The following is a 55804-nucleotide window of genomic DNA, read 5'->3' on the forward strand; positions in this document are numbered from 1 at the left end:
GGGCTTATTGTCCGTGCCCGGGCGGGGCGAGCATCTGGCCGATTGCTTGCTGACGCGGGTTCAGGCGACGTTTCCGCAAGCGCTGTTGGTACATCGGCTGGATCGGGACACTTCCGGCGTCATGGTCTTTGCTCAGACACCACACGCTCAGCGGCATCTGAGCATGCAGTTCGAAAATCGTCAGACCCGCAAGACCTATGTGGCGCGCGTCTGGGGGCGGGTCGAGGACAAGACTGGAACCGTCGATCTGCCGCTGATCGTGGACTGGCCCAACCGCCCGCTTCAGATGGTGTGTCATGAGACCGGCAAAGCGGCCGTCACCGACTGGCGCGTGGTCAAGCATGAAGGCGAAACAACCCGCATGCGGTTGTTTCCAAAGACCGGTCGGTCGCACCAACTTCGGGTACATATGCAGGCGCTGGGTCACCCGATCCTGGGTGACCCGTTCTATGCCGAAGGTGCAGCGCGGCAATTCCCGCGCCTGATGCTGCATTCCGAAGAGCTACGCCTGAAAAGCCCCGAAGGCGGGGTTGCAATGAAGTTTCGCGCCAAGGCGGATTTCTGATCCTAAGCCGTGCTGGTCCAGAACAGTTTCAGATTGCCCAGTGAAAACCGCTTCGCTCGTTTCTTAGGGGCGCAAGGTCGGCGAGCGGCCATGATTTCGCGTTCGATTTCAAAGGCACGCAGGGTGTGATCCTGCGCCCAGCGGTCCAATTTCAGGGTCATCATCACGTGATTGTCGCGGCTTGGCATGGGAATTCTCCTTTCAACTGATCCCAAGTCTGGCCCATCACTCCTGACACCACCCTGTCAGGGGGGTGTGCTAGTGTGTCAGCAGATCAATCGGAGACCCCCATGCGCCGTTCGACACGCCTGTTTGAAATCATCCAGATTTTGCGTTCAGCCGAAGCGCCGGTGACGGCCGAGATGTTGGCAGAAAAGCTGGAGGTGTCCGCGCGCACTGTCTATCGCGACATTGCGGCCCTTCAGGCGCAACGTACCCCGATCGAGGGAGAGGCTGGTGTCGGCTATCTGATGCGGCGCGGCTATGACCTGCCACCGCTGAATTTCGATGCCGAAGAGGTCGAGGCCTTGTGGGTCGGCCTGTCGATGCTGGCACGGACCGGAGATAGCACGCTGCAGCAGGCCGCCGACCGGGTGTGCCGCAAGATCGAGGCGTTGCGCGTGCCGACAGACTGGTTGCAGGTTGCCCCATGGGGGGCGCCGATGGATGATCCTGAAAAGGGTTGCGTACCGGTTGTGAACTATCGCGAGGCCATCCGGAACGAGCGCAAAATCCGCATCACCTATGTCAACGCCAACGAAGATCGGACCGAACGGATCGTCCGGCCCGTTGCGCTGATCTATCATATCGAATGCACCATGCTGGCCGCGTGGTGCGAGTTGCGGAACGGCTTCCGCCATTTCCGTACCGACCGTATCTGGGCCTGTGAGTTGATTGACGATCACTTTTGCGGGCAGGGTGAGCCGTTGCGCGCGATCTGGCAGGAACAGAATCACTGGGATGTCCCCACAGGTACGTCGTAGGTGGCAGGTATTTGCCGATTTCACTTGATTGTTGCTTGAGCCCACCTGCGGGCAACGCGATATACTGCGCCAAACAATACGCGCCCGAAGAACGGGCGCCGGAGCAGAAGGTGATATCATGACGATTTCCAAATTTGTTTTGTCTGCCGGGCTATCCTCGGCTCTGGTCTTGGCGGCCTGTACGGACCCTGGCACGCTGAACCTGCCATCCGACCCCAATCAGAACACCAGACAAGGTGCGATTCTGGGCGGTCTGGTCGGGGCCGGAGTTGGCGCCATTGCAAACGACTCGGATCCGCTGTTGGGCGCGCTGGCAGGTGGTGCTATCGGTGCTGCAGGTGGTGGTCTGGTCGGCAACCAACTGGACAAGCAGGCGGCGGAACTGCGTCAGCAGCTGGCCAATCAGGGCATCACCGTCACCAATGCCGGAGATCGCCTGATCGTCACCGTGCCGAATGATATCAGCTTTGACACTGACAGCGCGACCGTGCGCCCGGCGCTGCGCGCCGATCTGGTGCGGGTAGGGCAGAACCTGACGCGGTATCCGAACTCGAACATTCAGGTCATCGGCCATACCGACAGCGATGGCGAGGCGTCCTATAATCAGGCCCTGTCCGAACGCCGTGCACGGTCCGTGGCAGATATTCTGCAGGCCAATGGGGTGAGCAGCGCCCGTCTCACGACTATCGGGCTGGGGGAAAACCGCCCCGCTGCGTCGAACCTGACGCCCGAAGGCAAGGCCCGCAACCGCCGGGTTGATATCGAGATTGTCCCCAGCGGCCAAACCTGACGAAACGGGGCACCTGCGGGTGCCCCTTTTTCGCACATTGACTGCGCGTCACATGGGCTTTGGTGCGCGCGTGCTTTGGGCTAGCTATTGGGAAACCCAAACCGGAGTTCCCCAATGTCCGCACCAATCCTTCTGAGCCTGTCCGGTTCGCTGCGTCAAAGCGCCACCAACCGCAAACTTCTGCGCGAGGCGGCGCGGCTGTTCGACCCCGGCACCCATATCGAAGCCGACCTGAACCTGCCGCTCTATGATGGCGATCTGGAGGATGGTGAAGGCATTCCCGCGCCTGTTCAAACTCTGGCCGATCAGATCGCGCAGGCGCATGCGGTGATCATTTCCACACCCGAATACAACAAAGGCCCGTCAGGCGTGCTGAAAAACGCGTTGGACTGGGTCAGCCGAACCGAAGGCCGCCCCTGGGCTGACAAGCCGGTCGCCGTGATGTCGGCGGCGGCGGGTCGTGCCGGGGGTGAGCGCGCGCAGATGGTGTTGCGTGGCTATATGGTGCCGTTCCAGCCGCGCATCCTGCAAGGGCCCGAGATCCATTTGGCCAACAGCTCTAACGAGTTTGATGAACATGGAAAACTGACCAGCGACCGCTATGAAAGCAGCTTGCGAACCCTGATGGAGAAGCTGCGGGCCGAGGCGGGGTTCTAACGCTTGTTCACACAGGTCGGGCTGCCTAATCTACGGCCATGGCAGAGGAAATTCAGACCGATTTGATCGACCCGGCCCGTGCCGCAGCATTTCAGGTGGCGCTGGGGCAGGAGGGGACGGTGACCGACGGAACGCCGCTGCCACCGTTTTTCCATCAGCTCTATTTCTGGTCCCCTCGCCCGCCGTCCCAATTGGGCCGTGATGGTCACCCCAAGGTTGGCGGGCTGATCCCCGATATGGGATTGCCGCGCCGGATGTGGGCTGGGGGACGCTTGGAATTCAATGCGCCCTTAATCGCAGGCCGTAGCGCAAAGCGTCGGTCGATCTGCGACAGTGAAACCTCAAAAAAAGGGCGCAGTGGGCCGCTGGGATTTGTGACTTTACGGCATGAAATCTGGCAGGGGGATACCCATTGTCTGACCGAATGGCAGGATCTGGTGTACCGTCAGGACCCTTCGCCAGATCAGGTCAAGCCCGCCCCACCCACGGCGCGCACCGATGAAACCGACCGGCACGAGGTCACGTTCGATTCCACCTTGCTGTTTCGCTATTCGGCGCTGACCTTCAATGGCCACCGTATCCATTACGATCTGGATTATGCCCGCGATGTCGAAGGTTATGCCGGACTGGTCGTGCATGGCCCGCTGCTGGCGCAGCTGCTGATGTTGTTTGCCGAAGAATTGATGGGGCCTTTGGCGCGGTTCTCGTTCCGTGCAACCGCGCCGTTGATGCATTTTGAAACCGCGACCTTGTGCCGGGAAGGGCAAACCCTGTGGGTGAGCGGCCCCGATGGGCGGCAATGTATGATCGCCGAAGCTGTTGCCCGGTCAGAGTGAGGCTTCGGGCCGGAAATCGTCGGGGATGTTATCGCGTCCGTCCAGAACCAGATCGGCCATGGCCTCGGCCACTTTGGGTGCCATGCCAAAGCCGATCTTGAAGCCTCCATTGGCGATGAACTGCCCCTGATGTAGCGGGTGTTCCCCCAGCATCGGGGCACGACTTTTGCTGCGGGGGCGCACACCGGCCCAGCGGTCGATGACCTCTGCCCCATGCAATACAGGCACCGCGCGGGTGGCGCGATCCAGCACATCATCCAGCGCGGCATCCGTACTGGCCGGGTCATCATATTCGCGTTCCGAGGTCGAGCCGATCGCCAGTGTGCCATCCGCATGGGGGACGATATGGATCGCATCCGCAAACAGCTGTGGCACTTCCCCAGCATCGAACCGCAACAGCGCAGCCTGTCCCTTGACGCCATTGCCGGCTGTTTTGCCGAAGGCTTGGCTAAGTTCCAGCAATCCGGCCAGACCAGTGGCATGGACAACCTGCCCCTTGTTCGGCGCGTCTCTCACCACCTCGACACCCATCACCGCAAGCGCAGAAACCAGCGCAGCGCAGGCGCGGCGGGGGTGCATCCGGGCACTTAGCGTATCGTGGATCACGAAACCGGTTGGGCTGGGTGGGCACCATGACCCAAGCGTATCAGTCGCAACAACACGCCATTCGGCGTGACCCTGCCACAGCTTGTCCGCCGTAACCGCGCGGGCATGGGCAAGCTCCAATGTGCGGGCGTCAGTGACGGGCTGCAACCGGCCCAGACGCGCATACCCGGCGGAAACCCCGCCGGTGGCTTCGACCTGTTTCCAGAAGGGTTCGGCCAGGATCAGGCTGTCGAATTGAAAGGCCTTCTTGGCGTTCCAGTTTTCGGGCACATGCGGGGCCAACGCGCCGACCAAACCACCGCTGGAGCCTGATCCGGGACCGAACGGATCGACAACCTGCACCTTGGCGCCGCGCCGGGCGCAGGTCCAGGCAATGGACAGGCCAAAGATGCCCGCGCCACGCACCGTTACATCGACCATTGCCATTCCCCTTATCCTTGTTCAGTGTCGCGCCGCTTAGCTACAGGATTCCCCGATGGCAGACCAGCGCGCCGAACTGACATGGACCGAGGATCAGATCCCGGTCTCGGACCGTTTCGACGATCCTTATTATTCGTTGCAGAACGGGTTGGAGGAAACGCGGCATGTCTTTCTGGCGGGTAATGATCTGCCCGCGCGATTTGCGCCGGGGTTTCGTATCGCCGAGTTGGGTTTTGGCACGGGTCTAAACATGCTGACTGTGTGGTCCGAATGGGAGAAAACTGGCCAAACCACGCCCCTGACCTTCACCAGTTTCGAAGCCTTTCCGATGACGCCCGAGGACATGTCCCGCGCAATGGCATCGTTCCCCGAATTGACACCGTGGAGCGACCGTTTTCTGGCGCAGTGGCAGAGTGGCGGGTGCGATCTGGGGACCCTGCGCCTTGAAGTGATCGAGGGCGACGCTCGTCAGACATTGCCTGACTGGGCTGGTCGGGCAGATGCATGGTTTCTGGACGGGTTTTCCCCGGCAAAGAACCCTGAATTGTGGGGGGCTGATCTGATGCAGCAGGTGGCGGATCATACGGCAGCCGAGGGCACAGCAGCCACCTACACTGCCGCCGGATTTGTGCGGCGCGGGCTGGAAGAGGCGGGCTTTACCGTCGCCCGAACCCCCGGCTATGGCCGCAAGCGTCATATGACCCGGGCGCGCAAGCCATGACGCAGCAGAATAACGTGCGGGCCGGAATTGGCCTGATGATCGCGGCCACCATCGTGTTTGCCTTGCAGGACGGTATCTCGCGCCATCTGGCCGGGACCTACAACACCTACATGGTTGTGATGATCCGCTACTGGTTCTTCGCCGCGTTTGTCATTGCGCTGGCAGCGCGCGCGCCGGGCGGGTTACGGGCCGCAGCGCAGACGAGCCAGCTTGGGCTACAGGTGTTTCGTGGCGTCTTGCTGGCGGCAGAGATTTGCGTGGCCGTGTTTGCGTTCACCGTTCTTGGCCTGATCGACACGATGGCTGTGTTTATCTGTTATCCATTGCTGGTCGCAGCCTTAAGCGGACCGGTGCTTGGTGAGAAAGTAGGTTGGAGACGCTGGTCCGCTATTGGTGTCGGTTGCATTGGGGTTCTGATCATCCTGCAACCCGGGGTCGGGGTGTTCAACCCGTGGGCCATCGTTCCGCTCATATCCGCGCTGATGTTTGCACTCTATGGTCTACTGACCCGGTTCGCTGCCCGTAAGGACAGTGCGGCCACCAGCTTTTTCTGGACTGGAATTGCGGGTGCTGTTGCGATGACTTCGGTGGGAATGTGGTTCTGGGAACCGATGGCCCGCCCGGACTGGGTCTGGATGGCGGTGTTGTGTGTCAGCGGCGTGTTAGGCCACTGGCTGCTGATCAAATGCTATGAGATGGCCGAGGCCAGCGCGGTGCAGCCCTTTGCCTATTTCCACCTGGTCTGGGGTACGATTTTGGGCATCACGGTCTTTGGCGAGGCGCTGCGGCCAGAGGTCGTTCTGGGCGCAGCTTTGGTCGTGGCGGCGGGTCTGTTCACCCTATGGCGCGAACGACGCCAGGGTTGAGCCGACCAATTCCTGCGAGAAGGGGATCGGCAGAGCGGGCTGGCCCAGGCGCGCGCGATAGACCGGCAGGCTTTCGGCCACACGCATCACGTAGTTGCGCGTCTCGCTGAACGGGATCGTCTCGATCCAGTCGACCACGTCAATCTCACCGGCGCGGGGATCGCCATATCGATCCATCCACGATATCGGACGGCGCGGCCCGGCATTATAGCCTGCGGCCATCATCACAACATTGCCGTTGAAATCCTCTGCCAGCCCGGACAGGTAATTGGCGCCCAGCTTGGCGTTGTATTGCCAGTCCGAGGTCAGCTTGATTGTCTTGTGACCGCTGAGAATTCCCAGCTCCTTAGCTACCAGTTGTGCTGTGGCAGGCATCACCTGCATCAGCCCGCGCGCGCCCGCGCCGCTGATCACCACCGGGTCGAACTCGCTTTCGCGACGGGCGATGGCCAAGGTCATCTCTTTCGCCATGGGCAGGCCCATATCGGCTACCGGATGCACCGGGTAATAGGCGGCGGGCAGAACAACGCCCGTTTTCGCCGCCCGTTTGGCGATCATCACCGCCAGATGCGGCTCCTTGAGTTCGATCACCAGATCGCCCAATTGCGTCGCCTGCACCTGATCCAGTTCTTCTACTAGATGGGTTAGGAAGCGTTCGGACAGGTTATCTTCGCCCGCACGCAACAGCAGCAGCCCGGCTTCCAACACGCTGGAGTCGGCAAACTCCGCCTGTTTCCAATGCGGCGCGCGGCGAGGGTTGGCCAATTCGCTGTCAAACGGTCGTCCAATGCGTTCAGCCGCCAACAGGCCATAGAACGACGTCTGGTAATCCGCGCCCATCGCATAAGCTTCATAGGCTTTGTCGACATCGCCTTGCGCGCTATAGGCCCGACCCAGCCAGTATCCGCCGCGCCCTTTCGAGATCGGAGACTGCACCGCGCCTGAAAAGTTCTGGAAATGCCGCACGGCTGTGGCCGGATCGTTCAACTTGCGCAGGGCCAAGAACCCCGCCAGCCATTCCAGATCGGCATAGGCATAGCCCATTTCCGGCGTCATGTGATGGTTCGCAGCGATCTGGTAGGCGCGATTCACGTCGCCATTGCGCATCTCAAGCCGGGCCAGACGGCGGCGGCCCTCGGCCCATTTGTCAGGTTCACCCAGCGCCTCAGGCCCGGTCGAGCGTGCCAACATCAGGTCAATTGCGCTGTCGTCCAGCTCTTTCCGGTCGCGCCAGACAAAACGGTCAAAGGCCAACCCCGGCGCGTCGGCCAGGGATTTCGGAACGGCTGCAACCTTGCCATCGACGCCGGGCAGGCGTTTTTGCAGGGCAATCCGCGCTTCGGCCAGCTTGCGCTGATCGGCACTGACCAAGGGCAGCATCTGCCCCGCGCTGACCAAGTGGTTGTCCCACAGCATCCGGTCCAGCCGCGCCGCGTGGTGGGGTTTCAGCAGTTTGCTGAAATTCTCAAGGTAATTCTTCTGCAGACCCTTACCCATCGGCATGGTGCGCCATGCAGCTACAATGTCAGCCTCGGCATCACCTTCGCGCCCCTTGGCCATCAAGGCGACAGCATAGTTCAGCGCCCCTTCGGCGGTTTGCGGCGGTACGTCGGCGTAGAATTTCAAGACCCGATCGGGATCAGCACCGGTAAAGACCGGCTCGCTTTTGCGCCTCAGCCAGGCCAGACCCGGCCAATCCGGTCGGCGTTCCAGAAACACCAGCACATCGCCAGAGCTGCCATAGCCTTCGCGCAGCCAGTGCCAGACAATGATATCGCGGCTGACCGACCCCCGATTGCCCGAAACCCGCAGGGCGGCATTCCAGTCGCCCTTACGCATTTCGTTCATCCCGGCCCGCAGATCACCGACCGAGTCGGCCTGCGCTTGCCCCATTGACCCAAGAATCATTGCTATCAAAAGCGCTAGAACGCGTGTCATGCCTTGCATTTCCCAACCAACCAAGGATAGAGCCATTCAGGATAAACCTTGTGCCGACGGTATCAACTCACATCGCCATGATTGTGACGATCCTTGGGCACAAAAAACACAAACTGCACACTAAGGAGCGTGTCATGTTCAAAGGCTCAATGCCAGCCCTCGTCACACCGTTTTCAAACGGCGAGTTGGACCTGAAGACGCTCAAACACTTGGTGGAATGGCAGATTCAGGAAGGCTCGACCGGGCTGGTTCCTGTGGGCACCACCGGTGAAAGCCCGACCCTTAGTCATGAAGAGCATGAAACCGTTGTGGAAGAGGTGGTCAAAGCGGCCGCTGGTCGTGTTCCGGTTATCGCCGGGGCGGGGTCGAATAACACGGTTGAGGCAATCCGCTTTGTGCGATTCGCAGAACGGATCGGTGCCGATGCGGCACTGGTGGTGACGCCGTATTACAACAAGCCGACCCAAAAGGGTCTGGTGGCACATTTCCGTGCGCTGCATGATTGCGCCGATATTCCGATCATCATCTACAACATCCCCGGTCGGTCGGTCGTCGACATGACCCCGGCAACCATGGGTGAACTGGCTGAATTGCCGCGCATCGTGGGCGTCAAGGACGCCACTGGTGATCTGGCGCGCGTCAGCCAGCAGCGTGCGACTTGTGGGCCCGCGTTCTGCCAACTGTCCGGCGAAGACGCGACCGCGCTGGGCTTTAACGCGCATGGCGGTGTTGGCTGCATATCGGTGACCGCGAATGTCGCACCGAAGCTTTGCGCCGAGTTCCAGCAGGCAACGTTGGCAGGCGATTTTGCCAAGGCGCTGGAATATCAGGATCGCCTGATGCCCCTGCACGAGGCGATTTTCCTCGAGCCGGGTCTGGTCGGGGCAAAATACGCGCTTAGCAAACTGGGTCTGTGCAGTGACGAGGTCCGCTCGCCTCTGACACCGCTGGAAAACAACACCAAGGCCGCTATTGATGCCGCAATGGCCCATGCCGGTCTGATTTGATCCCAGCCTGGCCGGGTGGTTTCACCCGGTTGGCAATCCCTTGGAAAAGACGGATTGGCCTGTCAGGCTAAAAAAGAAGGGGGCTGAGAGCCCCCTTTTATTATCGTTTTCCGTAGTACAGCCCGACGACGTGTTCGGCCTGTGCAAAGAATAGCCATCGGGAAATTGCAACGCCGGTCAGATGGGATAGGACGGCGAGCAATGCCAGTATGTGATGGAATGGCAGCATCAACAGGATCAGCGGTACGAAAATGGCCAACGTGAACGAGATGATCCGCAGCTTTTCGGCGTGTTTGCGCCCGACCACGTGGACGAATTCGCGCAGCAGATAGTTGGTGCCGGTATGGGGTGGTTCAAACGCCCGAACCGAACCGCGCCCGCCCAGGCCTGTAGCGGTGCCCAGATCAGTGCCGGATTGGACAAAGGCCTTGTCCCCTTGCCGCCAGTACATCAGTTGCACCGCGCCGGCGATCAACAACAACGGCATCGCCCAAGCAAGTTGCCCGGACAGAAGCGCCCCGCCCGCAAGGCTGAAGCTGAGGAACATGGTGGGTGTCAGCTTCATGTTCCAGCGCGGGATGGTCTTGAGCTGGGTATAGATCATCGATGTCGTGAACACTGTTGCCAGTGAGAACAAGGAACCGAGAACGCCCAGAGCGCCCCAGCGCTGCCCAAAAAACACCGCGCCGATGGCGTAAAGCCCCATCAGGACTAGGGCGATGACTGCGCACCAGCCTTCACGGCTGAGCCAGCTTGACCGCCATTGCGTAAAAGCCTTCATCGCGCGTTCCGGGTGGCCCAGGTGGAAGGTCGAGGCCAGCAAGCCGCCGACGGAAAGACCAAAGCCGATGGCAAAAAGCGCAAAGGCGACCCAGCCGGTGACGACGGGCAAGCCGAGGCCGAGGAAAAACAGCAGGCCAAAACCCAGGCCCGAGAGGGTGGTGAAGACGATGACGGAAGGTGCGGGATGCATCAGAGCTTCTCCAGAGTTTTGTCGAGCCAGCCAAGGAATCCTTTGGGTTCTTCGGCGACCGGGGCCAGCAGCGGGGCCAGAATGTCGATCTGATCCTCGATCTGATCCTTGGGCCTGGGTGGCAGATATTTGTTGACGGGTTTGGTGCCCATTTCCGGCATCAGGTCCATGCCCTCACGCTCAGCCACCAGTTTGCTGACGTCGCTGTCAGGATCGCCAAGATCACCGAAATGCCGGGCCCCGGCGGGGCAAGTGCGCACGCAAGAGGGGACACGATCCACCTCGGGCAGGTTCTCGTTGTAGATGCGATCAACGCACAGGGTGCATTTCTTCATCACACCTTCCGCCTGATCCAGCTCGCGCGCGCCATAAGGGCAGGACCACGCGCATAGGCCACAGCCGATGCAGTCGCTTTCATTGACCAGAACGATGCCATCCTCGACCCGCTTATAGCTGGCCCCGGTGGGGCACACGGTGACGCAGGGCGCGTCTTCGCAATGCAGGCAGGATTTGGGGAAATGGATCAGCTGTGCGTGACCCTCATCCGGTGTCACCTCGTAGGAATGCACACGGTTCAGGAAGGTGCCCGACGGATTGGCGCCATAGGCATCCTGATCCGACAGCGGCGCGCCATAGTTTTCGGTGTTCCAGCCTTTGCAGGAAATCACGCAGGCATGGCAGCCAACGCAGGTGTCCAGGTCGATAACCAGACCCATCTTACGTTCGGTGGATTGGGGGAGTTGGGTCATTTGCCTACCTTCCACGCCAGATCTTTCGGGCCGGTTCCCACCGGCGATTTTATAGGATCGAATTCCGGTTGGCTTTCGGCGTCACCCGGGGCTTCGGCTTTTTCGATTTTGACCTTCAGGTCGAACCAGGCGGCCTGACCGGTAATGGGGTCGGAGTTGGCCCACCGCATGCCATCGCCTTTCGGCGGCATCAGCTCGTGAATCAGATGGTTCAGCAGGAAGCCTTTGGTGGCCTCGGGCGCGTCCTCTTGCAGGGCCCAGGCGCCTTTGCGCTTGCCGATGGCGTTCCAGGTCCAGACGGTGTTTTCATTCAGCGCTGCCATTTCCATGACCGGCACCGTGATTGCCCCATGCGGCGAGCTGACCTTGGCCCAGTCACCATCCTGCAGCCCGTGCTCGCGCATCAGTTTGGTCGGGACATAAAGAGGGTTGCGCCCGTGCAACTGGCGCAGCCAAGCGTTCTGGGTGCCCCAGCTATGGTACATTGCCATAGGGCGTTGGGTCAGGGCGTTGACGGTGAAACCTTCGTTGCCTTGTTGATCGGTCTCGTACCAGATCGGCAGCGGGTCCATCGTGTCCTTGATGCGCTGGCGCAGATGCTCGGGTGGTTGCCTCTCACCATGGCCTTCGGCCGCCAGTTGGAATTTGCGCATCGGTTCCGAATAAAGCTGGAAAAGGTAAGGTTGCGGGCTGTCATAGATACCCATGCCCACGGCCCAGTCCTGATAGGCTGCGTTCCAAGGTTTGTAGTAATCCGCACCTTCGGGAATATGCGCGACATAGAAGCCGCCGTTGTCGATATAGCGGTTCAATTGTTCCGGGTTGACCTCACCACGCCCTTCCTTGTCGCCATCTGGGCCACGGAAACCGGCCAGCGGGCCAATGCCCGGGCGGCGTTCGTGGTTGACGATGTAGTCGGCATAGTCCTTCCACTTGGCGCTGCCATCTTCGTTGGTGAAGCCGGGCAGGTTCATGCGGTTGGCCAGTTCGATCAACACCGACTGGAACCCGCGGACGTCGCGATCGGGTTCGATCACCGGCCAGCGGATCGCATCGGCGGCGGCATCAGCCTCGCAGATTGGACGGTCCAGAAGCGAGATACAGTCATGCCGTTCCAGATAGGTGGTGTCGGGCAAGACCAGATCGGCATAGGCCACCATTTCCGAGGAATAGGCATCGGAATAGATGATGTTCGGAATGACGTAATTTCCGTCATCATCTTTGGCGGTCAGCATTTCCATCACGCCTTTGGTGTTCATGGACGAGTTCCACGACATGTTTGCCATGTACATAAACAGCGTGTCGATCTTGTAGGGATCACCCGCAGCAGCGTTTGAAATCACCATATGCATCAGCCCGTGGGCCGACATCGGGTTTTCCCAGGTGAACGCCTTGTCGATGCGAATGGGGCTGCCGTCATCGTCCAGCAGCAGATCGTCGGGACCGCGTGGAAAGCCCAGATGCGGCCCGTTCAGCGGTCGGCCCGGACGGCGGTCGCCATGCGGTGTCGGGTGCGCCTCGACCGGTTTGGGATAGGGCGGTTTGAAACGGAAACCTCCGGGCACTTCGACAGTGCCCAGCAGGATTTGCAGAACGTGCAGCGCGCGGCAGGTCTGGAACCCATTTGCATGGGCCGATACCCCGCGCATCGAATGGAAGCTGACCGGACGACCGATCATCTTGGAGTGCTTCTCACCCCGGAAATCGGTCCATTCGTGGTCCAGTTCGATTGCTTCGTCAAAGGCAACACGGGCGATTTCGGCCGCGATGGCGCGGATGCGTTGCGCCGGGATGCCACAGCGTTCGGCCACGGCCTCGGGCGCGTTGTCGTCGCTGAGGTATTTGTCCGCCATCAGGTGGAAGACCGGGCGGTGGGTGACGCCATCTTTTTCGTAAGTCGCCGACAGGTCAGGGCGCACACCCGGCTTGTCAAAGGCGGTCAGCTCGCCTGTGGTGCGGTCGATCACCAGCGGTTTTCCATCGGCGTCGCGCAGGAACAGGCCTTTCTCGGGGCCTTCGGCGGCATTCACCAGAACCGGCGCGTTGGTGTAGCGGCTGAGGTAATCAAGGTCGATCTTGCCCGCCTTCATCAGCACGTGGATCAGCGACAGGATGAACAGCCCATCGGTGCCCGGCGTGATCCCGACCCAATCATCGGCCACAGCGTTATATCCCGAACGGATCGGGTTGACCCCGATCACCCGCGCGCCCCGTGCCTTGATCTTGCCAAGGCCCATCTTGATCGGGTTGCTGTCATGGTCCTCGGCCACGCCGAACAGCATGAACAGCTTGGTGTGATCCCAGTCAGGCTGACCGAATTCCCAGAACGCACCACCCATCGTATAGATGCCGCCCGCCGCCATGTTGACCGAGCAGAAACCGCCATGGGCCGCATAGTTTGGGGTGCCGAAATTCTGTGCCCAGAAGCTGGTGAAGCTCTGGCTTTGATCGCGACCGGTGAAGAAGGCCAGTTTTTGTGGCGCGGTTTCGTGCAACTCGTTCAGCCAACCGACGGCAGTGCTGATCGCTTCGTCCCATTCGATCTCGCGAAACTCACCCGAGCCGCGCGGACCAACTCGGCGCAGCGGCTTGCGCAGCCGCGACGGCGCGTTGACCTGCATGATCCCGGCCGAGCCCTTGGCGCACAAAACGCCCTTGTTCACCGGGTGATCACGGTTGCCTTCGATATAGGCGACCTTGCCGTCTTTCATATGAACGTTGATACCACAGCGGCAGGCACACATGTAACAGGTGGTGCGCCGAACCTCGTCCGAGACTTTAGGGCTGGTGTCTATCTTCGGTTGCTGGATGGTCATCTGGCGTCCTTCTGTCGGGGCGGATCAGGTCAGGAAAGTTATTCCGGCTAGGATAATTCCTGCAATGAAAAGAGTTTCTAAGACGATCAGGGCAATGGCTGCGCCGCCGACCGACAAGATTTGTTTCAGGTTGGTCTTCATGCCGACCGCCGCGATGGCGATCAGCAGCAGCCACCGCGATGCCTGGCTAAGCAGTTCAGTGATGAAAGGCGGGATCAGGCCGAACGAGCTGGCGGTAGCCAGAACAAGAAAACCAAGGACAAAGCCCGGAAGGATCGGGGGCCGTTTGCCGGTTTCATCCATTTCAGCAACGCCGCGGATGATCAGCGACGCGACCAGAACCACCGGGGCCAGCATCGCCACACGGATCAGTTTCACCAGCGTTGCAGTATCGCCGGTCTGTTCCGAGATCGAAAAGCCTGCGCCGACCACTTGCGCCACGTCGTGGATCGTACCGCCCAGAAACACGCCCCCTGCGACATCGCTCATGCCCAGAATGCGCACTAAGATCGGATAGGCGATCATCGCAATGGTCGATAGAACGGTGACGCCCAGAACGGTAAAAATCAGGCGCTCTTCGGATCGTTCATCCTTGGGTAGAATGGCGCTGATGGCCATCGCGGCAGAGGCCCCGCAAATCGCGACAGAACCGGCGGTCAGAAAGGCAAAGCGCCATTTGTGGCCAAAGAATCGGGCAACCAGAAGGCCAAAGCCAATTGTTGCTAGAACCCCGCCCACGACCAGAGCGATCAGGTCCCAGCCCAGCCCCATCATCAGCGTCATTGAAACCCGAACACCCAACAGCGCCACGCCCAGGCGTAGCAGCGATTTTGCGGCAAAGCCGATACCAGGGACGGTTTTACCCTCTTCCCCCAAAAAGCTAAGCGCAATGCCCAAAAGTAGAGCCATCAGCATGGCTGGCGTCGCGTAATGCTCAGACAGGAATTTGGCAGATACGGCAACGATGATCGCCACCAGAATGCCCGGGAAAAGGGTGCGGGCCTTTTGGGTGGCGTTTACACCGACAAGATTTGAAATCTGGGTCATGGCCAGCATTTATTCGACGGTCCTTCCTGACGCAGCGGCGTCATCGGCGAGTATGCCGCCGAAGTTATGCTGGTTCCGGATCAGCATGTCTCGGGCTCGGCATCGTCGTGCTGGGCCTGAACAGCGGTCACTGCAATCATGTGCAGAACATCATCTGCCGAACAGCCGCGTGACAGGTCGTTTGCTGGTTTCGCCAGTCCTTGCAGAACCGGCCCGATGGCCTCCGCCCCGCCAATACGCTGTGCGATCTTGTAGCCAAGGTTCCCGGCATCGAGATTCGGGAAGACAAACACGTTGGCTTGCCCTTTCAACGGCGAATCCTTGGCCTTTTTGCTGGCAACATCGGGCACGTAGGCGGCGTCGAACTGCAGCTCTCCGTCGATCAGCAGATGCGGGCTTGCGGCTTTGGCGATCCGGGTGGCTTCGACAACCTTGGAAACTTTGGGATGGTTGGCGCTGCCGCCTGTGGAAAAGGACAGCATGGCAACACGGGGTTCTTGGCCGGTCAGTGCGTGGTACGACGCCGCCGATGCCTGCGCGATTTCGGCCAGTTCCCGTTCGTCGGGATCAACAACCAGACCGCAATCGGCAAAGATGTGAACACCCTGAACCGCGTGGTGGTCGCGGTCATAGATCATCAAAAAGAAGCTGGACACCATATGGGCGTCGGGCGCTTTGCCAATGATCTGCAAAGCGGCGCGCACAGTGTCCGAGGTGGTTTCAACAGCACCGCCGACGGTACCATCAGCCAGTCCCAGGTGGACCAGCATGGCGGCATAGTTCAGGCGGCTTCTGATCAGTTTCTGCGCGTTCTCTGGCGTCATGCCCTTGTGCTTGCGCAGCTCATAATAGGTCGTGGCGAACCGATCTGTATGGGGGGATGTCGCGGGGTCATGGATGGTAATCCCGTCCACATCGGATCCGCCTTTTTCCGCCAGCAAGGCGGTGATCTTGGCGTGATCGCCCACAAGGATGATATCGGCGGCATTTTCGGCACGCGCTTTCAGCGCACCTTCCACCACACGTGGATCATCGCCCTCAGCAAGGGCGATGATCTTTTTGGAACTGGTCGCAGCCCCAAGTATTTGGCGCAGGGGCTTCACAGCGATCAGGCCCCGGCTTGCGGTGTCATGTCACCAGCTTCGACGCCAGCAACGGCAACCGGCTTTTTCATCGCGTCACGACGGAAGGGCTCACCCAGTTCTTGGTTGATCAGGGCTTCGATCAGGGTGGTGATGCCGTTCTTCTGGTCCTCGATCGCCTGGTTCAGCGCCGCGGTCAGCTCTTCCTGAGTGCGGGCAACCACACCCTTCAGACCACAAGCTTGTGCGATACCGGCATAGGACACTTTGGTGTCCAGCTCGGTGCCGACGAAGTTGTCGTCGAACCACAGGGTCGAGTTACGCTTTTCCGCGCCCCACTGGTAGTTGCGGAAAACGATCTGAGTTACGGCGGGCCATTCTTCGCGGCCGATCGCTGTCAGTTCGTTCACGGCGATACCGAATGCACCGTCACCGGCAAAGCCGACAACCGGAACGTCAGGCTGACCGATTTTCGCACCAACGATGGCGGGCAGGCCGTAACCACAGGGGCCGAACAGGCCAGGTGCCAGGTACTTGCGGCCTTCTTCGAACGCCGGATAGGCGTTACCGATGGCGCAGTTGTTGCCGATGTCGGACGAGATGATCGCCTCTTTCGGCAGCGCAGCCTGGATTGCGCGCCATGCCATGCGGGGGCTCATCCAGTCGGGCTTGGCTGCACGTGCACGCTCGTTCCAGGAGGTGCCCGGATCATCGTCCTCGTGAGTCATCGAGGTCAGTTCCTGTGCCCATGCCGATTTCTTCTGGGCGATGCGGTCCTTACGCGCCTGACGGCCTTCGTCGCCGGCGGTGTCGCTCAAACGAGACAGGATGCCATTGGCCACTTTGGCGGCGTCACCGATGATGCCGACGCTGACGTCCTTGGTCAGGCCGATGCGGTCAGGGTTGATGTCGACCTGAATGATCTTTGCATCCGCAGGCCAGTAGTTGATGCCGTAACCGGGCAGGGTCGAGAACGGGTTCAGACGGGTGCCGAGGGCCAGAACAACATCGGCCTCCGAGATCAGCTCCATACCGGCTTTCGAACCGTTATAGCCCAGAGGGCCAGCAAACAGCGGGTGCGAACCGGGGAACGCGTCATTGTGCTGGTAGCCAACGCAGACCGGGGCGTCCAGACGCTCGGCCAGGGCTTTCGATGCTTCGATGCCGCCTTCGGCCAGAACAACGCCCGCGCCGTTCAGGATGACAGGGTTTTTGGCGTTCGACAGCATTTCGGCAGCTGCGGCAACCGCATCTTCGCCGCCCGAGGGACGTTCGAAATCAACAATTTTGGGCAGTTCGATGTCGACCACCTGGGTCCACATGTCACGCGGGATGTTCAGCTGAGCCGGGGCGCTGGCGCGCTTGGCGTTCATGATCACGCGGTTCAGAACTTCGGCAACACGCGACGGATCACGTACTTCTTCCTGATAGGCAACGCAGTCTGCGAACATGCGCATCTGCTCCATCTCTTGGAAGCCGCCCTGACCGATGGTCTTGTTGGCCGCCTGCGGCGTGACCAGCAGAACCGGCGTGTGGTTCCAATAGGCGGTTTTTACAGCAGTGACAAAGTTGGTGATGCCGGGGCCGTTCTGCGCAATCATCATCGACATTTTGCCGGTGGCGCGAGTGTAACCGTCGGCCATCATGCCGCCCGAACCTTCGTGGGCGCAGTCCCAGAACATGATCCCGGCTTTCGGGAACAAATCCGAGATCGGCATCATCGCCGAGCCAATGATACCGAATGCATGTTCGATACCGTGCATTTGCAGGACTTTAACAAAAGCCTCTTCAGTCGTCATTTTCATGTGTGTGATCTCCGCGCATGTGTGGAATGGCCGGGCCCGGTGCCCCGCCCTTGGATACGGTTTTGACCCATGGGGCAGGGCTGCGTTAGGGCCAGAACGCTTCGCGGAATAGGTCCAGTGTGGCGCTAACAGGCGCGGATGGCGTCGGCGATCAATTTCACACCCGGTTCAATTCGGTCCTGCCGGATCGAGGAATAGCCGATACGGTAGAAATTCTTCGGCTGATCCGGCCCCGAAAAGAACGGCGCGCCGGGTTCGATATGAACGCTCTGGCCCTGCAGCGTGTGGGCCAGTTGCGTTGTGTCGACGTGTTCAGGGGCAGACATCCACAGGGATGATCCGCCCATGATGCCACGCCCGGCCACTGTCAGCCCGTGTTTGTCGATCGCTTGGTCCAAGGCCTCGCGCCTGCGCGCCAATGCCTTGGACATGCGTCGGATCTGCGCGTCGTAATGGCCCAATGACAGGAAATAGGCGGCGGTGCGCTGGATGTGCCCCGGCGGGTGGCGCAACACCAACGAACGCAGCGCCCGCGCCTCGCGGATGAAAGGTTCCGAGCCGACCATGTATCCCAGGCGCAATCCCGGAAACAGCGATTTTGAAAAGCTGCCAACATAGATCACGCGGCCATCGCGGTCCATCGACTTCAACGCCGGAGAGGGCGCGCCCAGAAAGGCCATTTCGAATTCATAATCGTCTTCGACCACCATCGCGTCCAGGTCATGCGCGCGTTCCAGCAATTTGTGCCTACGCTCAACGGGCATAGTTGCAGTGGTTGGGCTTTGGTGACTGGGCGTCGTAAAGATAACGTCGGCGGTGTCAGGCAATGTCTCAGGGGGCAGCCCGTCGCGGTCGACGGGTATCGGAGTCACGTCGCAATCCCAATGCTCTAGCAGGCTGCGCAGAGAGTAATAGCATGGGTCTTCGATCACCGCGGTGCGATTGTGGGTCAGCAAAATGCGTGAGGCCAGCCACAGTGCGTTCTGCGCGCCCATGGTGATCAGAATCTCTTCGGGGCGGGCGGCGATGCCGCGGCGGGGCAGGGTGTGACGGGCAATGAATTCGACCAGCAGCGGATCATCCTGATCCACGTAATCGGTGGTGAGGGATTCGAAATCCTTGTGCCCGAGGGCTCGTACGGCACACAGGCGCCAGTTGGCGTGGTCAAAAAGATTGCGATCCGCCTGCCCGTAAATGAATGGATAGCGATAGCTGCGCCAGTCCCGTGGTTTCGACAGCATGTCACCGCCCGAGAATCGGCGGGCCAGCGCAGCATCCCAATCCACGGTTTCGGCACCGCGCTGAAGGGGGGTGTATTTCGGCGGCACCGGCGCGTTTTGCGAGACGAAATAGCCCGAACGCCCCTTTGCCGTCAGATAATCATTGGCCAGCAGTTCGGTATAGGCCAGCGTCACCGTAATCCGGCTGACACCCAGATGGGCGGCCAGTTTGCGTGATGAGGGCAGCTTTTCCCCGACATGAAACCTGCCGGACAATATGCCTTCGGCAATCATCTGCTGGATCTGCGCCTGCAGCGTACCTTGCCCGTTCAGCTCAAGAAAGAATGTGTCGACCGATATTGCCATGAGGTCTTATAGGGTGGACCTAAAAGATGAGCAATCTGGACTTATGACTTTTCCAAAAATTCCCACGTTGCCGTGGTTGACGGTGGGTTTCAATTCACCTAAATAACTAGAAATCTAGTTAAATGGAGAATCGAATATGTGGGAAACTGCTGCAGCAGGATTTTCGGCCATGGGGTCCGAGGCCCGGTTGAAGGTTCTGAAAACTTTGGTCCGCGCCGGGCAGGCGGGCCTGACGGTTGGTGAAATTCAAGAGCGGACGGGAATAGCACCGTCAACTTTGGCGCATCACCTTCGGTTTTTGGCCGCGGGCGGTGTCGTGGAACAAGAGAAAGTCGGGCGCAGCACGATCAACCGTGCCTGCTATGACGAGTTGAGAAATCTGGCGCAGTTCATCCTTGCCGAATGCTGCGCGGACGAAGTGGGAAAGGCCGCGAACGATGGCTGAATTGACGCAAAATCCCAAAGTGTCCGTGAAGGCGCTTGATCTGATCAAAACCCCATGGGCATTGATCGTTGCAATCCTGGCCGCCGTGGCTGTTCTGGACCCTGGTAATTGGGTTGAAGTCGTGACTTTTGCTGGTAAGGCGCTGATCCATACCGGCCAGTATATCCTGTTTGCCGTTTTGTTGCTGTCCTACCTCAAGGCGACCGGGGCCGAGGTGATGGTCGCGCGCGCCTTTGAAGGGCGCGAGACGCGGATGATCTTCCTTGCTGCGGTGTTTGGTGGATTGGCGCCGTTCTGTTCCTGTGAGGTCATCCCGTTCATTGCCGGATTGCTGGCGCTGGGTGCGCCCCTGTCTGCGGTGATGGCGTTCTGGCTCAGCTCTCCGTTGATTGACCCGCCAACCCTGTTGATCACCGCCGGTGCGTTGGGATGGCCGTTTGCGATAGGCAAGGCGATTGCTGCGGTGGCGCTGGGTCTGTTCGGCGGTTTCGTTGTGCGCGGCCTGATGCGCTCGGGCGCCTTTGCCCAACCGCTGCGCGACTACAAACCGGCCGGTTGCAGCGCTTGTGGTGGCCCAAAACAGGATGACAAACCGGTCTGGCGATTCTGGCAGGAAGCTGAGCGTCGTCAGCGGTTCCGGTCGGAATTCGTTCACAACGGGCTGTTCCTGCTGAAATGGCTGGCCCTGGCTTATGTGTTAGAGGCGCTGTTGGTCAGCTATGTTCCGGCCGATCTGATCGCCCGCGTGGTGGGGGGCGAAGGTGTCATACCCATCGTGATCGCGGCGTTGGTCGGGATGCCTGCCTATCTGAATTCCTACGTCGCACCGCCACTGCTAGCGGGGCTGACAGAACAGGGGATGAGTGCGGGGGCTGCTATGTCGTTCATGATCGCGGGTGCGGTCAGCTCGATCCCTGCGATGGCAGCGGTGTGGTCACTGGTCAAACCACGGGTCTTTGCCACCTATCTGGGGCTTGGGATTATCGGGGCGATCATTGCTGGTATTCTGTTTCAGATGATCTAAAGGAAAAACCGCCCGGAGATACCTCCGGCGGTTTTGCTTATTGGTTGGCCTCGCACAGGCTCGGCAATTTGAACCTGTACCGTGCCTCTCCGCTGTTTACGTAGACACGTTTTTCGACACAGGCTGTGGTGCCTACTGTTCGTGCGACATGCTCTTTGGGTTCGTTGATGGAGGTGGCCGACCCATCCGGCAATTGAATCGAGGCTATGACACCGTTCTTCAAGTCACCGTTCACGGGGGTTGCCGACAGAACCGAAACGGTCAGGTACGAGTCATGTTCGTGCGCGCCGTTGTCATTGAAAACCAGCAATGCGGTAGCAATCGAGATGGTGCCGACGATTGCAACCGCCAACAAACCCCATGTCTTCAAAAAAGCATAGATTGATACGGCGCGGTGCGGGCCAAAGATTTTGGACAGGATGGTCAGCATGGAATCCCTGCGGAAAAAAGCCCCGGCCTGTTCGGACCGGGGCCAATCTGTGCCTTAGGGGCGCAGATCGTCTTCGTCTTCGTCCTCGGTCCCGCCTTTGGGCAGGTTGAAGAAGCTGTCGGCGTCGATGACCGGCTCTTCTTCTTTCTCTTCCACAGGCTCGTCAGACAGCGAGAAGGTTTCCAGACCTTCGATGGCGGTCGGGATCTTGGGTGCTGCGTCCATTTCCAGCGACTGTTCGGTCGAAACCAGCTTGCGGCGTTCGTCATCGCTCATGACGCCACCTTCGGCTGCCTTCTTGGCCGCGGCTTTCTGAACGATGGCGTCCAGCTCGGATTGCTTGCACAAGCCCAGCGCAACCGGGTCGATCGGTTGCATGTTCGAAATGTTCCAGTGGGTGCGCTCGCGGATCGATTGTATGGTCGGCTTGGTGGTGCCGACCAGCTTGGCGATCTGACCGTCGCTAAGCTCGGGGTGGAATTTGACCAGCCACAGGATCGAGTTCGGACGGTCCTGCCGTTTGGACAGCGGGGTATAGCGCGGACCACGACGTTTTTCTTCACCGCTGGCAGCGGGGTTGAACTTGAGCTTCAGCTTATGCAGCGGGTTACCCTGCGCCGAGTCGATCTCATCCTGGGTCAGCTGGTTGTTGGCGATGGGGTCGAACCCTTTCACGCCCGCGGCTACGTCGCCATCGGCGATGCCTTGAACTTCCAACTCGTGCATGCCCACGAAATCCGCGATCTGCTTGAAGCTGATCGTGGTGTTGTCCACCAGCCATACGGCTGTTGCCTTGGCCATAAGCGGTTTTGCCATCAGCCCGTCTCCTATAAATACATCTGTCCCGTCGCCGGAATTCGGCGGCCCCGTGGTTTTTGGGGCAGGTTTCCGTTGTCGGGGAACTTGGGGCCTATATAGTCGCGGCAAGGCAAGAAGGGAAGAGGCGAATGCGCTGGGTGATTTTGTGGGTCTTGAGCGCGGTCGCCGCACTGGCAGACGGAGAGAAAGCCGGTGAATTCGACTATTACGTTCTGTCACTGAGCTGGTCGCCCAACTGGTGCGCCCGCGAAGGCGATGCACGTGGATCAGATCAATGCGATGCGCGCCATGACCATGGATGGATATTGCATGGGTTGTGGCCGCAATATCACCAGGGTTGGCCGGCGTTCTGTCGCACGGCTGAGGCACCGCCAACGCGCCGCATGACCCGCGAAATGACGGATATTCAGGGCTCTTCGGGTTTGGCGTGGCACCAGTGGAAAAAGCACGGAACCTGTTCGGGGCTGTCCGCGCCCGACTATTTCGCGCTGTCTCGGCAGGCTTATGACGGAGTTGCGCGTCCGCAGGTGTTCCGCCAATTGGAGACATCGGTCAAATTACCCGCCTCGGTGGTCGAAGAGGCGTTTTTGAAGGCCAATCCCGGTTTAGAGCGGGACATGATCACAATCACCTGCAAGCAGGGCTATATTGAAGAGGTCCGTCTGTGCCTGTCGCGCGACCTTAATCCAGTGCCTTGCGGCCGCGACGTTATCCGCGATTGCACAGCCAAGGACGCGCTGTTCGATCCGATTCGTTAGAGCTTCCGGTTCTGGCAGTCGCGGGCATAGTCCAGCGCTTTGGCGGTGCCCTTGAGATCAATCGCCATCACCACCTCACCGGCCGGGTTATAGACGGTCATGGTTTTGTTCTGCGCGATGGCGTTGACGAAACTGCGGTCGGTGAAGAACACTGTCGCGCCCGGCACATCACGCTGATTGAAGCCGATGGCAGTGGCATCAAAGCTTTTACCATCGAGTTCGAAGCGGATTGGGTAACTCTTACCCTGCTCAATATCGCCCCAGGCCTTGTTGTAGACGGCGAAATACCCGCGATTGTCCAACGCGTCATAGCCGATACGCACCACCGAGAGATCCTGATAGATCGTCTGGATCAGGCACCCATTTCCAAGCGCGGGGTCCATCATGATGTTCCAACCCTCAACAAAGCCCTTATCGATCAGTTCCTGTGACCAAGCGGCGGTAGCGGTGAATGCGGCGAAGGTGAGGGCGAGAAGGCGGGTCATGTGTTGGCTCCGGCAGATAGATTTGTTTTGCTATAGTTAAAAACAGCTTACGGTGAAACAGGGTTGGAGTGTTGTGTAGCCAAAACACTTGAGGTGTGCCCAATTAGGCCAGCTAACGTACGACGCCAGTTTTCAGCGTCAAATTCGTCAATGTTTCCAAACTTGAAATACCAAACCGCCGCAGAGAAACAGCGATAAACATTCTCGGTGTTTCGGTTGAGTTCATTATGCACTGAAACAACGAGCTTTTGCTTTCCAACAGTGAACCCCTGAATATAGCATTCTTCTGTATTGGTTGGTTGGCGCATCACTGTCTCTGCAATTTCCTCAGGAAGCCCCTCGAGAGTTGGTCGCGTCACTCTTTGATCGCTAATTGTATTTTGCCCGGAATAAAAAAAGAAACTTATATCTTCTAGGATTCCCCCTGAGCTGAATTCTATTTTTTTGTTACTGTCCAGTATTTCCAGAGTCATAGCGATTGAAAATATGCCAACAAGATCGCTTTCATTTTCAACATTAAGCCCAACGGAAAAGTCTCCATATGAACTGTTGAAAAGTGGTCCAGATACCGCCTGAGTTATTGTTCCAATTTGAAAGAAAGCGGCCATAAATAGATTGCAGAGTTTCATGCTAAATCTGGGTTCTTTCGTGGAAAGTGAATGGTATAGATCGGAGAATGCCCATCCCCTGTCGGCTTTTGCAAGGTCGAACTCTTATCCAGTTTTGTATGTGTCCTGGCGCGGAACAATTTGTCTTTTGCAATTTCGGAAAGTGACTATAACTCTTTCCGCGCCCTCAACGCAGCCGTGATCGTCCCGTCATCCAGATAATCCAGCTCTCCGCCAATCGGCACGCCTTGGGCCAGCGAGGTCAGGCGGACCTGTCCCTCCAACTGATCGGCGATGTAGTGGGCGGTGGTCTGGCCGTCGACGGTGGCGTTCAGGGCGAGGATGATTTCGGTGATCCCCTCGGCTGTCACGCGGTCTTTGAGGCGAGGAATGCGAAGTTCGTCCGGGCCGACACCGTCCAGTGCCGACAACGTGCCGCCCAGAACGTGATAACGGCCTTTGAATACGCCTGCGCGTTCCATTGCCCACAGGTCGGCCACGTCTTCGACCACGCACAGCTCTCCGGTCGCGCGGTCCTCGCTGTCGCAGATGTCACAGATATCGGTGGTGCCGACGTTGCCGCAGTTCAGGCATTCGCGGGCGGTGATGGCAACTTGCTGCATGGCGTCCGACAGGGGTGTCAGCAGCAGGGCGCGCTTGCGGATCAAGTGCAAAACCGCGCGGCGGGCCGAGCGGGGGCCTAGGCCCGGCAGCTTGGCCATCAGATCGATCAGGTTGTCGATATCGCTGTTCGAACTCACCGAGGGTGCTCCTGCAAATGGGCCGGGCAGAGGCGCCCGGCCGATGATCCGTCAGGAGGGTGTATCAGAACGGCAGCTTGATGTCTGCGGGCAGGCCCATGCTTTCGGTCAGCTTCGCCATTTCGGCCTGTGCGCGTTCAGTCGCTTTGGTTTGTGCGTCCTTGATGGCGGCCAGGATCAGGTCCTCGACCACTTCCTTGTCGTCGCCGTTAAAGATCGATGGGTCGATGTCCAGACCTTTCAGCTCACCTTTTGCGGTGGCGGTGGCCTTGACCAGTCCTGCACCGGATTCGCCAACGACCATCATATTGTTCAGCTCTTCCTGCATGTCGGTCATCTTGGCCTGCAAGTCCTGCGCGGATTTCATCATCTTGGCCATGTCGCCCAGACCGCCGAGTCCTTTGAGCATCGGTATTCTCCTGTGTATCGCTTTGTCGCCTAAATACGGGCGGTACCCGTGTGGCACAAGGGGGTGGGGTTGCTCCCGCCCGTCGTCAAGGTCTTTGAAAGACCTTTCCTCCCGTTGGGCCCGGCAGCGCGGGCAAAGCCCGCGCTGCCGGGCCCAAGGCCGCTCAGGGCGATCGGCGTCAGCCGATGGCCTGTGGCGGGTGCGGGAGGATTTCGGGGGTGTGTGTTGAAGTGGCTCAGTCTTCCTCGAACGGGTCCCATTCGTCTTCGACCTCGGGCAGGGCTTCGGTTTCGACCTTGGCTGCGCGTTGCTCTGGCGTTTCGATGCTTTTGATCCGCGCCTTCGGGAATTGGGCCAGAACCGCCTGCACCAGCGGGTGTTCGCGGGCTTCTGCCTTCAATGCTTCCTCAGCCGCGTTTTCCTTTTCATAGATCGTCTCGCCGCCGCCTTCGTTGACGACAGTGACTGCCCAGCGGTTACCGGTCCATCGCTGCAGGGCGGTCCCCAGACGTTGCGCCAACTGGGCCGAGGCACGCTGGGTCGGTTGGAATTCGATACGCCCGGGTTGATAGGCTGCAAGCCGCAAAGACCGCTTGACCTCATCCAGAAGCACGCCGTCCCGGTTTGCGCGGATCAGTTCGACCACATGATCGAAGGTCGGGTAGCGTGCCAGGGCGGCCTGCACATCCTGCGCCAACGCCGCGCTGGGAGCGCCGCCGCCGCCACCATGGGCGGGAGCTGCGTAAGAAGGTGACACCGGCACTTGCGTCTGAACCGCGGCATGCGATGGCGCCGGTATCCCGCCACCGGGTCCGCCATTTGGCGGTGGGGGCGTGTCTTGCAGACGTTTGATCAACTCTTCCGGGCTGGGCAGGTCTGCCACATGGGTCAGCCGGATCACTGCCATTTCAGCTGCCATCATGGCATTTGGGGCCGCCGAGACCTCTTCCAGTGCTTTAAGCAACATCTGCCACATCCGGGTCAGGACGCGCATCGGCAGGGCCTCGGCCATTTGTTGACCACGCGCGCGCTCGTCCGGCGAAACGGTGGGATCATTGGCTGCGTCTGGCGTGATTTTAACCACAGAGACCCAATGGGTGATCTCGGCCAGATCGCGTAGCACGGCCAGCGGATCGGCTCCTTCGGCATATTGCCCGCCCAACTCGGTCAGCGCGCCTGCAGCGTCCCCGCGCAGGATCATGTCCATCAGGTCCAGTACCCGACCGCGATCAGCCAGGCCCAGCATCGCGCGGACCTGATCGGCGCTGGTTTCACCCGCACCGTGCGAGATCGCCTGATCCAGCAGCGAAGTCGCGTCCCGGGCCGAACCCTCGGCTGCACGGGTGATCAGCGCCAGCGCGTCATCCGCGATCTGAGCGTTTTCCGCCGCCGCGATCTTGCTGAGCAGGCCGATCATGTCCTCGGGCTCGATCCGACGCAGGTCAAACCGCTGACAACGGGACAGCACCGTCACCGGCACTTTGCGAATCTCGGTTGTGGCAAAGATGAACTTCACATGCTCGGGCGGTTCCTCAAGCGTCTTGAGCAGCGCGTTGAACGCACTGGTCGACAGCATGTGGACCTCGTCGATAATGTAGATCTTGTAGCGCGCACTAGCCGCGCGATAGCGGACGCTGTCGATGATCTCGCGAATATCGTTCACACCGGTGCGGCTGGCGGCGTCCATCTCCATCACATCGACGTGGCGGCCTTCCATAATGGCCACGCAATGCTCGCATTGGCCGCAGGGTTCCGTGGTCGGCTTACCCTCGCCATCGGGGCCGATGCAGTTCATGCCCTTGGCGATGATCCGGGCCGTGGTGGTTTTGCCGGTACCGCGAATGCCGGTCATGATGAAGGCCTGCGCGATGCGGTCGGCCTCGAACGCATTTTTCAGCGTGCGCACCATTGCGTCTTGACCGACGAGATCGGCAAAGGTTTCCGGGCGGTATTTGCGGGCAAGAACCTGATAGGCGGGGCTGGGCGTGTCGTTCATATCTGCTCTGTCGGATTCGGGTTCCGATGCAGCGTAGAGACCCCTGCCGCCCGCGTCCACAGCAGGCTTGGGTGAATTTCGGTTTGCAGCACAATTTGCACGCCTTAGAAGCGAGTATTAGGGAGGGTCCGTAGTGAGCCAGTTCGCACTTCATTCAGTTCAGATTGGAAACGGCACCGTTGCCTTGTCGCCCCTTCCGGGGCGCGATGGCGGGTATACGCGGGACTTGGGAACGATCCGCGACTGGCAGCCGGATCTTGTGATCTCGATGACCACCGAGGTCGAAATACTGCAAGAGGGCGCAAGTGGGCTTGGCGAAGACCTGCACGCACTCAATATCAAATGGGTGCATCTGCCGGTTGCGGATTTCGGTACGCCGCCTCCTGAGGTTGACGCGGCGTGGGGCAGTGTCAGCCCTGCGGCGACTGATATCCTGTCCCGCGGGGGGCGGGTGCTGGTGCATTGCCGGGGCGGCTGTGGCCGGTCCGGGATGATCGTGCTGCGCCTTATGGTCGAGCATGGCGAAGACCCCGAGACAGCGTTGGCCCGTTTGCGTGCGGTGCGGCCCTGCGCCGTCGAGACCGACGGCCAGATGGAATGGGCCGCCCTTGGGCGGACGCGCGACTAGATCAGAGCGCCACCTGCCGTTCTGCCTGTGCTACCGGGTTGGGCGGGATCGCTGTGACCTCAAGCATGGCGCAGGGTGGAGTGGTTAGCATGCCTGCAGGGCGTATAGTCACATCCGGGCCGAACATCATATCTGCGTAATCATCCAGCGACTCGAGGGGCGCATCCTCGCTTGTTCCACAAAAGACGCGGATCAAGTCTTTTTGCGCGCGAAACCGAGCGCTGCAGCCTTGCGCGCAAAAGGCCAGCTCAGAGCTGCCGTCGAACTCAAAATCAGGCGTGGTTGCCGGAACGGCAGCGTCCATCGCCTGCACGATCGCGCGCGCCATCTGTGCCAGCGCCGGACAGGTTTTGCCTGTGCGTTGACAGACAGTTGCGGAATATTGGTGTGTCCTTGTCTTCCAGATCATATTGCGCCCTCCGCGCGTGGGACAGGGGCAAGGATCAGGTGTGACAGCGTACTGACGACCTGCCCGGACGCCCCGCCCGAGTTTCGGTTTCTTGTTCGATGGCAGGTCTCCTGACTTGCGGGTCGTTGCGTTGCCGACCTTCCCAGCCTTACGGCCAGTGGTGTTTCGGCATTGCTCACCGCTTACAGTTGCGGGGGCAGTCGCGGCTTTGGTTCGTTCCGGTTTCCCGGGCAGAACCGCACCGTGTTCCCTTTTCATCCCGCCCCGGCGACCGGGGACGAGAACCATCACCCAATCGCTAGCGGGTAGGGGTGACCTGAGTCAAGCCGCCTTTTGGTGGGGCAAAGTGGACGCATGGTCATGCTGAAACAGGATTGACTTAGGGTGGCAAAAGATGCCGTTTGAGATGGTGAACTAATCGGTTCAGATTGAGGGCGCCATGCTGGATACCGCACAAGCTGTTTTGACCGAGGATTTTCAGTTTCCTTCTGGTTCGACTCAACTGTCGGCTCGGCTGTACCTGCCGGTGGCCGAACCTGGGATTGCAGTGGTGATCCACAGCGCAACCGGGGTGCCGCGCGACTATTATCAGCATTTCGCACGCTGGTTGGCTGCGGAACATGGCATGGCCTGTCTGACCTATGATTACAGCGATTTTGGTCATTCGCTGAGCAGACCATTGAAGTCAGCTCAGGCCACGATGGCGGATTGGGCGCTGATCGACATGCCTGCGGCACGGGCCGAGATGCGCAGGCGATACCCCGACGCGCAGCACTGGAGCATCGGCCATTCCGTCGGCGGTATGCTGGGGCCGATTCAGCCCGATATTGATCAGATCGACCGCATGATCTGCGTCTGTGCCGGGCCGGTGACTGTGTCGGACCATCCCTGGCCTTATCGGGCGTTGGCTTTGTTGTTTTGGTACGGGCATGCGCCCCTGGCCGTAAAAGCGCTGGGTTATCTGCCGGGTAAGGCACTGGGATTCGGGTCGGACCTGCCTGCCAGCGTGTATTGGCAGTGGCGCCGCTGGTGTACTGCGCCGCGCAACTACCTGCCCGAAATTGGCGTGTCCTTGCCCGAGGCCCGCTGGGCACAGTCAGACACACCAGTGAATCTGTTCAGCTTTGAGGATGACGATCTGGTGCCAAAGAACGCGGTCTGGCGGCTGGCTGATCTGTACGGGCCCAACGCCCGCCGCCATTTGTTGTCTCCGGGCGAGTTCGGCCTGTCCAAGGTTGGCCATATCGGTGCATTTGCCCGGCGCAACGCGGCGGTCTGGCCACGGTTGATTGCCTAGGCCTGTTCGCAACAATTCAATGTCGGGAGTTTAAGTGAGAGGTTGGACATCGACCCAAGCGGGGCTCGTTGTGGCTGCTTCCTTCCGGACCTGACCAGGTTGGCGAGGCGCTCGCCCGCGCCAACCTCTCGGGGTTTGATATAGGCAACGGGCGCAGGAAACACAACCCGTCAGAGCGTCAAACGGATCAGCAAAAAGCCCTCATCGTCTTCTCCGACGACGTGAGGGTCATATTCTTCAAGCTCGGCAATGTGGGTTTGTGCCTTCGGACCGGTTCTTAACAGCGCAGTCGCGCCCTGCATCGGGGCAAAGCCAAAAGGATAGGACGCATATTGCAAGGGATCTTGTGGCAGTGCGCCGGACAGATAGTCCTGCAAGACGCGCTGAACAGGCAGGTTCGGCAGCGCGATGGGCTCGGCCTGATCAACAAAGGGAAAGTGACCCCCGCCATTGGCACGGTAATTGTTCAGTGCGACGACGAACCGTTGATCGGCGGTCATCGGTTGGCCGTCAAAGCGAATGTTGCGAATGCGCCGGTTGACGGGGTCGATCAAGTGACCGCCAGCGTCGAACCGGGCCGGTTGAGAGAGATCAAATTGATAAGTAAGCCCCTGTATAATATCAAAATTATGCCCCGCCCTGTTGATGTCGACCAATGTGGTCTGATGTCCCGGCGTAATCTGGTTGAACACGCCTGCAGACATCTCAAGCCAGTCGCTGATCTGCTCTCCGGTGACAACTACCGCCTGCAGCTCATTGGGAAACGCATACATGTCGTTGACATGGCGCAGGCATATCTGGCCGGGCGGGACGTCGGTGAAAAACCGGGGGCCGGCACGCCCCCCGAACTTTGAAGGCGCGGTCGCGGACAGAACAGGAAAATCCGCAAATGACGTGTCCTGCAGATAGGGCCGCAGGGCTGCTGCCTGGGCCGCGGCGGTCAGAACCAAACCTCTGTCCGGGGCGCAAAAACTGAAATAGCTGTGCAAATGCTGATCGGTCTGGCCAACGGGTTGCGCCGTGCTCCGCCGGGTTTCCGAATGGCCCCGGGCGAAAAGGCGCGCCAAAACAGGGTCTTCCTGGATAGGCTTGGGTGAGCCGTCGGGTTTGGTTGGGCATATCGAACGCAGACTGACGCGATGATCCTGAACGGTCCAATGGCCATTTCCCGCCCTGTCCAATGTCAGGTCGATCACCCCCAGAAATGACCCGGGCGCACCGGGCATGACCACCGGCTTTCCGTGAACCAGACCCCGATTTGCATCGACGTGCTCAATCCCGTCATGTGCGTTTCCGGGCAGTGTCAGATGTGAATGCCCGGCAATCAGCGCATCAATTCCTTCGATACCGGCCAGCGGGATGACGGCATTTTCCAAACCCGTTTCCGGTTCGGCCGACCCTATCCCTGTATGCGCCAACGCAAGGATCAAATCGCAACCCTGCGCTTTCAGATTCGTCACTTTTTGTGCGGCGCAGGTCAGGATATCTTCGATGACGACCTTGCCTTGTAGCAGGTGTGCTTCCCATTTGGCTGTCTGCGGTGGCAGGACTGAGAACGCACCAATTTTTAGCGTAACATGTTGATCATCAAATTTTATTTCTCGATTCAAAATCGCATGATCTTGCCAGCAGGAGGGGGTGTCTTGTCGGTGTGCATTGCTGCAAATCACCGGACACGCAGCATCTGCAATCACACGGCCCAGCGTTTCCAGTCCAAAGCCGAAATCATGATTTCCGAGCCCGATTGCGTCATAACCCAGCTCGGAAAATGCCTGCATCAGGATGTGCGGCGCATTTTCGGATTGAACCGCCCATTCCCCCAGTGGCGTGCCTTGCAGTGAATCTCCGTTGTCGCACAGAACCACCAGAGCACCCTGCGCTTCGGCCTCGGACCTGGCTGCCCGGATCAGGCTGGCGGTGCGGGTAAATCCGATTGAGGGGTCGGGGGTGTCCGAATAATAATCGAAGCCGCATAGATTCATATGCAGATCGGATGTTGCCAGAACCCGTATCTTCAGTGGTGCGCGGGACGGGAGAAGGGGATGTGTCAAATTTCTACTTCTGGCGGTTATATGTTAATCATTTTCTCCAAAAAGTATAATAAATGCAACTTGCATAGCGTGCTTTTCGTCAATTGACGGCTTCAAGTTTTCGGGTGATGCGAATTGGCATTGCAACATTGGCATTGCAACAAAAGGGCAGCCGTGGCAGCCCTGTGCCGACGACCCAAGGGAAATCCTATGAAACACGCGGAACTGGTGACATTTGGCAGCTCGGGCCTTGATCGCGCGGCGCATATTCGAGGGAATGCAGACCATTTGGCGCAGGTGCGCGCGCATCCGCAAGCGACCTGCCTGTTGCTGTGGCGTGGTAAGCCGCTGGTTCAAGGGGAAGCACTGGACCGCCTGGGGTTGATTCCCATAACCCACGGACTGGTACAAAACGGCCCGGGCGGCAGTATTGAAGAACCTGTATTTCTGGGACTTTCAGACGGTGATCCGGTTTTTGCGCTGGATATCTCGGGCTGGTCCCCCGAGGGGCTGGACATGTCGCAGGTCGGTGCCTTTTTCGACCCGTCGGAACAGCAGCACCCGGACCTGCCAACAGGCCATGTCTTTGCTGAGTTGCGCCGGATCATGACCCGACTGTCTGCCCGCGATGCGGAATTGGCTGCGGCCGCCAAGGCCGTTATTGGCTGGCACGAAACGCATCGGTTCTGTGCCCGTTGTGGCGCACCCAGCGAAGTATCCCAAGCTGGATGGCAGCGCAGTTGCGCCGAATGCGGTGGGCAGCATTTTCCGCGCACCGATCCGGTGGTCATTATGCTGATCACCCATGGGGATTCGGTTTTGATGGGGCGATCACCGGGCTGGCCCGAGGGGATGTATTCCCTGCTGGCTGGATTTGTCGAGCCCGGAGAAACGCTTGAGGCAGCGGTTCGACGTGAGGTGATGGAAGAGGCAGGCGTGCCGGTTGGTCCGGTCAGCTATCTATCCAGCCAACCTTGGCCATTCCCGGCCTCGCTGATGTTTGGTTGCGCGGGTGAGGCGTTGTCGCGCGAGATCACCATTGATCCGGTGGAAATCGAAGATGCAATGTGGGTCAGCAAGCCCGAGATGATGCAGGCCTTTGCCGGGGAACACCCGGTCCTGCTGCCAGCTCGCAAGGGGGCCATTGCGCATTTCCTGCTGCAAAACTGGCTTGCGGATACGCTGGACTGACAAAATACTAGGCCAATAGACAAGAGACCCACGAACCATCATGCAGTTTACAGCACGCGAAGATATCGAAGCCCCGATCAATGCGGTGTTCGAAATGGTCGCTGACTTTGAGCGGTTCGAACGCATGGCCATGCGCCGGGGGATCGAAGTAAGGCGCATGTCGGGTCATATGGGTGTTGTGCCCGGTACGCAGTGGGAAACCGAGTTCAACCTGCGTGGCAAGCCCCGCCATGTTGCGATTGAGATGGCTGAATGCGACCCGCCTGCCTTGATGCGGTTTCAGGCAGCAAGCAAGGGCATGAACGGGACAACAACTGTCGAGTTTCTGGCCTTGTCGCAGCGCCGCACCCGCTTGAGTGTCGAGATGGCGCTGGCGGCGAAAACTCTGCCGGCCAGGTTGTTACTGCAGTCACTGAGACTGGGCCAATCGCGGTTCCGACGACAATTCCAACTGCGGCTCAGCGAGTTCGCGCGCGAGATGGAAGAACGCCATCTGCACGGTTCCTGACAGGAGGCAAATGGACAATCTGATCATCCGACAGGCCGGTTTGGACGACGTCCAAGGCATTTCAGACGTGTTGCATGAAATCACTGCTGCCGGAAAACGCACAAGACCGAGAGATCCGGGCTTTGTACTAACGAACTATGTCGGGCACCCGGATCAGTTGACATGTGTCTTGGCACTCAGCGAAACCCGAATTTTGGGGTTCCAGTCCATGAAACGGGCGGTCGCAGCCAATCCTTACGGAGTACAAGTCGGCTGGGGAATCATCGGTACCCACATTCGACCCTCGGCCGCGCGTTGCGGGGTGGGGCGGGCCTTGTTTCAGGCGACATTGAAGGTTGCCAAAGAGCAGGGCATTCCCGCCATCGACGCCACCATTGCGGCAAGTAACGCCGAAGGTTTGGCCTATTACGCCGCAATGGGGTTTATCGATTACAGATCACACGAAGGGGCTGTGTGCAAAGCCTACACAGTTGGATGAAACCAGGCGCTTACCCGCGCGAATGCGCTGCGGGGTAGACGCCCAGTACTTCGACATTGGTGGTGAAATGCTCCAGCTCTTCCATGGCCAGCTGCACGTTGCGGTCTTCGGGGTGTCCGACGATATCGGCATAAAACTGGGTCGCGGTGAATGACCCGTCGACCATATAGCTTTCCAGCTTTGTCATGTTGATACCGTTGGTGGCAAACCCGCCCATCGCTTTGTACAGCGCAGCCGGAATGTTGCGCACCTGAAACACGAAACTGGTGATCATGCCATGCGGGCCGCGTCGGGACATGTCCGCCTGCCGCGACATAACCAGGAACCGCGTGGTGTTGTTGTCCTGATCTTCGATGTGACGGGCCAGCACGTTCAGCCCATAGATTTCGCCCGCCAGCTCACTGGCCAGTGCCGCAGAATGCAAATCACCTTGCTCCGAGACCTCACGCGCGGCGCGCGCGTTGTCGGGGCTGACACGGCCGCGAATGTCGTGTTCTTTCAGAAAGCCTGCGCATTGCGGCAGTAGAACCAAATGCGAATGCGCCTCGGTAATATCTTCAAGCGTTGCCCCGGGGACGGCTAGCAGATTGATATGCACGCGTACGAAGGCCTCATCAATGATGTGCAGCCCACTATGGGGCAGCAGGCGGTGAATATCCGCCACCCGGCCATAGGTGGTGTTTTCGACCGGCAGCATCGCCAGATCAGCTTCGCCTGACCGAACCGATTCGATCACATCTTCGAAAGTACGGCAGGGCAGGGCCTCCATATCGGGGCGTGCATTGCGGCAGGCCTCGTGGCTATAGGCGCCTGGTTCTCCCTGAAATGCGATACGATTGCTCATTTGGTCGATTCCGTGCAACAAGTTCTAGAATTGGGCGTTTAGTCGCGGTGTCTATACCTTGCCTCTTGCAAGGGGAAGCCTTAGACACCCCGCAGACAGCTGAAATGGACTCGCGATCAATGTTCGACACGATGACAGTTACCAAGGCCGCCGCAGGCCTGTTTGGCACCTTCCTGGTGCTTCTTCTGGCCAAATGGGGTGCCGAAGTTCTCTACCATGCGGATGGGCATGGCGAGACAGCCTCTTACATTATCGAAACCGAAAGCGCTGGTGAAAGCGCCGACGGTGAAGAGGTGGTCTTCGAAGATATGCTGGCCGCCGCCGATCCGGAAAAAGGCGCCCGTGTCTTCCGTAAATGCACCGCCTGCCACAAGCTGGAGGACGGCGCAAACGGTACCGGCCCCTACTTGTACGGTGTCGTAGATCGCCCGGTTGCATCAGCCAACGGCTTCACCGGCTATTCAGCCTCGATGCAGGCCCATGGCGGCAATTGGACTCCCGAAGCGCTGGATGCGTTCCTCGAGCGCCCAAGTGCTTACATCTCAGGTACTTCGATGAGCTTTGCCGGTCTGAAGAAACCGCAAGAGCGCGCCGATCTGATCGCGTATCTGCAGACCATCGGCAATTGATCGTTTGATCAAAGCATGATTTTCTAAGCCGCTGCCTCGCGCAGCGGCTTTTTTTTGCCTAAGAAAAACTTCACAAAGTGTTCACGCATTCTAAACTTGAACCTGACAGTGCTGGTCATTTAGCTGGCGCGAACAAGATAAAAGACACAACGACCCAGAGGATGAGCAAAATGATATCCAATCGACTTACTGCACAGGCGCGCTCGGTGGATATTAAGGGTTGGTCGCACGCTTTGATGTTCGGGTTGATTGTGGTCATGCTAACCTCGGCGCAGCTTTTTGCGGAAGAAAAGATAATCAAAAGCCACGGATTCTCGGAATTCGGCGATCTGAAATACCCCGAAGGTTTCGCTCATTTCGACTATGTGAACCCCGACGCTCCGCGCGGGGGAGAGCTATCTTATGCCGCGCAAGGCACGTTCTCTAGTTTGAACCCGTTTACGCGGAAAGGGCGCGCAGGCGCGCGGTCTGCTGACCAATATGAAACCCTGCTGATACCATCCTATGATGAGCCCGCAGCCTATTACGGGTTGCTGGCCGAAAGCTTGGAATACCCGGAAAGTCAGGATTGGGTTATTTTCAACATGCGGCCCGAGGCCCGGTTTTCCGATGGCAGCCCCGTGACCGCCGAGGATGTTGTGTTTTCCCACAATCTGCTGCTGGATCAGGGGCTGAAGTCTTATGCAGATGCGGTGCGCAAACGTATCCCACGCGCCGAGGCACTGGATGAACATAGGGTCAAATTCTATTTCGCACCGGATATCTCGCGCCGGGCACTGATCTCGCAGGTGGGCGGAACGCCGGTGTTTTCCAAAGCCTGGTTCGAAGCAGACCCGGAAAACCGGCGTCTGGATGAACCGCGTTTGGTTCAGGGGGTTGGATCGGCCCCCTATGTTCTGGACAGCTATGACATCAACCGGCGCATCATTTACAAGCGCAACCCCGATTATTGGGGCGATCACGTCAACGTAAATGTGGGTCGCAACAACTATGACACCATCCGGATCGAGTACTTCAGTGACTCGATTGCCGCGATGGAGGGATTCAAGGCAGGCACGTTCACGTTGCGGCAGGAAAACAACTCGAAAAGCTGGGCGACCGCCTATGATTTTCCGGCCATTGCGAACGGCTGGGTCATTCGGGACGAGTTGGCGAATGGAAACGTGCCATCTGCGTCGGGCTTCATCATGAATCTTGATCGCCCACAGTTGCAGGATCCGCGTGTTCGCGAAGCCATCCAGCTCGGTTATAATTTCGAATGGACCAACGAAAGCCTGCAGTACGGGTTGTTCCAACAGCGCAGTTCGTTCTGGGAAGGCACGCACCTTGAGGCGACTGGCCTGCCCGAAGGGCGTGAATTGGAGGTGCTGCAAAGCCTCGGCGATGCGTTGGACCCGGACGTTCTGACCGAGGAACCGGTCAGTGCTCATGAATCGCGCCCGGCGCGTCAGAACGACCGTCGCAACCTGCGCGCGGCGATGAAGCTGTTGGACGAGGCCGGTTGGCTGGTTGGTGATGACGGCATTCGCCGGAACGAAAGGGGCGAAGTGTTGTCGATCGAGTTTTTGTCGGACCAGCCGACGCTGGACCGCATTGTTCAGCCCTTTGTCGACAACCTTCGGGCAATGGGTATCGACGCGCTGTATAACCGGGTGGACAATGCCCAGTTCACGCTGCGCCGCCGGGATCGGGATTTTGACATGATCGTCGGCGGGTATCCGAAATCACTGCAGCCTTCGACTGGCCTGTATCAGCAATTCGGGACCGAGGCGGCCTCGTATTCTGTATTCAACCCGTCGGGTGCGCATGGTCCCGATATTGAACCATTGATCGACAACATCGTTGCCGCCACCGAAAGCGAGGAGCTTTTCGCCAATGTCCGCGCGTTGGACCGTGTTCTGAGGGCTAAGCGGATCATGGTTCCGACATGGTATCTGGGCAAATATTGGGTCGCGTATTGGGACATGTACGAATACCCGGAAAACCTGCCACCCTATGCGTTGGGCGTGGAAGACCTGTGGTGGATCAACGCCGAGAAAGAAGCCGAGTTGAAATCCTCGGGCGCGTTGAGGTAATCCGCCCCCATGGGAGCATATATTCTAAGACGCCTGTTGCTGGTCATCCCCACATTGCTTGGGATCATGATCGTCAATTTCACGCTGGTTCAGTTTGTCCCCGGTGGTCCGATTGAACAGATGATCGCCCAGATGCAAGGGGGCGGTGACGTGTTCGAAGGCATCGCAGGCGGCGGCAGCGATATCGAGCAGCAAACCAGCAGCGTGAATGACCGCTATATCGGCGCGCGCGGATTGCCGCCCGAATTTATCGAAGAGTTGGAAAAGGAATTTGGATTCGACAAACCTCCGGTCGAACGGTTCCTTGACATGTTGGGCAACTACATGACGTTGGATTTCGGCGAGAGTTATTTTCGCTCGATCAGCGTGATTGATCTAGTGCTGGAAAAAATGCCCGTTTCAATCTCGCTGGGCCTGTGGTCCACATTGATTGCCTATCTGGTGTCGATCCCGCTGGGTATTCGCAAGGCGGTCAAGGATGGTTCAAAGTTCGATACCTGGACCAGTGGCACCATCATTGTGGCCTATGCCATTCCCGGCTTCCTGTTTGCGATCCTGCTGCTGGTGCTGTTTGCCGGTGGGTCCTACTGGCAAATCTTCCCGCTGCGGGGGCTGACCTCGGACAATTGGGACAGCCTTAGCCTGATCGGCAAGATCGCGGATTATTTCTGGCACATCACACTACCGGTCATTGCCCTGACGATTTCCGCCTTTGCGACGCTGACGCTGCTGACCAAAAACTCGTTTCTGGATGAGATCAAAAAGCAATATGTCATGACCGCTCGCGCAAAAGGTTTGAGCGAGGGCAGGGTGCTGTATGGCCACGTGTTCCGCAATGCCATGTTGATCGTGATCGCAGGCTTTCCGGCGGTGTTCATTGGCGTCTTCTTCGGAAGTTCGATCATTATCGAGACGATCTTCTCACTCGATGGTCTGGGCCGTCTGGGGTTCGAGGCAGCAGTCGCACGCGACTACCCGGTGATCTTTGGCACGCTGTTCATCTTTGGCCTGATGGGTCTTGTCGTCGGTATCGTCAGCGATCTGATGTATGTGCTGGTCGACCCGCGCATCGATTTCGAAAAGCGGGAGGGGTAAATGGCGCTTTCCCCCCTCAATCAGCGCCGGTGGCGTAATTTCCGGCGCAATAGCCGGGCTTTTTGGTCGCTGATCATCTTCTCGGTACTGTTCGGTATCTCGCTGTTTGCCGAGTTCATCGCGAACGACAAGCCGATCCTGGTGAAATATCGGGGCGAGTTTTATACGCCGATCTTCAATTTTTACCCGGAAACTGAATTCGGCGGGGATTTCCAAACCGAAGCGATCTATCGCGACCCCGAAGTGAAATGCCTGATCGACAGTGGCGGGCTTGAAGAGTGTTTCGACGATCCCGAAGGGATCATTGACGAAATCAAAGACGGGACCTTTCAGGCCGAGGGGTTTGAACGCGGTTGGGCGATCTGGCCGCTGATTCCATACTCCTTCAACACCAGTGTGGATCGTCCGGGGGCCGCACCGCTGCCGCCCAATGGGCAGAACCTGTTGGGAACCGATGACACCAAGCGCGATGTGTTGGCTCGGGTCATCTATGGCTTCCGCTTGTCGATCCTGTTCACATTGATGGTCACAGGGGCCGCCAGCCTGATTGGCATTTTCGCCGGTGCAATTCAGGGCTTTTTCGGCGGCTGGTTGGATTTGGTCTTTCAGCGCATCATCGAGATCTGGTCGGCCACCCCATCGCTGTACGTGATCATCATCATGTTCGCCATTCTGGGTCGAAGTTTCTGGCTGCTGGTGGCGTTGATGATCCTGTTCAGTTGGACCGGATTGGTCGGCGTTGTCCGGGCCGAATTCCTGCGCGCGCGCAATCTGGAATATGTCCGCGCGGCACGGGCGTTGGGCGTGGGCAACATGACGATCATGTTCCGCCACATGCTGCCCAACGCGATGGTTGCGACGCTGACATTCATGCCGTTCATCGTCACTGGCACCATTGGCGGATTGGCCTCGCTGGATTTCTTGGGCTTTGGCTTGCCGTCTTCGGCGCCGTCGTTGGGGGAGTTGACCTTGCAGGCGAAACAAAACCTGCAGGCGCCGTGGCTGGCCTTCACTGCGTTCTTCACCTTTGCCATCATGCTATCGCTGCTGGTCTTCATCTTTGAAGGCGTTCGCGATGCGTTTGACCCCAGAAAGACCTTCTCATGAGCCTTTTGGATGTGAACAACCTCAAGGTCTCGTTCAAGCAGGACGGGCAGGTGAGCGCGGCGGTCAAAGGTGTTTCGTTCACCGTGGACCGGGGGGAAACCGTCGCACTTGTGGGGGAATCCGGATCAGGCAAGTCGGTTACGGCATTGTCCACCGTGTCGTTGCTGGGGGACAGTGCTATCGTCGAAGGTTCGGTCACCTATGACGGTGATGAGATGATCGGCGCTTCGCAAGACAAGCTGATGGACGTGCGCGGCAATGATATCAGCTTTATTTTTCAAGAGCCGATGACTTCGTTGAACCCGCTGCACACAATCCAAAAGCAGATGGCAGAATCGCTGGCCCTGCACCAGGGTCTGAGCGGAGATGCGGCACGCACACGTATTGTCGAACTGCTGACCAAGGTGGGGATTCGTGATCCGCAGGATCGGTTGGACAGCTATCCACACCAGTTGTCCGGTGGGCAGCGGCAGCGGGTCATGATCGCAATGGCGCTGGCCAACAAGCCCGACATTCTGATCGCGGATGAACCGACAACTGCCCTGGACGTGACCATTCAGGCTCAGATTCTGGAGTTGTTGGCCGAGCTGCAAAAGTCAGAGAATATGGGGATGCTGTTCATCACCCATGATCTGGGCATTGTGCGGCGCATCGCCGACCGGGTTTGCGTGATGAAGGATGGTGAGATCGTCGAGACCGGCGCCACTGCCGAGATCTTCAACAACCCGCAGCACCCCTATACGCAGAAACTGCTGGGGGCCGAGCCATCGGGCCATCCCGACCCCGTCGCCCCCGAGGCCGAAGAGGTCGCCCGTACCGATCACCTGAAGGTCTGGTTCCCGATCCAGCGCGGGTTTTTGAAACGGACCGTGGGCCATGTGAAGGCAGTGAACGACGCCACGCTTAGCGTGCGCGCGGGCGAGACGGTGGGCATTGTCGGTGAAAGCGGGTCTGGTAAGACGACGCTGGCGCTGGCGATCATGCGCCTGATTGCGTCCGAGGGGGCCATCACTTTTCGCGAACAGGACGTGCGCCGCTGGTCCACGCGAGAGTTGCGGCGGTTGCGCAAAGACATGCAGATCGTGTTCCAGGACCCGTTTGGCAGCCTTAGCCCGCGGATGACCTGCATGCAGATCATTGCCGAGGGCTTGGCGATCCATAAGGTCGACCCCCACCGTGCCCCGCGCGAATTGGTGGCCGAGGTGATGACCGAAGTGGGGTTGGACCCGGCGGCAATGGACCGATACCCGCATGAATTCTCGGGCGGACAACGTCAGCGTATCGCGATAGCGCGCGCCATGGTGTTGCGGCCCAAGCTACTGGTACTGGACGAACCGACCAGCGCGCTGGACATGACGGTGCAGGTGCAGATCGTTGATCTTTTGCGCAATCTTCAGCGGAAATACGGGCTGGCCTATCTGTTCATCAGCCACGACCTGAAGGTGGTCCGGGCGATGTCTCACAAGGTGATTGTCATGCGGAACGGAGATGTCATCGAAATGGGTGCGGCTGAAGATTTGTTCGAAAATGCTCAGACAGATTATACCCGTGAACTGATTGCGGCAGCGGGGTAGGGTGAGTTCCTACCCGCGCGGCAAAGGGTTATAGACCCAGATCTTTCTTCAATTTGTTGAACTTTCTTTGGTGCGGGTTGCCTCTGACTTGCGAACGGATACTGTGGCGATACCAGTTTGACTTCTCAGGGATAAATCTCTCCCAGATTGTTCCGTCCGGGGCTGTCACAAACTCCCAACATTCTTCGAAACGTTTGTATTGCCTCGCACCGTTTTCGAACCAGTACCAGTCAGTCTCGTTACACAGTTTACCTCTGTTTGTGACGTACCATCGCCCAATGCCAACGGCGCCTTCTTTTTGCCCTATCCCCTGTAAGGTGCCGTTAGGTGCCCAATAGAACGACCCTCCAAGTCTCCAATTTGTTGTCTTGCCGGAATAGAGCTGAGCTATCGTTTGTGGGTCAGTGCGTTTTGCGCCTTTGGGTTTCCCCTTGGCAAGGCTTTCCCCGGCAGCCAGAAAAATGGCCGCGACTACAAATGTCGTCAGGACGGTTGTTGAATACGCCATAACTACGGCTCCTCTTTAAATAACAAACCTGAAATGTGGGGCGGCCCTCCTGTGTATTCTCTGACCGGGGTGCCGGTCAGAGGTTTTTTGAGAATTTCACTGTGCGTTGGCGGCCTCGCGCGCTGCACTTTTCGGAAGTGGTCCGCGCAGCTCTTCATAGTGATCAAAGTTCAGCTTGACCCAACCGGTGCCACGTGTGGCACTGGCGAGGGTTCGGTGCAACTCGTCCTCGGCCACGGCGGGCAATTGGGCGTTGAAGATCTCCCAGCCTGAGGCGTTGGGATTGCCTTCAAAGCCCAGAACCTGGCCTTGCAGCGAACTTATGGTCGGAACCAGATCGCCTACAAAATCCGACGGCAGGTGGATTTCGGCACTCAGGATCGGCTGCAGGACCACCGGTTTGGCTTGTGGCAGGGCCTCACGCACAGCATTCTTGCCTGCGGTACGGAAGGCATAGTCCGAGCTGTCCACGTTGTGGTGCTTGCCATCGCTAAGCGTGACTTTCACATCAACCACCGGAAAGCCCTCGGGCCCCTGCACCAACGCATCCTTGGCGCCGTGTTCGACCGATGGAATATAGTTCTTGGGCACCGCGCCCCCCTTTACGATTTCCTCGAACTGGAACCCCGAACCCCGCGGCATTGGCGCAACCGAGATTACTACGTCTGCGAACTGTCCAGCCCCTCCAGATTGTTTGCGGTGGCGGTGACGGTGTTCGACGGGTGCGCGAATGGTTTCGCGATAAGCGGTCTCAACCGCGTCGGCAGTAATCTCGATCCCGAAATCCTCATCTAGTTTGGCGGTGACACGACGCATGTGTTGCGGACCTTGTGAACCCAGAATTGCATGACCGCTAAGTTCGTCCTGTTCCAAATGCAGGCCGGGGTCGATCTCGACCAGACGGGTCAGTGCGTTAGACAGGCGCACGTCGTCTCGCTCATGGGTGGGCGACACGATCTGACGATGCGCTGCCGGGTGGGAACCAGCCCATTCGGGCAGAGGGGTCGCCGAAGAACTGTCATAGAGATTGCCGGGATTTAGGTGATCGGATTTCACGGCGAGCCCAATTTGCCCGGCTGGTAGCTCGGCAATCTGCGTCTTGGCGTCCAGCGTAGTCAGGTTGCCGACGGTTTCGCCGCCCAGATTCTCATGCGCTTTCACACCTGCGCCCAGCCCGCGCAGAACGACGATCTTGCCGATATGTTTTTTTACATCCGCGAAGCCAGCGATCGCGCGGGCGTTTTCTGCCGCTTCGTCGCGCCCGGCGGCTATGTCAAACTCCGGGGCCTCGTGCCGCAGGGCTTTCATCAAACGAGTCAGCCCGTTTCCATGGCTGGCCGCGCCCAAACAGGCGGGTATCAGCTGGTGGTTCTGCAGCACTTGTGCGGCCAGATCGTAAACCTCGGCGCTGGGCGGTTGCTTGTCTTCGATCAGTTGCTCAAGCAAGTTGTCGTCGAAATCTGATAAGGTTTCCAACAATTCCGTGCGGGCCTCCTGTTCGCGGTCCTCGACCGATTGCGGCAATTCAATTAGGGCTGAGGGCTGGCCTTCCTGATATTTCCAGGCCCGCTCCGAGATCAGATCAACCGCACCGACGATCGTGTCGCCCTCGCGGATCGGCACCTGACGCAGGGCGATGTGGTGGGTGCAATAGGTCTGCAACGCCGCAATGATGTCGCGAATCCGGCCATTGGGGTTGTCCATACGGTTGATGAACAGGAAGCAGGGAATGCCAGCCTCTTCGACCAGTCGCAGATATGGGGCGCACAGAACGGCGGCCAGCGGGTCGGGCGGCACGACCACCACGGCGGCGTCCGAGATTGCCATGGCAGGGCCGACATAGGCCAGATTATCGCCGCCGCCATCGACATCAATGGCGCACCAGGGTTCGTCTAAATAAGAAAAACCGTGCAAATGCACGGTTCCGGATACGTCGAATGTGGTGGACCGGCCGTCGAGGCGGCTGATGGCCTCGACCAGAGTGGTTTTGCCCGATTGGCTGGGGCCGAGGACGGTGAAAACGCGCATGGGTGCTGTCCCTCTTTCAAATTGCAGATCGGCTGCACGAAAGGGATAGCCTTACGCAAATGCGTTGGCGCGAACTGTCTGGTATTGGGCCTGCCTCGGGTGCGGGCGGGTTCCGCCCGCCCTGCAAGTGTGGAAAAAACTGACCCGCCGCGTCAAGCCCTGACCTGCCTTGATGTCAGATTGCCGAACTGTGGCCGGCCAAGCTTAGGTCATAGGCGTCAAAGCTGCGGGCAATCATGCGGGTCAGCGGCCGGGCCTCGGGCGGGATGAACAAGCCATCTTCGGTGATCCACAGCAGGCCGTCAAAGGCTGTATTGGCAGCCTGATACATAGCCTGCAACTCTGGCCCGGTGATGTCGTGATTGCCCAGAACCTCGGCTGTATTGATCTGGAAATCGCACATCAGCGCTTCGATCAGCCGGGCGCGCAGAACGTCCTGCCCTTTGAACAAGTGCCCGCGTGAGGTCGAGAACCGCCCTTCGCGAATCGCCTTGGTATGGGCAGATGTTGCGGGCGCATTCTGGGCATAGCCTTGCGGAAAGCGCGAGATAGAGCTGGCACCAACCCCGATCAGAACCTCGGCCTGATCGTCGGTATAGCCCTGGAAGTTCCGCTTTAACCGCCCGGCCTTGAGCGCATGGGTCAGGCCGTCATCTTGCGTGGCGAAATGGTCAATGCCGATCTCGGCATAGTCATCCCACATGAACAGGCGGCGGGCGGTGTCGAACAGATCAAGACGTTCTTCGGGGGTCGGCAGGGCATCTGAGGGGATCAGTTGCTGCCGCTTGGCCATCCATGGCACATGGGCATAACCGTATAGCGCGACACGATCCGGGCTGAGCGACAGAAGTTTCTGCACGCTTTCCGTCATCCGCAATTTGGTCTGGTGCGGCAGGCCATACAGGATATCCGCATTCAGGCTGCTGATCCCACGGGCGCGGATCATGTCCACGGCTTTGCGTGTGACGTCATAGCTTTGGATGCGCCCGATGGTCTTCTGAATTTCGTCGTCGAAATCCTGCACCCCGATTGAGGCGCGGTTCATCCCGGCCTCGGCCAATGCGTCCAGACGGGCCTCATCAATCTCGTTCGGGTCGATCTCGACCGAGAACTCGGCATTCGGGCCCAGCGGTACGACATCCAGAATCCGCGCGGCCAGATCCCGCATCAGATCCGGGTTCAACAGGGTTGGCGTACCGCCACCCCAATGCAGGCGCGACAGGGTAATGCCCTCGGGCAGGCGTTCAGCCAGCAGGTCAAGCTCGGCTTTCAGAACGTCCACATAGGCAATCACCGGGTTGTCGGTTTGCGTGCCCTGCGTGCGGCAGGCGCAGAACCAGCACAGCCTGCGGCAGAACGGGACATGGACGTACAACGACACCTCGCTGCCCGGCTTCAGGCCGGAAATCCAGTCGGAATAAAGGCTTGACCCCACGTCATTGCTGAAGTGGGGGGCGGTGGGATAGCTTGTATAACGCGGGACTTTCGCGTCAAATAGTCCAAGCTTGGCCAATTGTGGTTTCACTATCATGGCGATAGCTTTAAGGGACGGACCGTCTAGATGCTTTGACCGAGATCAAGTGGAAACGTGCATGACACCGATACTCAAATTCGACCATACAAACTGCGGAGATTGCCCCATCCGGCATCGTGCAGTATGCGCCCACTGTGATGCGAACGAGCTGGTAGAGCTTGAAGGCATCAAATACTATCGCAGTTTTGAGGCTGGTCAGACGATCATCTGGTCAGGGGATCAGATGAATTTTGTGGGCTCGGTCGTGTCAGGCATCGCCTCGCTGACCCAGACAATGGAAGATGGTCGCACCCAGATGGTTGGCCTTTTGCTGCCCAGTGATTTCGTCGGGCGGCCAGGCCGCGATTCTGCGCCATACGATGTGCTGGCAACAACCGATCTGGTCATGTGTTGTTTTCGCAAGAAGCCGTTCGAAGACTTGATGAGCAATACCCCGCATATTGCACACCGGCTGTTGCAAATGACGCTGGACGAGCTGGACGCCGCGCGCGAGTGGATGTTGGTGCTGGGGCGCAAGACTGCGCGAGAAAAGATTGCCAGCCTGCTGTCGATTATCGCCCGGCGCGATGCGTCGATCAATCAAAAGGGAAACACGGGGCCGATCGTGTTTGACCTTCCGCTAACCCGCGAGGCGATGGCGGACTACCTTGGGCTGACGCTGGAAACAGTCAGTCGGCAGATCTCGGCCCTGAAAAAGGATCAGGTCATCACGTTGGAAGGCAAACGCCACGTGACGATTCCGGATATGGGCCGCCTGATGGAAGAGGCAGGCGACGACTCGGATGGAGGTTTTCTGGTCTGACACGCTTGCAGCGTGACTGGATCGGCTGGCCATGTTTAACTGGGGTCATTTGAAGCAGACCTCAGGAGTAAGTCATGGGATTCAGTAGCATTCTGGCGATGCTGTTCATCGGCGCGATCGCCGGGTGGCTGTCGGGCAAGATCATGGAAGGCCGCGGCTTTGGCCTGATTGGCAATATCATCGTCGGCATTGTAGGCGCGTTTTTGGCCGGTTTGATCTTTCCCGCGCTGGGCTTTGCTGTTGGAGGCGGTGTCCTTTCAACTATTTTCTTCGCCACCATCGGTGCGATCATCCTTCTGTTTCTGATCGGATTGGTGAAAAGGTAAAAACCGCCCCAAGGGGCGGTTTTCTGTAACAGCCTATACTAGTGAGCCAGGAACACCGGTACCGTGGCTTGTTCCAACATGTTCCGTGTCGCGCCGCCCAAAATGGCCTCGCGGAACCGCGAGTGTCCGTAGGCTCCCATCACGATCATGTCTGCCTCGGTATCTGCGGCGTGACGATTCAGGATATCGGATACCCGCGTCATGGTCTTGCTCAGCACGTCGATTTCGCATTTCACGCCATGGCGGGCCAGCATCTGCGACAGCATCCCACCAGGGTCCGAGCGGTCGGGGCCGTGGCGCGGCGGATCAATCACGACGATGCGCACCAGATCGGCTTGCGTCAGAAACGGTAGCGCGCGGCGGATGGCTCGCATGGCCTCGACGCTCTCGTTCCAGCCGATCAGGATGTTGCCCGGTCGTGCGAACGGGGTTGCATCGTCAGGAACGACTAGAACAGGCGCGTGACCTTCGAACATGGCAGCTTCGACAATGGGTTCGGCCTCGGCGTCGCGGTCAGGTCCGTAAGGTTGCGGGAGAATGACAAGATCGGAAAACCGCGCGCGGTGCGCCACGTGGCGCCCGATATCCGAGATCTGGGCAACACCGCTTTCGGCGGACCAGCGGATTCCAGTCTTGCCCAGATAGTCTTTGGCATAGGCCAGCACCTCTTCGGCTTCGGCATTCGCGCGGCTCAGTGTTTCCTGGAGTATCAGGGCGTTTGCGCCGGCGTAGTAATATCCCGTCTGGCTGCGGTCGACGCCCAGACACAAAGCCTCGGCATGCGCGTCTTGCGAAGCAGTCAGAGCGGCCATCTGGGCCAGAGGCGCGTCACTGTGGTTCGTGTCTGTCATCACCGTGAGAAGAGATTTGTATGCCATTTTGACCTCTTGTCTTTCAGGCTCATGTACCTGCGGCCCTATGGCCCAGTTGTCAGTTTACGATTGTCACAGAAATCAGTGTATTGTCTTGACACAGATCAAAGTAATTCTGGCCGCCGTTCGACAAAACGGCAACCAGTCAAAAGGGTCCTGCGATATACAAGAATCACGTGGGGCATGGCAAAGGGACGCAATATGTCAAATTACATCAAGCTGATCGTGCTTGGTCTGGTTGTGGTGTTCACTGCGATCGGGTCCAACTATGCACGCGATTTGGCGTATCAGGTGCATTCGATTCTGGTGATGCTGATCGCCGGTGGTTTGTTCATCTGGACGCTTAAAAACACCGACGAGCCAGATATTCTTGTAGACCGTTCGGGTGAATACATGGATGGCGTGATCCGCTATGGCGTGATCGCAACTGCCTTTTGGGGCGTGGTCGGGTTCCTTGCAGGGACTTTCATCGCGTTTCAGCTGGCCTTTCCAGCGCTGAACTTCGAATGGGCGCAGGGCTATCTGAACTTTGGTCGTTTGCGTCCGCTGCACACATCGGCGGTGATCTTTGCCTTTGGCGGTAACGCCTTGATCGCAACCTCGTTCTATGTGGTACAGCGCACCAGCGCCGCGCGCCTTTGGGGCGGCAATCTGGCGTGGTTTGTGTTCTGGGGCTATCAGCTGTTCATTGTACTGGCAGCGACCGGCTACGTACTGGGTGGTACTCAGTCCAAAGAATATGCCGAGCCTGAATGGTATGTAGACCTTTGGCTGACCATTGTGTGGGTTGCCTATCTGGCCGTTTTCCTTGGAACGATCGTCAGGCGGAAGGAACCCCACATCTATGTGGCGAACTGGTTCTATCTGGCGTTCATCGTGACTGTCGCCATGCTGCATCTGGTCAACAACATGACCATCCCGGTCAGCATCTGGGGTTCGAAATCGGTTATCGTCTGGTCTGGTGTGCAGGACGCCATGATCCAGTGGTGGTACGGCCACAATGCTGTGGGCTTCTTCCTGACCGCGGGTTTCCTAGGAATGATGTATTACTTCATCCCGAAACAGGCCGAGCGTCCGGTATTCAGCTATAAGCTGTCGATCATCCACTTCTGGGCTCTGATCTTCCTGTATATCTGGGCCGGTCCGCACCACCTGCATTATACCGCGTTGCCTGACTGGGCTTCGACGCTGGGCATGGTGTTCTCAATCGTGCTGTGGATGCCGTCATGGGGTGGAATGATCAACGGTCTGATGACCCTGTCGGGTGCATGGGACAAGCTGCGCACTGATCCGGTTATTCGGATGATGGTGATCTCGGTCGGCTTCTATGGAATGTCCACCTTTGAAGGCCCGATGATGTCGATCCGTGCAGTGAACTCGCTGTCGCACTACACCGACTGGACCATCGGTCACGTGCATTCGGGCGCGCTGGGCTGGAACGGCATGATCACTTTTGGTGCGCTGTACTTCTTGGTGCCTGTCCTGTGGAAGCGTGAGCGTCTGTATTCGCTGCAGATGGTCAGCTGGCACTTCTGGCTCGCTACCATCGGCATCGTGCTTTACGCCGCGTCGATGTGGGTCACCGGCATCATGGAAGGTCTGATGTGGCGCGAAGTGGATGCCAACGGCTTCCTGGTGAACTCGTTCGCCGACACCGTGGCTGCCAAGTTCCCGATGTATGTGGTGCGTGCTTTGGGTGGCGTGATGTTCGTCGCTGGCTCGCTGATCATGTGCTACAACCTGTGGATGACTGTGCGGAAAGCGCCGGCCAAAGAGGCCAGCCTGTCCGTCGCGGTCCCGGCTGAATAAGGAGGGCCGGAGCAATGGCAATTCTCGACAAACATAAGATCCTCGAGACCAACGCGACCCTCCTGCTGATCTTCAGCTTTCTGGTCGTTACCATCGGTGGCATCGTACAAATCACCCCGCTGTTCTATCTTGAGAACACCATCGAGAAGGTAGAGGGCATGCGCCCATACACCCCCCTCGAATTGGCCGGGCGTGACATCTACATCCGCGAAGGGTGCTATGTCTGCCACAGTCAGATGATCCGCCCGATGCGGGACGAGGTTGAGCGCTATGGTCACTACTCGCTGGCGGCTGAATCGATGTATGATCACCCATTCCAGTGGGGCTCCAAGCGTACCGGGCCTGATATCGCTCGTGTCGGTGGCCGTTATTCGGACCAGTGGCAGGTGGACCACCTGCGTGATCCGCAATCAGTTGTGCCTGAATCGGTGATGCCGAAATATGGCTTCCTCGAGCATCGGAAGATCGACGGTAAGTATATCGGTGATGTCATGGCTGCCAATTCTGTGGTCGGCACGCCGTACACAGACGAGATGCTCGAGCAGGCACAGGCGGATTTCCGTGCGCAGGCGGATCCGGACAGCGACTATGACGGATTGCTGGAACGCTATGGCGACAAGGTCAATGTCCGCAATTTCGATGGTCAATCTGAGTTGACCGAGATGGATGCGCTCGTTGCTTACCTTCAGATGCTGGGCACGTTGGTTGATTTCTCGACCTTCACCCCGGACGCAAGCCGATAACAGGAGGGTGTGATGGAAGAATATACTCTCTTACGGCAGTTCGCGGATAGCTGGATGTTACTTGTGCTGTTTGCCTTCTTTGTCGGCATCGTGATCTGGGTTTTCCGCCCCGGTGCCAGCAAAGAATACAAGGATACCGCCAACATCCCTTTCCGGCATCAAGATAAACCCGCCGAAGTCAAGGAGGCGAGGAAATGAGCAAAACACCTGAAAAACAGCCGGGTGATCCGAATACCACCGGCCACAGCTGGGACGGAATTGAGGAATTTGACAATCCGATGCCCCGCTGGTGGCTGTGGGTCTTGTACGCAACCATTGTTTGGGGCGTGATCTATACGATCATGTATCCGGCTTGGCCGTTGGTTCGGTCTGCAACGGCTGGTGTCATGGGATGGTCTTCTCGAGCACTTGTGCAGGAAGAGATGATCTCGTTCGAGGAGGCCAATGCGCCGTGGAACACCAAGCTGATTGAAACGCAGCTGGAGGATATCTCGAAAGATGCCGAGTTGCAGCAATACGCGGTGAACGCAGGCGGTGCGGTGTTCCGTACCTGGTGTGCGCAGTGTCACGGCTCGGGGGCGCAGGGTGCGCCAGGTTTCCCGAACTTGCTGGACGATGCCTGGCTGTGGGGAGGGTCGCTTGAGGATATCGAGATGACCGTTGCCTATGGTATTCGCAACGAAGAAAGCGACGATGCGCGCTACTCTGAGATGCCGGCCTTTGGCGAGATTCTGGAACAGGACGAAATCACTCAGGTGGTGCAGTATGTCATGTCGCTGACCAACGCTCAGACTGATGATGCGGCGGCGCAGGCGGGCAAAGTTGTTTTCGAGGACAACTGCGCAGCATGTCATGGCGAAGACGGCACCGGTGATATCACTCAGGGCGCACCGAACCTGACCGATGCCATCTGGCTTTATGGCGGCAGCGAAGAGGCTTTGACCGAAACGGTCACCTACAGCCGCTTTGGCGTGATGCCATCCTGGGAAAACCGTCTGACCGACGCGCAGATTCGCGCGGTCACAGCTTATGTCCACCAATTGGGTGGCGGTCAGTAACGGCAAAAGAATACCTTCGGACGGTTCGCCGCCCGAAGGTTAGGCACCGGCTGTTCCATCTGTTCGCGCGTTTCCTGAACAGCCGGTGCTACAAGTTCAGATTAGTTCTCTGTTTTGATCGGGTCCAGAGGGCCCGTCATTTCGCACGGGAACGTGTGACGCGCGTGGTTCTCTTCCACCAATTGCCCTCGGGGCGGTTTTCCCGGTTTTGCGGTTTCGTTAGCCCATCCGTGTGGGTGGCGACCATGAATGTACGTGCAAGAATCGATAGCATCTGATCTCTCCTTAAGTTGGGTCTGATTGCACTCAGGATTGATGTTTTTCGAGGAATATGCGACTCAATTGCCATTGGGTAATGTAACCTAGGCTTACATATGAACTGGATGACAATGCCACCCCTTGCATCGCTGAAGGCTTTTCATGCCTTTGCGGAAGCAGGAAATGTGGTGCAGGCCGGGGTCCTGTTAAATGTCAGCCACGCTGCCATCAGCCAGCAATTGCGCGCGTTGGAAAAACACCTTGGGGTGACCCTGCTGGACCGCAGCGGTAAGTCCATGACGTTGACGGTCGAGGGTGAAAAGCTGGCCCGCGCCTTACATCTGGGTTTTGGCGCGATCGGGGCAGCCGTAGCGGATCTGACGCATATCGCCGAAGATCGCCCGGTTCATGTATCCTTGACGGCATCTTTTGCCGCGTCCTGGCTGATGCCCCGCTTGCCGGCGTTTCAAGCCGAGTATCCTGATATACCCCTGGCACTGGACCCTTCGCCTGACCTTGCCAGTCTGCGTCCGGGTGGTGTGGATGTGGCGATCCGATACGGGGATGGATACTGGCAGGGGGTGAATGCAGAGCCTCTGTTGCAAAGTCCGATCGTGATAGTTGCTGCGCCGTCGCTACTGGGAGGCCGGGAAACCATTACGCCGGATGAACTTAGCCAACTGCCTTGGTTGGAAGAGCTTGGAACTACAGAGGCAACATCGTGGCTGGCCCGCCGCGGGGTTGAACACGGCCCGCGGGCTGGGCGAATCTTGTTGCCCGGCAATCTGGTGCTTGAGGGGCTGCGCGCTGGTCAGGGGGTGACATTCACGGCGCGACATTTTGTCGAAGCTGATATTCAGGCGGGTCGCATCATCGAGTTGTTTCGCGAACCTGGCGCGCGTGGATACCACATTGTGACAGGGGATGCGCCACTGCGCCCGGCTGTCAAAATTTTTGTTAGCTGGCTCAGGCGGCAAGCTGGTATGGTGTGACAAAAGGTGTCTGCGTGATGCGCTTTTGACCCATGTCAAAGTGACTGCTTTTGTGATCTGGAAAAAGACGCCTAAAAGACAGCCACATCTGGAGCCTGCTTGTGAGCGATTCCGACCCTGCCCCCAGCCTTTACGCTGCAAGGGAGCCGATCTTTCCCCGGCGCGTGTCCGGGCCATTTCGAAACCTGAAATGGATCATCCTCGCGGTTACGCTTGGCATCTATTATGTAACGCCCTGGATCAGATGGGACCGCGGCCCCAGCCTGCCGGATCAGGCGGTGCTGCTGGATCTGGCGAACCGGCGTTTTTACTTCTTCTGGATCGAAATCTGGCCGCATGAGTTTTATTTCGTGGCAGGCCTGTTGATCATGGCCGGTCTGGGCCTGTTTCTGTTTACCTCTGCGCTGGGGCGCGTGTGGTGCGGCTATGCTTGCCCGCAGACGGTGTGGACGGACCTGTTCATTCTGGTTGAGCGCTGGATCGAAGGCGATCGCAACGCCCGATTGCGACTGCACCGGCAGGAAAAGCTGGACTTCCGCAAGGCGCGCCTGCGTATCACGAAATGGACGGCGTGGTTTCTGATCGGTCTGGCAACCGGCGGGGCCTGGGTGTTCTATTTTGCCGATGCCCCTACGCTGATGCGGGATCTGGTCACTGGAAACGCTCATCCGGTTGCCTATACAACGGTCCTGATCTTAACAGGTACGACGTTCTTTTTCGGCGGCTTCGCCCGCGAGCAGATTTGCATTTATGCCTGCCCGTGGCCACGTATTCAGGCCGCTATGATGGATGAGGACACTCTGGTCGTCGGGTACCGCGAATGGCGGGGCGAACCGCGCGGTAAGGGTAAGCGTACTACCGATTCCGAGCTGGGCGACTGCATCGACTGCATGGCTTGCGTGAATGTTTGCCCGGTTGGGATCGACATTCGCGACGGGCAGCAGATGGAATGCATCACCTGCGCGCTGTGCATCGACGCTTGCGATGACATGATGGCCAAGATCGGCAAGCCGCGTGGCCTGATCGACTATATGGCGCTGAGCGACGAAGCTCATGAACGGGCAGGCGAGCAACCCATCAACGTCTGGAAACACATCCTGCGTCCGCGGACGATCCTGTATACGGCTTTGTGGGCCCTGGTTGGCCTTGCGCTGTTGTTTGCACTGTTTATCCGGTCCGATATTGATCTGACCGTGGCGCCCGTGCGCAACCCGACATTTGTCACTTTGTCCGACGGAACAATCCGCAATACCTATGATGTGCGCCTGCGTAACAAGCATGGTGAGGACCGGGCGTTCCAATTGTCCCTCGCGGGTGATCCGGCCTTGCAGATCCAGATCGAGGGCGTCGAAGGTGAGATTGTCAATGTCACGGCAGATACGGCACAATTGACCCGCGTCTACATCGTTTCTGCGGGCGACGCCGGGCCGGCGGCTGCGGATGCAACCTCGGTGCGCATCTGGGTCGAGGATCTGGAAAGCGGTGAACGCGCCTATAAAGACACCACTTTCAACGGACGAGGGAACTAGTATGGCCGAGCGTCAATTTACCGGTAAGCACGCTCTGGCCATTTTCGTCGCCGCGTTTGGTGTGATTATCGCCGTAAACCTCGTACTGGCCTATAGCGCGGTCAAAACCTTTCCGGGGCTTGAGGTAAAAAACTCTTATGTCGCCAGTCAGGAGTTCAACGACCGTCTGAAGGAACATCAGGCGCTGGGTTGGACCATTCGTGCCGAAATGTCTGGCGGCTTGTTGATCCTGCATATCACTGACAAAACCGGAGCTCCGATCGAAGTGGCCGAGTTGCAGGCTGTTGTGGGTCGCGCCACCCATGTCGAGGATGATTTCTCGCCCGAATTTATCTTTGACGGTCAGGCCTATGCAACGCCGGTATCGTTGGGCAAAGGCAACTGGAACATACGGCTGGTTGCCAAGGATAGCGCGGGTGCAGAGTTTGCCCAGCGTGTGCCGTTGTACGTAAAAGGGTGATGGGATGACGACGCAGTTCACATCCGGCACTGCGGCCTGCCCCGGTTGTATCGCCAGCCCGGCGGAACCGGCGCGGCCCATCCCACAGGATGCTCAGATTGCGTTATCGTTGCCGGGCATTCATTGCTCGGCTTGTATTGCCACGGTCGAACGGGAACTGAACGCCTATCCGGGGGTCGAGGACGCGCGGGTGAACCTGACACTCAAGCGGGCGATGGTCAAAGCGTCGCCTGATCTGCGTGCAGCCGATCTTATTCCTGTGTTGGAACGGGCGGGCTATGAGGCGCACGAGCTGGACCCAGGTTCGTTGTCAGCGACGCAGGCCAATAAGGCCGGTCGCGATCTGTTGATGCGGCTGGCGGTGGCCGGTTTCGCTTCGATGAACGTGATGCTGCTGTCGGTGTCGGTCTGGTCGGGCGCATCGGATGCCACGCGCGATATGTTCCACTGGATTTCCGCGGCCATTGCGTTGCCAGCCATAGCCTTTTCGGCGCAGCCTTTTTTTGCCAACGCCTGGAGCGCCCTGCGGGTCAAACGCCTGAACATGGATGTTCCGATTGTTTTAGCCATCCTGTTGGCGTTGATCACATCGCTTTGGGAAACCGCGCTCAGCGGCAAACACGCTTATTTCGATGCCGCGCTGACGCTGACCTTCTTCCTGCTGGCGGGGCGGTATCTGGATTACCGCACCCGCGATGCCGCCCGATCCGCGGCCGAAGAACTGACCGCACTAGAAGTACCGCGCGCCATCCGCCTGGTCTACGGTGTCGAGGAAGAAGTGGCCGTGGCCACCCTTGCAGTTGGCGATCTGATCCTTGTCCGGCCCGGTGGGCGTATGCCGGTGGACGGCGAAATTGTGTCGGGGCAGTCAGAGCTTGATCGGTCCCTGTTGACTGGGGAAACCCTGCCTGTTTTTGCGCAAGCGGGCATGGCAGTCAGCGCTGGTGAGGTTAATCTGACTGGCCCCCTGACCATTCGGGCGACAGCGGTGGGTGAGGATACGTCGCTGCACCGTATGGCCGATCTGGTCGCCATCGCTGAATCGGGCCGGTCGCGCTATACCTCGTTGGCGGACAAGGCGGCCAAGCTTTATGCGCCGGGTGTACACATCCTAGCGGCGCTCAGCTTTCTGGGTTGGTACATCTATTCCGGCGATATCCGCACCGCGCTGAACATAGCAGCTGCGGTGTTGATCATCACCTGCCCCTGTGCGCTGGGGCTGGCGGTGCCTGCGGTGACAACGGCAGCCTCGGGGCGATTGTTCCGCAAGGGGATGCTGATCAAACATTCCACGGCTCTGGAACGTCTGTCCGAGGTGGATACGGTGGTGTTCGACAAAACCGGTACGCTGACCTCGGGCACGCCCGAACTGATCAACCTGGGCGATCATGCCCGCGCTGATCTTGAAGTGGCCTTGGCGCTGTCCGAGGCCTCCTCGCACCCGCTGTCCGTTGCATTGACCACCGCGGCACGCGATGCGGGGGTCAAACCGGCCCGTCTGACAGATATCACCGAAGTTCCGGGTTACGGCACCGAAGGCACCTATCGAGATCAGCGCGTGCGTCTGGGCCGGGCAGCGTGGACCGGTGCGCAAGAGGGTGATCAGACCGCAGCATGGTTGTCCGTCGCAGGGCAAGCGCCTGTGTGCTTCCAGTATTCGGACAGTCTGCGCCCCGGCGCGGCCGAGGCGGTTCAAGCTTTCCGCGACGCAGGCAAAGAGGTCATCCTGATTTCAGGTGACACAAAAGGCGCGGTTCAGGCGCTGGCTGAAAAGTTGGGGATCGAACACTGGGTCGCGCAGGCTTTGCCGCAAGAAAAAGCCGCCCGTGTGCAGGAGC

At 58.8% G+C, this 55804-nt stretch carries 55 protein-coding genes, 1 other RNA gene and 1 riboswitch (2 of these 57 cut by a window edge); of the genes, 31 read left to right on the plus strand and 25 right to left on the minus strand.

Features of this window, described 5'->3' with window-relative positions; all coding sequences use genetic code 11:
• Positions 1-565, plus strand: the 3' portion of a protein-coding gene (locus GOX21_RS15230) for an RluA family pseudouridine synthase (protein ID WP_170362323.1). 83 nt of this gene lie to the left of the window's left edge; only the last 565 of its 648 coding nucleotides appear in the window; its start codon lies off the left edge, out of view; its stop codon occupies positions 563-565.
• A gap of 2 nt (positions 566-567) precedes the next feature.
• Here GOX21_RS15230 and GOX21_RS15235 read toward each other — a convergent pair whose 3' ends face one another.
• Positions 568-753, minus strand: coding sequence for a hypothetical protein (locus GOX21_RS15235; protein WP_058283078.1), 186 nt, complete (start codon positions 751-753; stop codon positions 568-570).
• Positions 754-855: 102 nt separating this feature from the next.
• Between GOX21_RS15235 and GOX21_RS15240 the strand changes: the two genes are divergently transcribed.
• From GOX21_RS15240 to GOX21_RS15255, 4 genes are all read left to right on the plus strand, one after another.
• Positions 856-1548 carry a helix-turn-helix transcriptional regulator gene (locus tag GOX21_RS15240; protein ID WP_170378325.1) on the plus strand — a complete coding sequence of 231 codons (693 nt, stop codon included), beginning with the start codon at positions 856-858 and terminating at the stop codon, positions 1546-1548.
• Positions 1549-1666: 118 nt separating this feature from the next.
• Positions 1667-2338, plus strand: a complete 672-nt coding sequence (locus GOX21_RS15245) for an OmpA family protein (RefSeq protein ID WP_170351018.1) — start codon at positions 1667-1669, stop codon at positions 2336-2338.
• A gap of 114 nt (positions 2339-2452) precedes the next feature.
• Positions 2453-2995: an NADPH-dependent FMN reductase gene (locus GOX21_RS15250; protein ID WP_170378327.1), complete on the plus strand. Its 543-nt coding sequence runs from the start codon at positions 2453-2455 to the stop codon at positions 2993-2995.
• A gap of 38 nt (positions 2996-3033) precedes the next feature.
• Complete coding sequence (locus GOX21_RS15255) at positions 3034-3831, plus strand: acyl dehydratase (RefSeq protein WP_170378329.1); 798 nt, start codon at positions 3034-3036, stop codon at positions 3829-3831.
• Here GOX21_RS15255 and GOX21_RS15260 read toward each other — a convergent pair.
• Entirely contained in the window at positions 3823-4863 is a 1041-nt protein-coding gene (locus GOX21_RS15260; RefSeq protein ID WP_170378331.1) for an NAD(P)/FAD-dependent oxidoreductase, read from the minus strand. The two genes, GOX21_RS15255 and GOX21_RS15260, sit on opposite strands and share 9 nt — an antisense overlap.
• A 49-nt stretch (positions 4864-4912) precedes the next feature.
• On the opposite strand from GOX21_RS15260, the gene mnmD reads away from it, so the two are divergent.
• Positions 4913-5578 carry a tRNA (5-methylaminomethyl-2-thiouridine)(34)-methyltransferase MnmD gene (gene mnmD, locus GOX21_RS15265; RefSeq protein ID WP_170378333.1) on the plus strand — a complete coding sequence of 222 codons (666 nt, stop codon included), beginning with the start codon at positions 4913-4915 and terminating at the stop codon, positions 5576-5578.
• Complete coding sequence (locus GOX21_RS15270; protein WP_170362317.1) at positions 5575-6444, plus strand: DMT family transporter; 870 nt, start codon at positions 5575-5577, stop codon at positions 6442-6444. The genes mnmD and GOX21_RS15270 overlap by 4 nt, the downstream gene beginning before the upstream one ends.
• On the opposite strand, the gene GOX21_RS15275 is transcribed toward GOX21_RS15270, so the two are convergent.
• Positions 6418-8382, minus strand: coding sequence for a lytic transglycosylase domain-containing protein (locus GOX21_RS15275; protein ID WP_170378335.1), 1965 nt, complete (start codon positions 8380-8382; stop codon positions 6418-6420). The two genes, GOX21_RS15270 and GOX21_RS15275, sit on opposite strands and share 27 nt — an antisense overlap.
• 134 nt (positions 8383-8516) lie before the next feature.
• Here GOX21_RS15275 and dapA point away from each other — a divergent pair, with 134 nt between their 5' ends.
• Entirely contained in the window at positions 8517-9389 is an 873-nt protein-coding gene (gene dapA, locus GOX21_RS15280) for a 4-hydroxy-tetrahydrodipicolinate synthase (protein WP_170378338.1), read from the plus strand.
• A gap of 100 nt (positions 9390-9489) precedes the next feature.
• Here dapA and GOX21_RS15285 read toward each other — a convergent pair whose 3' ends face one another.
• The 7 genes from GOX21_RS15285 to GOX21_RS15315 form a co-directional block, all read right to left on the minus strand.
• Positions 9490-10362 (minus strand): dimethyl sulfoxide reductase anchor subunit family protein, encoded by an 873-nt coding sequence (locus GOX21_RS15285; protein WP_170378340.1) that lies wholly within the window; start codon positions 10360-10362, stop codon positions 9490-9492.
• Positions 10362-11111 carry a 4Fe-4S dicluster domain-containing protein gene (locus GOX21_RS15290; protein WP_170362313.1) on the minus strand — a complete coding sequence of 250 codons (750 nt, stop codon included), beginning with the start codon at positions 11109-11111 and terminating at the stop codon, positions 10362-10364. Before GOX21_RS15290 ends, GOX21_RS15285 begins: the two co-directional genes overlap by 1 nt.
• Complete coding sequence (locus GOX21_RS15295) at positions 11108-13927, minus strand: molybdopterin oxidoreductase family protein (RefSeq protein WP_170378342.1); 2820 nt, start codon at positions 13925-13927, stop codon at positions 11108-11110. Before GOX21_RS15295 ends, GOX21_RS15290 begins: the two co-directional genes overlap by 4 nt.
• 24 nt (positions 13928-13951) lie before the next feature.
• The gene (locus tag GOX21_RS15300) at positions 13952-14974 is read right to left on the minus strand and encodes a YeiH family protein (protein ID WP_217353045.1); all 1023 of its coding nucleotides are present in this window, start codon (positions 14972-14974) and stop codon (positions 13952-13954) included.
• Positions 14975-15054: 80 nt separating this feature from the next.
• On the minus strand, positions 15055-16077 hold the full coding sequence (gene pta / locus GOX21_RS15305; RefSeq protein WP_170378346.1) for a phosphate acetyltransferase: 1023 nt from the start codon (positions 16075-16077) through the stop codon (positions 15055-15057).
• Between the two features lie 5 nt (positions 16078-16082).
• Positions 16083-17861 (minus strand): sulfoacetaldehyde acetyltransferase, encoded by a 1779-nt coding sequence (xsc, locus tag GOX21_RS15310; protein WP_170378348.1) that lies wholly within the window; start codon positions 17859-17861, stop codon positions 16083-16085.
• 125 nt (positions 17862-17986) lie between these two features.
• Entirely contained in the window at positions 17987-19447 is a 1461-nt protein-coding gene (locus GOX21_RS15315) for a PLP-dependent aminotransferase family protein (RefSeq protein WP_170351005.1), read from the minus strand.
• Between the two features lie 136 nt (positions 19448-19583).
• On the opposite strand from GOX21_RS15315, the gene GOX21_RS15320 reads away from it, so the two are divergent.
• The gene (locus GOX21_RS15320) at positions 19584-19892 is read left to right on the plus strand and encodes an ArsR/SmtB family transcription factor (protein ID WP_170328866.1); all 309 of its coding nucleotides are present in this window, start codon (positions 19584-19586) and stop codon (positions 19890-19892) included.
• Positions 19885-20916, plus strand: coding sequence for a permease (locus GOX21_RS15325; RefSeq protein ID WP_170378350.1), 1032 nt, complete (start codon positions 19885-19887; stop codon positions 20914-20916). The genes GOX21_RS15320 and GOX21_RS15325 overlap by 8 nt, the downstream gene beginning before the upstream one ends.
• A gap of 37 nt (positions 20917-20953) precedes the next feature.
• Here the strand turns inward: GOX21_RS15325 and GOX21_RS15330 are convergent, their stop codons facing one another.
• Positions 20954-21346 carry a hypothetical protein gene (locus tag GOX21_RS15330; protein ID WP_170362307.1) on the minus strand — a complete coding sequence of 131 codons (393 nt, stop codon included), beginning with the start codon at positions 21344-21346 and terminating at the stop codon, positions 20954-20956.
• 54 nt (positions 21347-21400) lie between these two features.
• A complete protein-coding gene (locus GOX21_RS15335) occupies positions 21401-22162 on the minus strand; it encodes a DUF1013 domain-containing protein (RefSeq protein ID WP_170351002.1) in 762 nt (253 codons plus the stop codon).
• A 131-nt stretch (positions 22163-22293) separates the two neighbouring features.
• On the opposite strand from GOX21_RS15335, the gene GOX21_RS15340 reads away from it, so the two are divergent.
• Positions 22294-22923 carry a ribonuclease T2 family protein gene (locus tag GOX21_RS15340; RefSeq protein WP_170378352.1) on the plus strand — a complete coding sequence of 210 codons (630 nt, stop codon included), beginning with the start codon at positions 22294-22296 and terminating at the stop codon, positions 22921-22923.
• Here GOX21_RS15340 and GOX21_RS15345 read toward each other — a convergent pair.
• The 5 genes from GOX21_RS15345 to GOX21_RS15365 form a co-directional block, all read right to left on the minus strand.
• Positions 22920-23408 carry a hypothetical protein gene (locus GOX21_RS15345; protein WP_170378354.1) on the minus strand — a complete coding sequence of 163 codons (489 nt, stop codon included), beginning with the start codon at positions 23406-23408 and terminating at the stop codon, positions 22920-22922. The genes GOX21_RS15340 and GOX21_RS15345 overlap by 4 nt on opposite strands.
• Before the next feature lie 47 nt (positions 23409-23455).
• Positions 23456-24037: a hypothetical protein gene (locus GOX21_RS15350; protein ID WP_170378355.1), complete on the minus strand. Its 582-nt coding sequence runs from the start codon at positions 24035-24037 to the stop codon at positions 23456-23458.
• Positions 24038-24183: 146 nt separating this feature from the next.
• Positions 24184-24777 carry a recombination mediator RecR gene (gene recR / locus GOX21_RS15355; RefSeq protein WP_170350998.1) on the minus strand — a complete coding sequence of 198 codons (594 nt, stop codon included), beginning with the start codon at positions 24775-24777 and terminating at the stop codon, positions 24184-24186.
• A 64-nt stretch (positions 24778-24841) separates the two neighbouring features.
• Positions 24842-25186: a YbaB/EbfC family nucleoid-associated protein gene (locus GOX21_RS15360; protein ID WP_170350997.1), complete on the minus strand. Its 345-nt coding sequence runs from the start codon at positions 25184-25186 to the stop codon at positions 24842-24844.
• Positions 25187-25421: 235 nt separating this feature from the next.
• Positions 25422-27182, minus strand: coding sequence for a DNA polymerase III subunit gamma/tau (locus GOX21_RS15365; RefSeq protein WP_170378357.1), 1761 nt, complete (start codon positions 27180-27182; stop codon positions 25422-25424).
• 133 nt (positions 27183-27315) lie between these two features.
• On the opposite strand from GOX21_RS15365, the gene GOX21_RS15370 reads away from it, so the two are divergent.
• Positions 27316-27810, plus strand: a complete 495-nt coding sequence (locus GOX21_RS15370; protein ID WP_170378358.1) for a protein-tyrosine phosphatase family protein — start codon at positions 27316-27318, stop codon at positions 27808-27810.
• A gap of 1 nt (position 27811) precedes the next feature.
• Here the strand turns inward: GOX21_RS15370 and GOX21_RS15375 are convergent, their stop codons facing one another.
• On the minus strand, positions 27812-28219 hold the full coding sequence (locus GOX21_RS15375) for a hypothetical protein (RefSeq protein ID WP_170378360.1): 408 nt from the start codon (positions 28217-28219) through the stop codon (positions 27812-27814).
• Positions 28220-28302: 83 nt separating this feature from the next.
• Positions 28303-28523, minus strand: a riboswitch (cobalamin riboswitch).
• A gap of 135 nt (positions 28524-28658) precedes the next feature.
• Between GOX21_RS15375 and GOX21_RS15380 the strand changes: the two genes are divergently transcribed.
• The gene (locus GOX21_RS15380) at positions 28659-29516 is read left to right on the plus strand and encodes an alpha/beta hydrolase family protein (RefSeq protein WP_170378362.1); all 858 of its coding nucleotides are present in this window, start codon (positions 28659-28661) and stop codon (positions 29514-29516) included.
• Positions 29517-29548: 32 nt separating this feature from the next.
• Here the strand turns inward: GOX21_RS15380 and ffs are convergent.
• An RNA gene (gene ffs / locus GOX21_RS15385) (signal recognition particle sRNA small type) lies at positions 29549-29647 on the minus strand.
• A gap of 39 nt (positions 29648-29686) precedes the next feature.
• Positions 29687-31567, minus strand: a complete 1881-nt coding sequence (locus tag GOX21_RS15390) for a bifunctional 2',3'-cyclic-nucleotide 2'-phosphodiesterase/3'-nucleotidase (RefSeq protein WP_254428569.1) — start codon at positions 31565-31567, stop codon at positions 29687-29689.
• A 189-nt stretch (positions 31568-31756) separates the two neighbouring features.
• On the opposite strand from GOX21_RS15390, the gene nudC reads away from it, so the two are divergent.
• From nudC to GOX21_RS15405, 3 genes are read left to right on the plus strand one after another with little or no spacing between them, the layout of a single operon-like run.
• Positions 31757-32737, plus strand: coding sequence for an NAD(+) diphosphatase (gene nudC / locus GOX21_RS15395; protein WP_170378364.1), 981 nt, complete (start codon positions 31757-31759; stop codon positions 32735-32737).
• A gap of 40 nt (positions 32738-32777) precedes the next feature.
• Positions 32778-33245: an SRPBCC family protein gene (locus GOX21_RS15400; protein ID WP_170350991.1), complete on the plus strand. Its 468-nt coding sequence runs from the start codon at positions 32778-32780 to the stop codon at positions 33243-33245.
• A gap of 10 nt (positions 33246-33255) precedes the next feature.
• The gene (locus GOX21_RS15405; RefSeq protein WP_170378366.1) at positions 33256-33723 is read left to right on the plus strand and encodes a GNAT family N-acetyltransferase; all 468 of its coding nucleotides are present in this window, start codon (positions 33256-33258) and stop codon (positions 33721-33723) included.
• Positions 33724-33733: 10 nt separating this feature from the next.
• Here GOX21_RS15405 and GOX21_RS15410 read toward each other — a convergent pair whose 3' ends face one another.
• A complete protein-coding gene (locus tag GOX21_RS15410) occupies positions 33734-34567 on the minus strand; it encodes a prephenate dehydratase (protein WP_170350990.1) in 834 nt (277 codons plus the stop codon).
• Positions 34568-34686: 119 nt separating this feature from the next.
• Here GOX21_RS15410 and GOX21_RS15415 point away from each other — a divergent pair, with 119 nt between their 5' ends.
• The 5 genes from GOX21_RS15415 (at position 34687) to GOX21_RS15435 (ending at position 41047) form a co-directional block, all read left to right on the plus strand.
• Positions 34687-35196, plus strand: coding sequence for a c-type cytochrome (locus tag GOX21_RS15415; RefSeq protein ID WP_170351131.1), 510 nt, complete (start codon positions 34687-34689; stop codon positions 35194-35196).
• A gap of 236 nt (positions 35197-35432) precedes the next feature.
• Positions 35433-37271: an extracellular solute-binding protein gene (locus GOX21_RS15420; RefSeq protein ID WP_438826468.1), complete on the plus strand. Its 1839-nt coding sequence runs from the start codon at positions 35433-35435 to the stop codon at positions 37269-37271.
• 9 nt (positions 37272-37280) lie between these two features.
• Entirely contained in the window at positions 37281-38366 is a 1086-nt protein-coding gene (locus GOX21_RS15425; RefSeq protein ID WP_170350988.1) for a microcin C ABC transporter permease YejB, read from the plus strand.
• Positions 38367-39473 carry an ABC transporter permease gene (locus GOX21_RS15430; protein ID WP_170378370.1) on the plus strand — a complete coding sequence of 369 codons (1107 nt, stop codon included), beginning with the start codon at positions 38367-38369 and terminating at the stop codon, positions 39471-39473. It abuts the gene before it with no gap.
• Positions 39470-41047: an ABC transporter ATP-binding protein gene (locus GOX21_RS15435; protein ID WP_170378372.1), complete on the plus strand. Its 1578-nt coding sequence runs from the start codon at positions 39470-39472 to the stop codon at positions 41045-41047. Before GOX21_RS15430 ends, GOX21_RS15435 begins: the two co-directional genes overlap by 4 nt.
• Before the next feature lie 28 nt (positions 41048-41075).
• Here the strand turns inward: GOX21_RS15435 and GOX21_RS15440 are convergent, their stop codons facing one another.
• The 3 genes from GOX21_RS15440 to hemN form a co-directional block, all read right to left on the minus strand.
• The gene (locus GOX21_RS15440; protein ID WP_170350985.1) at positions 41076-41555 is read right to left on the minus strand and encodes a DUF995 domain-containing protein; all 480 of its coding nucleotides are present in this window, start codon (positions 41553-41555) and stop codon (positions 41076-41078) included.
• A gap of 96 nt (positions 41556-41651) precedes the next feature.
• Positions 41652-43583, minus strand: a complete 1932-nt coding sequence (locus GOX21_RS15445) for an elongation factor G (protein ID WP_170378373.1) — start codon at positions 43581-43583, stop codon at positions 41652-41654.
• A gap of 175 nt (positions 43584-43758) precedes the next feature.
• Positions 43759-45114: an oxygen-independent coproporphyrinogen III oxidase gene (gene hemN / locus GOX21_RS15450; protein ID WP_170378375.1), complete on the minus strand. Its 1356-nt coding sequence runs from the start codon at positions 45112-45114 to the stop codon at positions 43759-43761.
• 61 nt (positions 45115-45175) lie between these two features.
• Here hemN and fnrL point away from each other — a divergent pair, with 61 nt between their 5' ends.
• Together fnrL and GOX21_RS15460 are read left to right on the plus strand one after the other, a co-directional pair.
• Positions 45176-45919 carry a transcriptional regulator FnrL gene (fnrL, locus tag GOX21_RS15455; protein WP_170350982.1) on the plus strand — a complete coding sequence of 248 codons (744 nt, stop codon included), beginning with the start codon at positions 45176-45178 and terminating at the stop codon, positions 45917-45919.
• A 74-nt stretch (positions 45920-45993) separates the two neighbouring features.
• Positions 45994-46245 carry a GlsB/YeaQ/YmgE family stress response membrane protein gene (locus GOX21_RS15460; protein WP_170378377.1) on the plus strand — a complete coding sequence of 84 codons (252 nt, stop codon included), beginning with the start codon at positions 45994-45996 and terminating at the stop codon, positions 46243-46245.
• A gap of 38 nt (positions 46246-46283) precedes the next feature.
• Here the strand turns inward: GOX21_RS15460 and GOX21_RS15465 are convergent, their stop codons facing one another.
• On the minus strand, positions 46284-47123 hold the full coding sequence (locus GOX21_RS15465) for a universal stress protein (RefSeq protein ID WP_170350980.1): 840 nt from the start codon (positions 47121-47123) through the stop codon (positions 46284-46286).
• 195 nt (positions 47124-47318) lie between these two features.
• Here GOX21_RS15465 and ccoN point away from each other — a divergent pair, with 195 nt between their 5' ends.
• From ccoN to GOX21_RS15505, 8 genes are all read left to right on the plus strand, one after another.
• The gene (gene ccoN / locus GOX21_RS15470; protein ID WP_170378378.1) at positions 47319-48926 is read left to right on the plus strand and encodes a cytochrome-c oxidase, cbb3-type subunit I; all 1608 of its coding nucleotides are present in this window, start codon (positions 47319-47321) and stop codon (positions 48924-48926) included.
• A gap of 14 nt (positions 48927-48940) precedes the next feature.
• The gene (ccoO, locus tag GOX21_RS15475) at positions 48941-49669 is read left to right on the plus strand and encodes a cytochrome-c oxidase, cbb3-type subunit II (RefSeq protein WP_170350978.1); all 729 of its coding nucleotides are present in this window, start codon (positions 48941-48943) and stop codon (positions 49667-49669) included.
• A 12-nt stretch (positions 49670-49681) separates the two neighbouring features.
• Positions 49682-49867, plus strand: a complete 186-nt coding sequence (locus GOX21_RS15480; RefSeq protein WP_170350977.1) for a cbb3-type cytochrome c oxidase subunit 3 — start codon at positions 49682-49684, stop codon at positions 49865-49867.
• A complete protein-coding gene (gene ccoP, locus GOX21_RS15485; protein WP_170378380.1) occupies positions 49864-50727 on the plus strand; it encodes a cytochrome-c oxidase, cbb3-type subunit III in 864 nt (287 codons plus the stop codon). The genes GOX21_RS15480 and ccoP overlap by 4 nt, the downstream gene beginning before the upstream one ends.
• A 374-nt stretch (positions 50728-51101) precedes the next feature.
• Positions 51102-51977, plus strand: coding sequence for a LysR family transcriptional regulator (locus GOX21_RS15490; RefSeq protein ID WP_170350974.1), 876 nt, complete (start codon positions 51102-51104; stop codon positions 51975-51977).
• A 101-nt stretch (positions 51978-52078) separates the two neighbouring features.
• A complete protein-coding gene (ccoG, locus tag GOX21_RS15495) occupies positions 52079-53506 on the plus strand; it encodes a cytochrome c oxidase accessory protein CcoG (protein ID WP_170378382.1) in 1428 nt (475 codons plus the stop codon).
• A 1-nt stretch (position 53507) separates the two neighbouring features.
• Positions 53508-53966: a FixH family protein gene (locus tag GOX21_RS15500; protein WP_170378384.1), complete on the plus strand. Its 459-nt coding sequence runs from the start codon at positions 53508-53510 to the stop codon at positions 53964-53966.
• A 4-nt stretch (positions 53967-53970) separates the two neighbouring features.
• A protein-coding gene (locus tag GOX21_RS15505; protein WP_170378386.1) for a cation-translocating P-type ATPase crosses the window boundary here: on the plus strand, positions 53971-55804 show its 5' portion. The gene runs 344 nt beyond the window's last position; only the first 1834 of its 2178 coding nucleotides appear in the window; its start codon is at positions 53971-53973; its stop codon lies beyond the right edge, outside the window.

This window comes from Ruegeria atlantica, assembly GCF_013032005.1.
In the GTDB taxonomy this organism is placed as follows: Bacteria; Pseudomonadota; Alphaproteobacteria; order Rhodobacterales; family Rhodobacteraceae; genus Ruegeria; species Ruegeria atlantica_A.

Bases quoted from the DNA above. Each gene is read 5' to 3' on its own strand.
- GOX21_RS15235 (WP_058283078.1), bottom strand. From the start codon at position 753: ATGCCAAGCCGCGACAATCACGTGATGATGACCCTGAAATTGGACCGC.
- GOX21_RS15240 (WP_170378325.1), top strand. From the start codon at position 856: ATGCGCCGTTCGACACGCCTGTTTGAAATCATCCAGATTTTGCGTTCA.
- GOX21_RS15245 (WP_170351018.1), top strand. From the start codon at position 1,667: ATGACGATTTCCAAATTTGTTTTGTCTGCCGGGCTATCCTCGGCTCTG.
- GOX21_RS15250 (WP_170378327.1), top strand. From the start codon at position 2,453: ATGTCCGCACCAATCCTTCTGAGCCTGTCCGGTTCGCTGCGTCAAAGC.
- GOX21_RS15255 (WP_170378329.1), top strand. From the start codon at position 3,034: ATGGCAGAGGAAATTCAGACCGATTTGATCGACCCGGCCCGTGCCGCA.
- GOX21_RS15260 (WP_170378331.1), bottom strand. From the start codon at position 4,863: ATGGCAATGGTCGATGTAACGGTGCGTGGCGCGGGCATCTTTGGCCTG.
- mnmD (WP_170378333.1), top strand. From the start codon at position 4,913: ATGGCAGACCAGCGCGCCGAACTGACATGGACCGAGGATCAGATCCCG.
- GOX21_RS15270 (WP_170362317.1), top strand. From the start codon at position 5,575: ATGACGCAGCAGAATAACGTGCGGGCCGGAATTGGCCTGATGATCGCG.
- GOX21_RS15275 (WP_170378335.1), bottom strand. From the start codon at position 8,382: ATGACACGCGTTCTAGCGCTTTTGATAGCAATGATTCTTGGGTCAATG.
- dapA (WP_170378338.1), top strand. From the start codon at position 8,517: ATGTTCAAAGGCTCAATGCCAGCCCTCGTCACACCGTTTTCAAACGGC.
- GOX21_RS15285 (WP_170378340.1), bottom strand. From the start codon at position 10,362: ATGCATCCCGCACCTTCCGTCATCGTCTTCACCACCCTCTCGGGCCTG.
- GOX21_RS15290 (WP_170362313.1), bottom strand. From the start codon at position 11,111: ATGACCCAACTCCCCCAATCCACCGAACGTAAGATGGGTCTGGTTATC.
- GOX21_RS15295 (WP_170378342.1), bottom strand. From the start codon at position 13,927: ATGACCATCCAGCAACCGAAGATAGACACCAGCCCTAAAGTCTCGGAC.
- GOX21_RS15300 (WP_217353045.1), bottom strand. From the start codon at position 14,974: ATGACCCAGATTTCAAATCTTGTCGGTGTAAACGCCACCCAAAAGGCC.
- xsc (WP_170378348.1), bottom strand. From the start codon at position 17,861: ATGAAAATGACGACTGAAGAGGCTTTTGTTAAAGTCCTGCAAATGCAC.
- GOX21_RS15315 (WP_170351005.1), bottom strand. From the start codon at position 19,447: ATGGCAATATCGGTCGACACATTCTTTCTTGAGCTGAACGGGCAAGGT.
- GOX21_RS15320 (WP_170328866.1), top strand. From the start codon at position 19,584: ATGTGGGAAACTGCTGCAGCAGGATTTTCGGCCATGGGGTCCGAGGCC.
- GOX21_RS15325 (WP_170378350.1), top strand. From the start codon at position 19,885: ATGGCTGAATTGACGCAAAATCCCAAAGTGTCCGTGAAGGCGCTTGAT.
- GOX21_RS15330 (WP_170362307.1), bottom strand. From the start codon at position 21,346: ATGCTGACCATCCTGTCCAAAATCTTTGGCCCGCACCGCGCCGTATCA.
- GOX21_RS15335 (WP_170351002.1), bottom strand. From the start codon at position 22,162: ATGGCAAAACCGCTTATGGCCAAGGCAACAGCCGTATGGCTGGTGGAC.
- GOX21_RS15340 (WP_170378352.1), top strand. From the start codon at position 22,294: ATGCGCTGGGTGATTTTGTGGGTCTTGAGCGCGGTCGCCGCACTGGCA.
- GOX21_RS15345 (WP_170378354.1), bottom strand. From the start codon at position 23,408: ATGACCCGCCTTCTCGCCCTCACCTTCGCCGCATTCACCGCTACCGCC.
- GOX21_RS15350 (WP_170378355.1), bottom strand. From the start codon at position 24,037: ATGAAACTCTGCAATCTATTTATGGCCGCTTTCTTTCAAATTGGAACA.
- GOX21_RS15360 (WP_170350997.1), bottom strand. From the start codon at position 25,186: ATGCTCAAAGGACTCGGCGGTCTGGGCGACATGGCCAAGATGATGAAA.
- GOX21_RS15365 (WP_170378357.1), bottom strand. From the start codon at position 27,182: ATGAACGACACGCCCAGCCCCGCCTATCAGGTTCTTGCCCGCAAATAC.
- GOX21_RS15375 (WP_170378360.1), bottom strand. From the start codon at position 28,219: ATGATCTGGAAGACAAGGACACACCAATATTCCGCAACTGTCTGTCAA.
- GOX21_RS15380 (WP_170378362.1), top strand. From the start codon at position 28,659: ATGCTGGATACCGCACAAGCTGTTTTGACCGAGGATTTTCAGTTTCCT.
- nudC (WP_170378364.1), top strand. From the start codon at position 31,757: ATGAAACACGCGGAACTGGTGACATTTGGCAGCTCGGGCCTTGATCGC.
- GOX21_RS15400 (WP_170350991.1), top strand. From the start codon at position 32,778: ATGCAGTTTACAGCACGCGAAGATATCGAAGCCCCGATCAATGCGGTG.
- GOX21_RS15405 (WP_170378366.1), top strand. From the start codon at position 33,256: ATGGACAATCTGATCATCCGACAGGCCGGTTTGGACGACGTCCAAGGC.
- GOX21_RS15410 (WP_170350990.1), bottom strand. From the start codon at position 34,567: ATGAGCAATCGTATCGCATTTCAGGGAGAACCAGGCGCCTATAGCCAC.
- GOX21_RS15415 (WP_170351131.1), top strand. From the start codon at position 34,687: ATGTTCGACACGATGACAGTTACCAAGGCCGCCGCAGGCCTGTTTGGC.
- GOX21_RS15420 (WP_438826468.1), top strand. From the start codon at position 35,433: ATGTTCGGGTTGATTGTGGTCATGCTAACCTCGGCGCAGCTTTTTGCG.
- GOX21_RS15425 (WP_170350988.1), top strand. From the start codon at position 37,281: ATGGGAGCATATATTCTAAGACGCCTGTTGCTGGTCATCCCCACATTG.
- GOX21_RS15430 (WP_170378370.1), top strand. From the start codon at position 38,367: ATGGCGCTTTCCCCCCTCAATCAGCGCCGGTGGCGTAATTTCCGGCGC.
- GOX21_RS15435 (WP_170378372.1), top strand. From the start codon at position 39,470: ATGAGCCTTTTGGATGTGAACAACCTCAAGGTCTCGTTCAAGCAGGAC.
- GOX21_RS15440 (WP_170350985.1), bottom strand. From the start codon at position 41,555: ATGGCGTATTCAACAACCGTCCTGACGACATTTGTAGTCGCGGCCATT.
- GOX21_RS15445 (WP_170378373.1), bottom strand. From the start codon at position 43,583: ATGCGCGTTTTCACCGTCCTCGGCCCCAGCCAATCGGGCAAAACCACT.
- hemN (WP_170378375.1), bottom strand. From the start codon at position 45,114: ATGATAGTGAAACCACAATTGGCCAAGCTTGGACTATTTGACGCGAAA.
- fnrL (WP_170350982.1), top strand. From the start codon at position 45,176: ATGACACCGATACTCAAATTCGACCATACAAACTGCGGAGATTGCCCC.
- GOX21_RS15460 (WP_170378377.1), top strand. From the start codon at position 45,994: ATGGGATTCAGTAGCATTCTGGCGATGCTGTTCATCGGCGCGATCGCC.
- GOX21_RS15465 (WP_170350980.1), bottom strand. From the start codon at position 47,123: ATGGCATACAAATCTCTTCTCACGGTGATGACAGACACGAACCACAGT.
- ccoN (WP_170378378.1), top strand. From the start codon at position 47,319: ATGTCAAATTACATCAAGCTGATCGTGCTTGGTCTGGTTGTGGTGTTC.
- ccoO (WP_170350978.1), top strand. From the start codon at position 48,941: ATGGCAATTCTCGACAAACATAAGATCCTCGAGACCAACGCGACCCTC.
- GOX21_RS15480 (WP_170350977.1), top strand. From the start codon at position 49,682: ATGGAAGAATATACTCTCTTACGGCAGTTCGCGGATAGCTGGATGTTA.
- ccoP (WP_170378380.1), top strand. From the start codon at position 49,864: ATGAGCAAAACACCTGAAAAACAGCCGGGTGATCCGAATACCACCGGC.
- GOX21_RS15490 (WP_170350974.1), top strand. From the start codon at position 51,102: ATGAACTGGATGACAATGCCACCCCTTGCATCGCTGAAGGCTTTTCAT.
- GOX21_RS15500 (WP_170378384.1), top strand. From the start codon at position 53,508: ATGGCCGAGCGTCAATTTACCGGTAAGCACGCTCTGGCCATTTTCGTC.